The organism is Streptomyces sp. NPDC005485, assembly GCF_040606085.1.
Classification (GTDB): domain Bacteria; phylum Actinomycetota; class Actinomycetes; order Streptomycetales; family Streptomycetaceae; genus Streptomyces.
The window spans coordinates 1-56,299 of sequence record NZ_JBEXDZ010000034.1 but is presented as its reverse complement, the minus strand read 5'-3'; the positions used below and the strand labels follow the sequence as shown (position 1 = coordinate 56,299).

Annotated in this window: 50 protein-coding genes and 3 pseudogenes (1 of these 53 cut by a window edge); 30 read left to right on the top strand and 23 right to left on the bottom strand. The window is 70.1% G+C overall.

The window, feature by feature from the left end; all coding sequences use genetic code 11:
- Nucleotides 1-382 carry the 3' portion of an LLM class F420-dependent oxidoreductase gene (locus ABZS97_RS14595; protein ID WP_356137436.1) on the top strand. It extends 584 nt beyond the left edge of the window, so the window shows 382 of its 966 coding nt (coding positions 585-966); its start codon lies off the left edge, out of view; it ends in the stop codon at nucleotides 380-382.
- A gap of 56 nt (nucleotides 383-438) precedes the next feature.
- Here ABZS97_RS14595 and ABZS97_RS14590 read toward each other — a convergent pair.
- Nucleotides 439-1,191, bottom strand: a pseudogene (locus ABZS97_RS14590) (SDR family oxidoreductase); the annotation flags it as partial.
- A 15-nt stretch (nucleotides 1,192-1,206) separates the two neighbouring features.
- Here ABZS97_RS14590 and ABZS97_RS14585 point away from each other — a divergent pair.
- From ABZS97_RS14585 to cpt, 3 genes are all read left to right on the top strand, one after another.
- Nucleotides 1,207-2,151 (top strand): helix-turn-helix domain-containing protein, encoded by a 945-nt coding sequence (locus ABZS97_RS14585; protein WP_356137434.1) that lies wholly within the window; start codon nucleotides 1,207-1,209, stop codon nucleotides 2,149-2,151.
- A gap of 42 nt (nucleotides 2,152-2,193) precedes the next feature.
- The gene (locus ABZS97_RS14580) at nucleotides 2,194-3,021 is read left to right on the top strand and encodes a sugar nucleotide-binding protein (RefSeq protein ID WP_356137432.1); all 828 of its coding nucleotides are present in this window, start codon (nucleotides 2,194-2,196) and stop codon (nucleotides 3,019-3,021) included.
- 407 nt (nucleotides 3,022-3,428) lie between these two features.
- Complete coding sequence (gene cpt / locus ABZS97_RS14575) at nucleotides 3,429-3,962, top strand: chloramphenicol phosphotransferase CPT (RefSeq protein ID WP_356137430.1); 534 nt, start codon at nucleotides 3,429-3,431, stop codon at nucleotides 3,960-3,962.
- Between the two features lie 280 nt (nucleotides 3,963-4,242).
- On the opposite strand, the gene ABZS97_RS14570 is transcribed toward cpt, so the two are convergent.
- Nucleotides 4,243-5,229 carry a glycoside hydrolase family 43 protein gene (locus ABZS97_RS14570; protein WP_356137460.1) on the bottom strand — a complete coding sequence of 329 codons (987 nt, stop codon included), beginning with the start codon at nucleotides 5,227-5,229 and terminating at the stop codon, nucleotides 4,243-4,245.
- Nucleotides 5,230-5,345: 116 nt separating this feature from the next.
- Here ABZS97_RS14570 and ABZS97_RS14565 point away from each other — a divergent pair, with 116 nt between their 5' ends.
- Nucleotides 5,346-6,239: a PfkB family carbohydrate kinase gene (locus tag ABZS97_RS14565; protein ID WP_356137428.1), complete on the top strand. Its 894-nt coding sequence runs from the start codon at nucleotides 5,346-5,348 to the stop codon at nucleotides 6,237-6,239.
- 69 nt (nucleotides 6,240-6,308) lie between these two features.
- Here ABZS97_RS14565 and ABZS97_RS14560 read toward each other — a convergent pair whose 3' ends face one another.
- Complete coding sequence (locus ABZS97_RS14560) at nucleotides 6,309-7,553, bottom strand: MFS transporter (RefSeq protein WP_356137458.1); 1,245 nt, start codon at nucleotides 7,551-7,553, stop codon at nucleotides 6,309-6,311.
- A 475-nt stretch (nucleotides 7,554-8,028) separates the two neighbouring features.
- Here ABZS97_RS14560 and ABZS97_RS14555 point away from each other — a divergent pair, with 475 nt between their 5' ends.
- From ABZS97_RS14555 to ABZS97_RS14525, 7 genes are all read left to right on the top strand, one after another.
- The gene (locus ABZS97_RS14555) at nucleotides 8,029-9,615 is read left to right on the top strand and encodes an RICIN domain-containing protein (protein WP_356137426.1); all 1,587 of its coding nucleotides are present in this window, start codon (nucleotides 8,029-8,031) and stop codon (nucleotides 9,613-9,615) included.
- Nucleotides 9,616-9,859: 244 nt separating this feature from the next.
- Nucleotides 9,860-10,996 carry a LacI family DNA-binding transcriptional regulator gene (locus ABZS97_RS14550; protein WP_356137424.1) on the top strand — a complete coding sequence of 379 codons (1,137 nt, stop codon included), beginning with the start codon at nucleotides 9,860-9,862 and terminating at the stop codon, nucleotides 10,994-10,996.
- Between the two features lie 307 nt (nucleotides 10,997-11,303).
- A complete protein-coding gene (locus tag ABZS97_RS14545) occupies nucleotides 11,304-12,689 on the top strand; it encodes a sugar ABC transporter substrate-binding protein (protein WP_356137422.1) in 1,386 nt (461 codons plus the stop codon).
- Between the two features lies 1 nt (nucleotide 12,690).
- A complete protein-coding gene (locus ABZS97_RS14540; protein WP_356137420.1) occupies nucleotides 12,691-13,608 on the top strand; it encodes a sugar ABC transporter permease in 918 nt (305 codons plus the stop codon).
- On the top strand, nucleotides 13,605-14,540 hold the full coding sequence (locus ABZS97_RS14535) for a carbohydrate ABC transporter permease (protein WP_356137418.1): 936 nt from the start codon (nucleotides 13,605-13,607) through the stop codon (nucleotides 14,538-14,540). Before ABZS97_RS14540 ends, ABZS97_RS14535 begins: the two co-directional genes overlap by 4 nt.
- A 26-nt stretch (nucleotides 14,541-14,566) precedes the next feature.
- A complete protein-coding gene (locus ABZS97_RS14530) occupies nucleotides 14,567-16,744 on the top strand; it encodes a beta-galactosidase (protein WP_356137416.1) in 2,178 nt (725 codons plus the stop codon).
- Nucleotides 16,745-16,892: 148 nt separating this feature from the next.
- Nucleotides 16,893-18,644: an RICIN domain-containing protein gene (locus ABZS97_RS14525; protein ID WP_356137456.1), complete on the top strand. Its 1,752-nt coding sequence runs from the start codon at nucleotides 16,893-16,895 to the stop codon at nucleotides 18,642-18,644.
- An 85-nt stretch (nucleotides 18,645-18,729) separates the two neighbouring features.
- Here ABZS97_RS14525 and ABZS97_RS14520 read toward each other — a convergent pair whose 3' ends face one another.
- Nucleotides 18,730-19,437 (bottom strand): SDR family NAD(P)-dependent oxidoreductase, encoded by a 708-nt coding sequence (locus tag ABZS97_RS14520; RefSeq protein ID WP_356137414.1) that lies wholly within the window; start codon nucleotides 19,435-19,437, stop codon nucleotides 18,730-18,732.
- 101 nt (nucleotides 19,438-19,538) lie between these two features.
- Between ABZS97_RS14520 and ABZS97_RS14515 the strand changes: the two genes are divergently transcribed.
- A complete protein-coding gene (locus ABZS97_RS14515; protein ID WP_356137412.1) occupies nucleotides 19,539-20,384 on the top strand; it encodes a helix-turn-helix transcriptional regulator in 846 nt (281 codons plus the stop codon).
- 85 nt (nucleotides 20,385-20,469) lie between these two features.
- On the opposite strand, the gene helR is transcribed toward ABZS97_RS14515, so the two are convergent.
- The 4 genes and pseudogenes from helR to ABZS97_RS14495 form a co-directional block, all read right to left on the bottom strand.
- On the bottom strand, nucleotides 20,470-22,623 hold the full coding sequence (gene helR / locus ABZS97_RS14510; protein ID WP_356137410.1) for an RNA polymerase recycling motor ATPase HelR: 2,154 nt from the start codon (nucleotides 22,621-22,623) through the stop codon (nucleotides 20,470-20,472).
- Between the two features lie 172 nt (nucleotides 22,624-22,795).
- Nucleotides 22,796-22,924: pseudogene (locus ABZS97_RS14505) on the bottom strand (glycosyltransferase); the annotation flags it as partial.
- A gap of 190 nt (nucleotides 22,925-23,114) precedes the next feature.
- Complete coding sequence (locus tag ABZS97_RS14500) at nucleotides 23,115-23,309, bottom strand: hypothetical protein (RefSeq protein ID WP_356137408.1); 195 nt, start codon at nucleotides 23,307-23,309, stop codon at nucleotides 23,115-23,117.
- A complete protein-coding gene (locus ABZS97_RS14495; protein ID WP_356137406.1) occupies nucleotides 23,306-23,509 on the bottom strand; it encodes a hypothetical protein in 204 nt (67 codons plus the stop codon). The genes ABZS97_RS14500 and ABZS97_RS14495 overlap by 4 nt, the downstream gene beginning before the upstream one ends.
- 240 nt (nucleotides 23,510-23,749) lie before the next feature.
- Between ABZS97_RS14495 and ABZS97_RS14490 the strand changes: the two genes are divergently transcribed.
- From ABZS97_RS14490 to ABZS97_RS14480, 3 genes are all read left to right on the top strand, one after another.
- Complete coding sequence (locus ABZS97_RS14490; RefSeq protein ID WP_356137404.1) at nucleotides 23,750-24,895, top strand: extracellular solute-binding protein; 1,146 nt, start codon at nucleotides 23,750-23,752, stop codon at nucleotides 24,893-24,895.
- 99 nt (nucleotides 24,896-24,994) lie between these two features.
- The gene (locus tag ABZS97_RS14485) at nucleotides 24,995-25,702 is read left to right on the top strand and encodes a hypothetical protein (RefSeq protein WP_356137402.1); all 708 of its coding nucleotides are present in this window, start codon (nucleotides 24,995-24,997) and stop codon (nucleotides 25,700-25,702) included.
- A 24-nt stretch (nucleotides 25,703-25,726) separates the two neighbouring features.
- Complete coding sequence (locus ABZS97_RS14480) at nucleotides 25,727-25,933, top strand: hypothetical protein (RefSeq protein WP_356137400.1); 207 nt, start codon at nucleotides 25,727-25,729, stop codon at nucleotides 25,931-25,933.
- A gap of 14 nt (nucleotides 25,934-25,947) precedes the next feature.
- Here the strand turns inward: ABZS97_RS14480 and ABZS97_RS14475 are convergent, their stop codons facing one another.
- From ABZS97_RS14475 to ABZS97_RS14465, 3 genes are read right to left on the bottom strand one after another with little or no spacing between them, the layout of a single operon-like run.
- A complete protein-coding gene (locus ABZS97_RS14475) occupies nucleotides 25,948-26,766 on the bottom strand; it encodes an ABC transporter permease (protein ID WP_356137398.1) in 819 nt (272 codons plus the stop codon).
- The gene (locus ABZS97_RS14470) at nucleotides 26,763-27,734 is read right to left on the bottom strand and encodes an ATP-binding cassette domain-containing protein (RefSeq protein ID WP_356137396.1); all 972 of its coding nucleotides are present in this window, start codon (nucleotides 27,732-27,734) and stop codon (nucleotides 26,763-26,765) included. Before ABZS97_RS14470 ends, ABZS97_RS14475 begins: the two co-directional genes overlap by 4 nt.
- A 30-nt stretch (nucleotides 27,735-27,764) precedes the next feature.
- Nucleotides 27,765-28,430 carry a DUF4097 family beta strand repeat-containing protein gene (locus ABZS97_RS14465; RefSeq protein ID WP_356137394.1) on the bottom strand — a complete coding sequence of 222 codons (666 nt, stop codon included), beginning with the start codon at nucleotides 28,428-28,430 and terminating at the stop codon, nucleotides 27,765-27,767.
- 67 nt (nucleotides 28,431-28,497) lie between these two features.
- Between ABZS97_RS14465 and ABZS97_RS14460 the strand changes: the two are divergent.
- A pseudogene (locus ABZS97_RS14460) lies at nucleotides 28,498-28,854 on the top strand (helix-turn-helix domain-containing protein); the annotation flags it as partial.
- Nucleotides 28,855-28,956: 102 nt separating this feature from the next.
- Nucleotides 28,957-29,412 carry a helix-turn-helix domain-containing protein gene (locus tag ABZS97_RS14455; protein ID WP_356137454.1) on the top strand — a complete coding sequence of 152 codons (456 nt, stop codon included), beginning with the start codon at nucleotides 28,957-28,959 and terminating at the stop codon, nucleotides 29,410-29,412.
- 346 nt (nucleotides 29,413-29,758) lie between these two features.
- Here the strand turns inward: ABZS97_RS14455 and ABZS97_RS14450 are convergent, their stop codons facing one another.
- The 8 genes from ABZS97_RS14450 to ABZS97_RS14415 form a co-directional block, all read right to left on the bottom strand.
- Nucleotides 29,759-30,364 carry an antibiotic biosynthesis monooxygenase gene (locus ABZS97_RS14450; RefSeq protein WP_356137392.1) on the bottom strand — a complete coding sequence of 202 codons (606 nt, stop codon included), beginning with the start codon at nucleotides 30,362-30,364 and terminating at the stop codon, nucleotides 29,759-29,761.
- Nucleotides 30,365-30,837: 473 nt separating this feature from the next.
- Entirely contained in the window at nucleotides 30,838-32,340 is a 1,503-nt protein-coding gene (locus ABZS97_RS14445; protein ID WP_356137390.1) for a hypothetical protein, read from the bottom strand.
- A gap of 160 nt (nucleotides 32,341-32,500) precedes the next feature.
- Entirely contained in the window at nucleotides 32,501-33,268 is a 768-nt protein-coding gene (locus tag ABZS97_RS14440) for a TIGR03943 family protein (RefSeq protein ID WP_356137388.1), read from the bottom strand.
- Nucleotides 33,265-34,251: a permease gene (locus ABZS97_RS14435; RefSeq protein ID WP_356137452.1), complete on the bottom strand. Its 987-nt coding sequence runs from the start codon at nucleotides 34,249-34,251 to the stop codon at nucleotides 33,265-33,267. Before ABZS97_RS14435 ends, ABZS97_RS14440 begins: the two co-directional genes overlap by 4 nt.
- Before the next feature lie 246 nt (nucleotides 34,252-34,497).
- On the bottom strand, nucleotides 34,498-36,870 hold the full coding sequence (locus ABZS97_RS14430) for a penicillin acylase family protein (protein ID WP_356137386.1): 2,373 nt from the start codon (nucleotides 36,868-36,870) through the stop codon (nucleotides 34,498-34,500).
- Nucleotides 36,871-37,099: 229 nt separating this feature from the next.
- Entirely contained in the window at nucleotides 37,100-37,450 is a 351-nt protein-coding gene (locus ABZS97_RS14425) for a metalloregulator ArsR/SmtB family transcription factor (protein WP_356137384.1), read from the bottom strand.
- Nucleotides 37,447-37,905: an SRPBCC domain-containing protein gene (locus tag ABZS97_RS14420; RefSeq protein WP_356137382.1), complete on the bottom strand. Its 459-nt coding sequence runs from the start codon at nucleotides 37,903-37,905 to the stop codon at nucleotides 37,447-37,449. The genes ABZS97_RS14425 and ABZS97_RS14420 overlap by 4 nt, the downstream gene beginning before the upstream one ends.
- 184 nt (nucleotides 37,906-38,089) lie before the next feature.
- Complete coding sequence (locus ABZS97_RS14415) at nucleotides 38,090-38,593, bottom strand: carboxymuconolactone decarboxylase family protein (RefSeq protein ID WP_356137380.1); 504 nt, start codon at nucleotides 38,591-38,593, stop codon at nucleotides 38,090-38,092.
- A gap of 264 nt (nucleotides 38,594-38,857) precedes the next feature.
- Between ABZS97_RS14415 and ABZS97_RS14410 the strand changes: the two genes are divergently transcribed.
- The 11 genes from ABZS97_RS14410 to ABZS97_RS14360 all read left to right on the top strand — a co-directional run bounded on the left by ABZS97_RS14410 (nucleotide 38,858) and on the right by ABZS97_RS14360 (nucleotide 50,130).
- Nucleotides 38,858-39,457, top strand: a complete 600-nt coding sequence (locus ABZS97_RS14410) for an acyltransferase (protein ID WP_356137378.1) — start codon at nucleotides 38,858-38,860, stop codon at nucleotides 39,455-39,457.
- 257 nt (nucleotides 39,458-39,714) lie between these two features.
- The gene (locus ABZS97_RS14405) at nucleotides 39,715-40,887 is read left to right on the top strand and encodes a hypothetical protein (RefSeq protein WP_356137376.1); all 1,173 of its coding nucleotides are present in this window, start codon (nucleotides 39,715-39,717) and stop codon (nucleotides 40,885-40,887) included.
- The gene (locus tag ABZS97_RS14400) at nucleotides 40,884-41,654 is read left to right on the top strand and encodes a WecB/TagA/CpsF family glycosyltransferase (protein ID WP_356137374.1); all 771 of its coding nucleotides are present in this window, start codon (nucleotides 40,884-40,886) and stop codon (nucleotides 41,652-41,654) included. The genes ABZS97_RS14405 and ABZS97_RS14400 overlap by 4 nt, the downstream gene beginning before the upstream one ends.
- Nucleotides 41,654-42,913 (top strand): nucleotide sugar dehydrogenase, encoded by a 1,260-nt coding sequence (locus ABZS97_RS14395; protein ID WP_356137372.1) that lies wholly within the window; start codon nucleotides 41,654-41,656, stop codon nucleotides 42,911-42,913. The genes ABZS97_RS14400 and ABZS97_RS14395 overlap by 1 nt, the downstream gene beginning before the upstream one ends.
- Before the next feature lie 4 nt (nucleotides 42,914-42,917).
- A complete protein-coding gene (gene wecB, locus ABZS97_RS14390) occupies nucleotides 42,918-44,033 on the top strand; it encodes a UDP-N-acetylglucosamine 2-epimerase (non-hydrolyzing) (protein WP_356137370.1) in 1,116 nt (371 codons plus the stop codon).
- 51 nt (nucleotides 44,034-44,084) lie between these two features.
- The gene (locus ABZS97_RS14385; RefSeq protein ID WP_356137368.1) at nucleotides 44,085-44,948 is read left to right on the top strand and encodes a Wzz/FepE/Etk N-terminal domain-containing protein; all 864 of its coding nucleotides are present in this window, start codon (nucleotides 44,085-44,087) and stop codon (nucleotides 44,946-44,948) included.
- Nucleotides 44,911-46,482 (top strand): lipopolysaccharide biosynthesis protein, encoded by a 1,572-nt coding sequence (locus ABZS97_RS14380; RefSeq protein WP_356137366.1) that lies wholly within the window; start codon nucleotides 44,911-44,913, stop codon nucleotides 46,480-46,482. The genes ABZS97_RS14385 and ABZS97_RS14380 overlap by 38 nt, the downstream gene beginning before the upstream one ends.
- Nucleotides 46,483-46,487: 5 nt before the next feature.
- Nucleotides 46,488-47,615: a hypothetical protein gene (locus ABZS97_RS14375; RefSeq protein WP_356137364.1), complete on the top strand. Its 1,128-nt coding sequence runs from the start codon at nucleotides 46,488-46,490 to the stop codon at nucleotides 47,613-47,615.
- Complete coding sequence (locus ABZS97_RS14370; RefSeq protein ID WP_356137362.1) at nucleotides 47,612-48,424, top strand: glycosyltransferase family 2 protein; 813 nt, start codon at nucleotides 47,612-47,614, stop codon at nucleotides 48,422-48,424. Before ABZS97_RS14375 ends, ABZS97_RS14370 begins: the two co-directional genes overlap by 4 nt.
- A 39-nt stretch (nucleotides 48,425-48,463) precedes the next feature.
- Nucleotides 48,464-49,141: a class I SAM-dependent methyltransferase gene (locus tag ABZS97_RS14365; RefSeq protein WP_356137360.1), complete on the top strand. Its 678-nt coding sequence runs from the start codon at nucleotides 48,464-48,466 to the stop codon at nucleotides 49,139-49,141.
- A complete protein-coding gene (locus tag ABZS97_RS14360; RefSeq protein WP_356137358.1) occupies nucleotides 49,135-50,130 on the top strand; it encodes a class I SAM-dependent methyltransferase in 996 nt (331 codons plus the stop codon). The genes ABZS97_RS14365 and ABZS97_RS14360 overlap by 7 nt, the downstream gene beginning before the upstream one ends.
- A gap of 192 nt (nucleotides 50,131-50,322) precedes the next feature.
- Here ABZS97_RS14360 and ABZS97_RS14355 read toward each other — a convergent pair whose 3' ends face one another.
- From ABZS97_RS14355 to ABZS97_RS14345, 3 genes are all read right to left on the bottom strand, one after another.
- Entirely contained in the window at nucleotides 50,323-51,432 is a 1,110-nt protein-coding gene (locus tag ABZS97_RS14355; RefSeq protein WP_356137356.1) for an acyltransferase, read from the bottom strand.
- An 82-nt stretch (nucleotides 51,433-51,514) separates the two neighbouring features.
- Nucleotides 51,515-52,414 (bottom strand): glycosyltransferase family 2 protein, encoded by a 900-nt coding sequence (locus ABZS97_RS14350; protein ID WP_356137354.1) that lies wholly within the window; start codon nucleotides 52,412-52,414, stop codon nucleotides 51,515-51,517.
- A complete protein-coding gene (locus tag ABZS97_RS14345) occupies nucleotides 52,411-54,453 on the bottom strand; it encodes an O-antigen ligase family protein (protein ID WP_356137350.1) in 2,043 nt (680 codons plus the stop codon). Before ABZS97_RS14345 ends, ABZS97_RS14350 begins: the two co-directional genes overlap by 4 nt.
- A gap of 68 nt (nucleotides 54,454-54,521) precedes the next feature.
- On the opposite strand from ABZS97_RS14345, the gene ABZS97_RS14340 reads away from it, so the two are divergent.
- Complete coding sequence (locus tag ABZS97_RS14340) at nucleotides 54,522-55,193, top strand: hypothetical protein (RefSeq protein ID WP_356137348.1); 672 nt, start codon at nucleotides 54,522-54,524, stop codon at nucleotides 55,191-55,193.
- Between the two features lie 17 nt (nucleotides 55,194-55,210).
- On the opposite strand, the gene ABZS97_RS14335 is transcribed toward ABZS97_RS14340, so the two are convergent.
- Nucleotides 55,211-56,257 (bottom strand): glycosyltransferase, encoded by a 1,047-nt coding sequence (locus tag ABZS97_RS14335; protein WP_356137346.1) that lies wholly within the window; start codon nucleotides 56,255-56,257, stop codon nucleotides 55,211-55,213.
- Nucleotides 56,258-56,299 lie beyond the last annotated feature (42 nt).

Sequence of the window (56,299 nt, the reverse complement as noted above, 5' to 3'; positions counted from 1 at the left end):
GATGGTGGAGCAGTTCCGCAAGGGCGGAGGCGGCGGCAAGCCGGTGAGCGGCGGCACGAAGGTCTGCTACGGACAGGACCGCTCCGAGGCCGTCCGTACGGTGCACAGGCTCTGGTCGAACCAGCTGCTGCCCGGCGAGATGGGCCAGGTCCTGCCGTCCCCGCGCCACTTCGAGCAGCTGGAGCCGCTGATCACCGAGGAGATGATCAGCGAGAACACGGTGTGCGGCGACGACGTCGACGAGCACGTCGCCGCGCTCTCGGCGTTCGCCGAGGCGGGCTTCGACCGCGTGTACGTCAACCAGATCGGCCCCGACCAGCGGGCCTTCTTCGACTTCTACCGCACCAAGGTGCTGCCGCAGCTCCAGCAGGGCAGCCGCTGACGGCCGCCGGCCCCGGCGGTGTTCCACCCGGTGCGGATGGCTCCACGTAGACGTCGCTACCGGCGGCCCTGCGGCCGCCGTAGCCTCCAAGTGAGCAGGGCGCCCGCGCCGAGGGCGACGGCGCGGCCCAGCCGGTTGCGGTTGCGGGACAGCCACTCCTGCGAACTGCCGGGCTGCGCCTGGGAGTCGAAGCGTCCGTGGGCGCCGAAGTCCCGTCCGTGCGGGCCGTCGGCGGGCGCCCACAGGTTGCCGGTGCCGGGGTGGGTGCCCTCCTCGCGCTGCGCCTCGAAGCCCGTGCGCGCGAGGTACCGGTCGAGGACGCCGGGGGCGACGGCGTTGGCGATCAGTGTGGCCACCGTCGAGCCGCCCACCCAGTACTCGCGCCGGCGCGGATGGTCGGCGGCGTGCACGATCGCGCGCGCGGCCAGCTCCGGCTGGTAGATCGGCGCCACGGGCCGGGCCCGGCCGGGCATCCGGCTCAACACCCAGTCGAACTGAGGGGTGTTGACGGCGGGCAGCTGCACCATCGTGGTGCGCACCCGCGTGCCCTCGTGCAGCAGCTCGCACCGCAGCGATTCGTTGAAGCCCTGGATGGCGTGCTTGGCCCCGCAGTACGCGGACTGGAGCGGTATCCCGCGGTACGCGAGCGCGGAGCCGACCTGCACGATCGATCCACGGTTCGCGGGCAGCATGTGCCGCAGCGCGGCGCGGGTCCCGAACACGTAACCCAGGTACGTGACTTCGGTGACCCGGCGGTACTCGTCCGGCGTGACCTCGGTGAAGGGCGCGAAGACCCCGGCGAACGCGTCGACGGTGTGCGGGACATGGGCCAGGAACTGGTCCCCTCACGGGCTGCCGACCCGCGCGGCACAGGCGAGGGGATCACCGTCGCCCCGTCCGCTCGCCCGCTGCCCGAAGCAGTCGCCGAGGCGTTGCCGGAATCTGCCGTCGCGCACGACGCGGTCGATCCATCCGGACCCGAACCTGGACCTGGACCTGGACTGGCCGCCCGGCCCGAGGCGCCCCATGGAACCCACCCCGAACCGTCCGCCGCCCTCACCCTCAGCGTCGTCGACGCCGTCATCCTGGAGCGGGCCGCGGGTGCCATACGGCTCGTCCTGGACCGCACCCGGGGCCGCGCCCCCGCGGCCCGTGCAGACGACCCGGCGCTGGTGGAGACCGTCCTGGACCCCACCGCATCCGAGCAGGCCCGGCTGCACGCGGCCCGTCATCTCGGCCTCGACACCGGTGATCCCGGCACCCGGGCACGCGCGCTCGCCCCGCTCGTCGGGCCGCCCCGCATCGCCGCGGCGCACCCGGATGCCGAGCTGCCGCCGATCGGCCGTCTCGGGGTCGGTCCGGCCGTCCCCGTGCTGGACCTGCCCCGTTCCTGGACCGCCGCCCGCACGGCCCTGCGGTTCACCGCCGAGGGCACCGCGCAGGATCCCGGCCCGCGGGTGGTCCATGCCGACGAACTCGGCGGCATCGCCCTTCTCGCCACCCTCGTCACGCCGGGGGCCGAGCCGCCGCCTGACGTCCACGCCCTCGAAGCCGCCGCGGCCGCCGCGCCCTGGATGCTCGTCACCCTCCGCGCGGTCGCCTCGACGGCGAGCCTGCGGGCAGCCGCCACCGAGGTCAACGTCCACCACTCCACCCTTCAGGACCGGCTGACCCACGCCGAGACCCTGCTCGGCTGGCCCATCCGCACCCCGCAGGGCCGCCTGCGCCTGCAACTGGCCCTGACAATGCGGAATTTGTCCCGCCCATGACCTCAGAGGGAGCGGCTCGCAAATCCCCTACCGTGTCACGTCATGACGATCCTGATCATCGGCGGCAGCGGTTACCTGGGCAGTGAGCTGGTCCGCCAGTCGGCAGCGGGCGGGCACCCGACGGCCGCGACCTTCGCGACCAGGCCCGGCAAGGCTGCGGAGGTCACGTGGCACGCGCTCGACCTGCGCGATCCCGAGCGTGTCGAAGCAGTGATGGCCGAGTCCGCCCCGCACGTCGTCGTCAACGCGACGAGCGGCGGATCCGACTGGGCGATCACGGCCGAGGGTCCTGTCCGTCTGGCGATGGCCGCGGCGAAGCACGGTTGCCGCCTGGTCCATGTGTCCAGCGACGCGGTGTTCTCCGGCGCCCGCGTGCACTACGACGAATCCTGCCTCCCCGACCCCGTCACCCCTTACGGCGCGGCAAAGGCCGCAGCGGAGACCGGGATTCGTCTCTCGCTTCCGGACTCCGTCGTCGCGCGCACCTCGCTGATCATCGGCGACCGGCGGTCCACGCACGTACGCGCGGTGCACGACCTCGCGGCCGGTACCCGCAACGGCGCCCTGTTCACCGATGACATCCGCTGCCCCGTGCATGTCGGCGACCTGGCAGCCGCCCTGCTGGAACTCGCATCCGGCGAGGCGAATGGCATCCACCATCTGGCAGGAGCCGACGCCGTGAGCCGGTATGAACTCGGACGCCTCATCGCCAGGCGTGACGGGCTCGACGCCTCCCGACTGCCGACAGGTCTACGGGCGGACAGCGCGCTTCCCGGGGCCCTCGATGTGCGCCTCGACAGTCGCGCAACCCAGCGCAAGCTGCACACCACGTTGCGCGGCGCCCGCCAGTTCCTCGCCCAGGGGGCTTGAGTGTCGCAGACGCCCGCCTCAACTCACCTCTGCCGCCCGCTTGTTGATGTGTCCGATCCGTGTGCACCTGCGTGTTACCGCCAATAACCGTCCGCCCGATTTGGTGGCCCCATGCCCTGCGCCGCCGCACCCGGCCCGGCTAACGTCCCGGCATGACGCGACGCAAACGGATCGGAACGCGGCGAATCAAGGGCTTACAGCGCGTACGGGAGCGAGCGCTACAGCGGCGTGAGGACGGGCTGTCGGTCGGTTGGGGCCGACGGCTCGGGCGACGGGCCGAACGGGCCCGCCCCTGGCTCCAGTTCCTCACCGACCTCACGGCGCTCCTGGCGAGGGTGGTGAGATGACGTACGGCGATCACGGAAATCCGTTTTCGAGCGTTGCCGCGGCGCCTCTACTCTGACGTGATGACGACTGAGGTGATCGTTCTCAACGGTGGTTCCAGCTCCGGGAAGTCCGGGATCGTCCGGTGCCTGCAGGCGGTCCTGCCGAACCCGTGGCTGGCGCTGGGGACGGACACGCTGGTCGAGGCGATGCCCGCCTCCATGCGGGCATCCGATGCCGGGATCGAGTTCGCCCCGGACGGAGAGGTGATCGTCGGGCCGGAGTTCCGGACGCTGGAGGCCGCCTGGATCGAGGGGGTCGCCGCGATGGCCCGCGCGGGCGCCAGGGTCATCGTCGACGAGGTCTTCCTCGGCGGAGCGGACTCACAGCAGCGATGGCAGAAGGCCCTGGGCGAACGGCGGGTGCTCTGGATCGGCGTGCGGTGTGACCGTGCGGTTGCCGCGGACCGTGAGGTCGCACGCGGCGACCGGGTCATCGGAATGGCAGCTGCACAGGCGGACATGGTCCACCGAGGCATGGCCTACGACCTGGAGGTGGACACCACCCACGCCGAACCGATGGAGTGCGCCCGGACCATCGCCGCACACGTCAGCTGATCGCCCCCACCGCGCGACGACCACGACACCGGACACTGCGTACGGTCAGGACGCTCAGCACCAGTTCGTCGGCGACCGCGGCGAGAAGGGCGGCGCCCACCTGAGACATGTACGAGTTCTCATCCGGTTTCTGCCTCCCCGGTACGGCGGCCCGCGAGGGGCCGCGCCGAGCGGCTCAGGTGAGCTCATGAGCACGTGAACGGCGGTATGTCCCGGTCGGCAGCCGACCGGAGGCGACTGCCGAGCCCTCGTCGGACCGCTGTCGTTCGCCGGGCCGCTGTCAGTCCCCGCCGTCGAGATCGGTGCACTGGCGCAGCACCCGTAGCTCGTGGCCATGGAGCTGCATCTCGTACAGCTTGCCCCGGGCGTTGTCGAAGGGACGGTGCAGGACCATCATCAGCCTGCCGTCGAAGGAGGCGAACAGCATGCCGTGCCCGCTGTCGTCCCGGACCAACGGCCGGCGCTGCTGCCACGGCCCTGTGATGTCGCCGGACTCCGAGACGGCGTAGGTCTGCACATAGCCGCCGCTGATCGTGCCGTCGCTGCCCGCCACGTTCTTCTCGTACGTCGACCACAGCATGAGCAGGGACCCGTCGGGGGTGCGGTGCAGCTGCGGTCCGTCGGTGATGTACGGCGGGAGCTGATGCGGCGTGCCGCCGGGGATCTGCTCGCTGAGCCAGGGTGCGTCCGAGCCCTTGAACAGGAAGACGGGTTCGCCGATGGTCCGGGTGAGGTCCGGGGCAAGGCGGATCGCTTCCATGGTTCCGTCGATGGTCTGCAGCCACTCGTGTGCGTAGACCATCCAGGGCTGTCCGGAGGGGTCGACGTGGAGCGTGCCGTCGAGGGTCATGAGGTTCTCGGGCGGGGTGGGCCGTGCGGGGTCGACGACCGTGAACGGGCCGAGCAGCGAGTCGGATACGGCGGTGACGGTGCCGCGTCGGTGGTTCGGGATCTGGAACGGCGTGCCCCAGCGGTTCGGTGGGGGCACCGGGAGCTTTTCGTCCTCGTTGTGCAGCGTGGTGAAGAGGTAGTACTTGTCGCCCCAGGCGTGCACCTCGGGCGCCCAGGCGCCGTCGGTCGCCCAGATTCCTTTTTGTTCGGCGGTCAGGAAGACAACGACGGGGCGCGTCCAGTCACGCAGGTCGTGGCTGCGGTAGACCATCGTGCCGATGCCGTCCACGCCCGACACGGACGGTTCGTTGGACGTGTAGAGGTAGTAGGTGCGGGTGTCGCTGTCGGCGACGATGAACGGATCGTGCAGCGGCATGTCGGGAAGCCGCAGGAGTTCGGTCTCAGCCACGGTCGGAGCATACGTTGACGCGGCGCCGACGATTCGGCGGGAAGAGTGGGGAAACCTTGACGGTGTCGGGACGGAGGCCGGGAGTGACGACGGCGCGGGCACGCCCTGTGGGTCTGTTCGTCGGGCTGTGCACACTGGATGTCATCCAACTCCTGGACCATGTGCCGGGGTCCGACGAGAAGGTGACGGCTCGCGATCAGACCGTGGCGGCCGGCGGGCCCGCCGCGAACGCCGCCGCGGCCTTCGCCCACCTGGGCGGCGCGGCCACGCTGCTCACCGCGATCGGCTCCCATCCGCTGGGAGTTGCTGTCGCCGCGGACCTGGAGCGCCTGGGTGTGATGGTGTCGGACCTGGCCGCCGAGTCGGTCGATCCGCCCGCCGTGTCCTCCATCCTGGTGACCGCCTCCAGCGGGGACCGTGCCGTCGCCTCGACCAATGCGACGGGGTACCGGCTCGGCCCGCCCGACGATCTCGACGCGTCGGTGGCGGCCTGCGACATTCTCGAACTCGACGGCCACCACATGGAGTTGGCCATGGCTGCCGCCCGCACCGCGCGTGCCGTCGGCCGTCGGACGGTTCTCGACGGCGGCAGTTGGAAGGCCGGTACGGAGAGCCTGCTGCCGTCGATCGACGTGGCCGTCTGCTCGGACGACTTCCACCCACCCGGTGCGATCACTCCGGCGGACACCCTGCGGTTCCTCCGGGAGCACGGCGTCGCCTGGTCGGCGGTCAGCCGGGGAGGACAGCCTCTCGTGTGGGCGGGCCCCGACGACAGCGGCACGGTGGACGTGCCTGCCGTACGGGTCGCGGACACCCTGGGCGCGGGTGACGTCCTGCACGGCGCCCTCACCTATCACCTCGCGCTTCAGGGCGAGTTGACGGCACCCGGCTTCGTCGAGGCCCTTCGCGCCGCGGCCGCCGTGGCGTCGCGGGCGTGTGCCTCGTTCGGGACCCGGGCCTGGATGCGGGGAGAGTGACGCGCGGCGGCCGGTGGTGCGAAAGCAGCCCTCGGACCCGACCCCGTCCGCCGCGCGGACGGCCCTGTCTCACCGTCGGTCCGCGGACGCCGGGTCCTGGGCGAGCCCGAGGTCCGGGACGCTCCCGGGCCCCGACCGATCCGATCGACGTGCGGCGACCGTCATCACGGCGAGCCCCGTCAGGACGATGACGGCGCCGACGTACAGCGGAGCCGTGTAGCCGAGGCCGGTGCTGATGGCGAGGCCGCCCAGCCAGGCGCCCAGGGCGTTGCCGACGTTGGAGGCGGATACGTTGGCGCTCGCGGCGAGCGGTACCCCGTGGGCGTGGTCGGTGACCCGGGTGATCATGCCGGGAACACTGGCGAACCCGAACACCCCCGTCAGGAAGACCAGGACGACCGACGCGACAGGGCTGGCCGCCAGCAGCCCGAACGCGGCGAGGGTGGCGCCGAGACCGGCCAGGGAAACGATCAGGGTGAGGTCGCGATTGCGGTCGGCGGCCCGTCCTCCGGCCACGTTCCCGATGACGAGGCCGCTGCCGTACACGACGAGCAGCCAGGCGACATCGGTGCTGGAGAACCCGGTGACCTCGGTGAAGGTGTAGGCGAGATAGCTGAACGCGCCGAACATCCCGCCGTAGCCGAGCGCGGTGGCGGCGAGGGTCAGCCACACCTGCCCCGAGCGGAAGGCCCGCAGTTGGCCGCGCAGCCCGTCGGTCCGGCCGGTGACCGTGCCGGAACCCGGCGGAGGACGCCGGTTCACGGCGCCGGCCCAGCCCGGCACGAACACGGCGATGGCGACCGCAGCGACGACTCCGATGCAGGTGATCGCCCAGAACGTGGCACGCCAGCCCCACCGTTCGCCGACCAGGGCGCCGAACGGTACGCCCAGCACGTTCGCGACCGTCAGCCCGGCGAACATCACGGCCACCGCCCTCGACGCCCGTTCGGGAGCGACCATGCGCCGGGCGACGAGCGAGCCGAGGCCGAAGAACGAGCCGTGGCAGAGGGCCGCGACCACGCGTCCGCCCAGCATCACGGGATAGTTCGGTGCGACGGCGGACAGCAGATTGCCGACGACGAACAGCGCCACCAACCCGACCAGCACCGGTTTGCGGGGCAGAGCGGCGGTGGCGGCGGTCACCACCATGGCGCCGACCGCGACCGTCAGGGCGTACCCGGATATCAGCCATCCTGCGGCGGCCTCGGACACCGACAGGCTCCGCCCCACTTGCGGCAACAGCCCGGCTATCACGAACTCGGTCAGGCCGATCCCGAAACTGCCGAGCGCGAGCGCGACGAGCCCCGCGGGCATCTGCCGTGTACTGCTGATCGGTTGAATGGTCATCGCACCATCATGGTCAGGGATCCGTGACGGCCCGGATCGGGGTCCGGGGCCCGGGGCCCCGGACGCGGCACGGCCTCCTCCGTCCGCCGAAGCGTGACGGCACAGCCCCGCGCCTGCGCCCGCGACGACGACAACGGCCATTGGAGATTTGGTGCGCTGTCCGGCCTGTCACGTGCACAAGTTGACCGCCCCGTACCCCTTGCGTCGAATGCGAGTGCGGATACCGCCGGTAACATCTCAATAGGCCGAGGACTTTGAAGATGGGTCAGTCGAAGTTCTTGTTTCGCGTGAGGCGCGTGTGCAAAGGTAAGCCTCCCCTTGGGACGGTCGAGGCCAGAACCAGTCGGCAGGACCGCCTCTTAAGGTATGCACCAATCACCCCCCGCTTTCCGACAGGACGTCATTTCGCATGCCGCCCTGCGAATGGAAAGGAATTGGTCCCGTGCAGTCCGTTTACCCCCCACGTCCGCCGTACCCGCCCCGCCCCGGGCCTGTCCCTGGGAAGTCGGATCGAGACCTCGTCGCCCAACTCCGCGGCAAGGACGGCGAACGGCACTATGCGGTAGCCCTGTTGCTGGCCCGACACTGGCTGCCCGCCCGCGACTACGCACTGCTCTGCCTGGCCTCCGCCACCCCTACCGCCCAACTCGTCGCCACCAGCGCCTTTCACCAGGTACTGGGCCGGCTCACGGGCGGCACGCCGCCCAGCGGCGCCCTGCGGCCGCAGCTACTGGTGGCGGTCCGGGAGACCGTCCGCACCTGGGCCGCGGATGACGGAATATGCGCAGCCATACCAGAACTGCGCAAACCCACCGGCGGCCGTGGTCTGCACTCGGCGAAGCCCGGAGCACCCGCGAGTCGACGGCTCGCCGAGCGCGCCTTCACCGCACTGCCCGGTGCCTCCCAATGCCTTCTCTGGCATACCGAGGTCGAGGCGGAACCCATAAACATACCCGCCGGTCTGCTCGGAATTGACACGGCCACCGCAAGGGTCGCCGCCGAGCAGGTTCGCGAACAATTCCGGGTGGGCCTGGTACGCGCACACAAGGAACTCGCACCGTCCCCGGAATGCCGCTTCTACAACCGTCTTCTCGACGTACCCATCCGCCGCGGCGGTACATTGCTCCCCGATGTGCAACAGCATCTGGCTCAGTGCACCCACTGCCGGTATGCCGCCGATCAACTCGGCCATTTCGAGGGCGGGTTGGGGCTTCTTCTGGCCGATGCCGTACTCGGCTGGGGCGGCCGGCGCTATCTCGCCTCACGGCCCGGCCGCGGCGCCCTCGAACCGTGGTCGCCCGCAGCGGAGCCGGCCGCGGCACCGGCACCCCCGGCCCCGGCCGGCCGACACCGCACCGCATCCGAGCGCAGGCACACGGCCGCCGCCGTCGCCGTCGGCCTCGCCTCGCTCGCCCTGCTGGCAGCTGTCCTGGCGGCCCACGGCTGGTCCGACGACGACGGGCTCCCCCGACCCAGCGCCACCTGGGGCATCCCCGCCGTCGGCTTCCCCCGCCCCGGCGCCACCGGGCTGCCGGCCACCGCGTCCGCGGCCGGCGCCTCTCTCGCAGAACCCGGCGCCGGCACCCAGGGCAGTCTGCGCAACGTCGCCACCGGCCGCTGTCTGGCCATCAAGGTCGGCCAGTCGTCGTCCGGCACGGGCATCCGGCTGACGGAGTGTTCGTCGGCCGGGTCCCAGCAGTGGTCGTACGAGTTCGACGGTGTGCTGCGCAGCACCGCCGACCCGGCCCTGTGCCTGGCGGCCGACCCCGAGGCCCGAAGCGTCCGGGTCGCCCCCTGTGCCGTACACGCGGGGGAGGCGGCGTACATCCTGACCGGCAGCGGGGAACTCCTGCTCCGCCGGAGCCAGGATCTTGCCCTGGCCGCGAAGTCCGGCAGAAGGCACGCTCACGTGGTCGTGGCCGACCGCGACGGCTCGGGCCCCCAGCGCTGGGTGCTCGGGGATCACGAGGACACGGAAGCGTGGCACGCTTCCGCCTCCCCCACCTCGACGCACCGTTCGAGGACGTGACGACGACGGGTGTCACCGGGCAACGGTGACACCCGTCCGGACTGACGCCCCACTGCGTGGTGACACCGGTCTGCGGGTGAAACCCGCCTCCCGTTGCCGCCCGTGAACGATGGATTCCTGCGCGATCCCTTGACGAGTCCGCTTTCGGTGCGTACATATGACTGCGCAGTCATGACAGCGCAGTCACACACGCGACCGGCTGGTGACTCGCTAGGATTCAGGCCGTCGAACACAGGGAGACACCATGGCGCGAGGAGAGGCACGGAGCGGTGGCTCCGCCGCGCCGCGCGGTGTGGACGTGGCCCGGCTGGCAGGGGTCTCCCAGAAGACGGTGTCCCGGGTCTTCAACGGGGAGCAGTACGTCTCCACCGAGGCGCGTCAACGTGTTCTCCATGCCGCCGAAGAACTCGGCTACCGGTTGAACAACGCGGCCCGGGCACTGGCCTCCGGCCGGACCCGGTCCATCGGCGTGGTCGCGCTGGGCACCGCCCTGTACGGTCCCGCCTCGCTGCTCATCGGCATCGAGCGGGCCGCCCGGGACGCGGGCTATGCCCTGCGGGTGGTCAACACGCTGGAAGGCGACCCGGGAGGCGTTGCCGGTGCCGTGGAGTCCCTTCTCGAACAGGGCGTGGACGGCATCGTCGTCTCCGAACCGATCGACGAGGGGGACGGGGGTGCCGCCTCCCTCGGCGTCGACGTGCCGGTCCTGGTCCTGGGCGCACCGGCGGCACTGGCCGGGCCCCGGGCGGTCGCCACGGGTGTCGGGTCCGAGTCCTTGGCCCGCGCGGCTACCGAACACCTTCTGGACCTGGGCCATGTGACGGTCCATCACATCACTGGCCCACAGCGCTGGTTCGCCGCGCGGGACCGCCTCGCCGGCTGGCGGGCCGCCCTCACGGCACACGGCAGGCACCAGCCACCCGTCCTGGAGGGCGACTGGTCGGCCGCGTCCGGCTACTCGGCGGGCCGCGAACTGGCCGCCGGTGGCGAGGTCACCGCGGTGTTCGCCGCGAACGACGACATGGCCATCGGCCTGATGCGGGCGCTGACTGAAGCCGGTCTGCGTGTACCGGAAGACGTCAGCGTGGTCGGCTTCGACGACATCCCCGTCGCCGCCTATGTGACCCCTCCGTTGACCACCGTGCGTCAGCCGTTCGACGCCGTGGCACAGGAGGGACTACGGCTTCTCGTGCAGGCCATCGAGAAGCCGGACGTGGAACTGCCACCGGCGAACGACCCGCCGGTCGACCTCATCGTCCGTTCCTCGACCGCTCCCCCGCCGCCCACCGAGGCTCAGGGGCGCGGGCGCCGCGCGGCTTCGCGTTCGCTCGGCGGGGCGCATGCGCCTCCGGTCACGGACGCACCGTCTCCTCGCCCTTGATCCCGTCCCCTCGCCGCCTTCTCCGATCCCCTCACCGCTCTCTCCTGCTCAACACTTCTCAGCCCCGGGTGGCACACCCAACCCACCGTGCACTTCCCGCCGCGCCGCACGCTCGGCGTGCGCCGGACACACCCCGCGCGGACCGCACCTGAACATGGCGACCCCAATGCCCCGGTAGCCACATCCGCGCAGCTCTAACGCGAGAGCACCGCTCTCCCCTCCTCACCCGTATCACTCTCCCTCCCTCACCCGTGCGTCGCGCCCTCGCCAGGTGCGCCGTTCCCTTCGCCATCGGCCGGAGTTCACCATGCCCAGATCCTTCACCCACCCGTCCGCCATGAGCCGCCGTCTGTTCCTCACCGCCACCGGGGCGGTGTCCCTCGGCGCCGCCCTGTCCGCGTGCGGCGGCGGGGACGACACCGGCAGCACCACCTCGGCCAAGCCGGTCAGTCAGGCCGACATCGACAAGGCGATGAAGACGCCGACCGAGCTGACGTTCTGGACATGGGTTCCGAACATCGCCGCGGAGGTCGCACTCTTCGAGAAGAAGTACCCGGCGATCAAGGTCAAGGTCGTCAACGCCGGTCAGGGCGTGGCGCACTACACGAAGCTGCGTACCGCCCTCAAGGCCGGCACCGGCGCCCCGGACCTGGCGCAGATCGAGTACCAGGCGGTGCCGACGTTCACGATCACGGGCAGCCTTCTCGACCTGAGCCCGTACGGCGCCTCCGCGCTCAAGGACAAGTTCGTCGACTGGACCTGGGGCCAGGTCAGCGGTCCGGGCGGCGAGGTCTGGGCGATCCCGCAGGACACCGGCCCGATGGGCATGCTGTACCGCAAGGACATCTTCGACAAGCACGGCATCCAGGTGCCGGGCACCTGGGACGAGTTCGCCGCCGCGGCCCGCAAGCTCCACAAGGCCGACCCGGACGTGTATCTGACCAACCTGTCGGCGAACGAACCGGCGGCCTGGCACGGCCTGTTGTGGCAGGCGGGCGCCAAGCCGTACACGACCTCCGGCAAGAGCACCCTGTCCATCAGTGTCGACGACGCGATCTCCCGGAAGCTCGGGAAGTTCTGGGGCGGCCTGGCGAAGGAAGGGGTCATCAGCACCGACCCGGACTTCACCGAGGGCTGGTACTCCGGGTTCAACAAGGGCAAGTACGCCACCTGGCTCACGGCGGCCTGGGGCCCGGCCTTCCTGTCCGGTTCGGCGAAGTCCACCGCGGGCAAGTGGCGTGCCGCGCCGCTGCCGCAGTGGGACGCCGCCAAGCCGGTCTCGGGCAACTGGGGCGGCTCGACCACAGCCGTCCTCAAGAACACCAAGAACGCTGTCGCGGCGGCGATGTTCGCGCAGTTCCTCAACAGCGACCCCGCCAGCGCAAAGCTGTTCGCCACCAAGCAGTTCTTCTTCCCCGCGACCAAGAGCATGCTGGCCGACGCGGACTTCGCCGGCGACGCGCCCGCCTTCTACGGCGGCCAGAAGGTCAACCAGGTGTTCGCCGGCATCAGCGACACGGTCTCCCCCGACTTCCAGTGGCCCCCGTTCCTCGACCAGGTCGCCACCGACTGGACCGAGACGGTCGGCAAGTCCCTCGCCGGCAGGTCCGACACCGTCACCGCGCTCGGCACATGGCAGTCGCGGATCACCACGTACGCCAAGAACCAGGGCTTCACGGTCAAGGGAGCCTGACATGGCCACCACCACGGCACCTGCCAAGCGCCCGAGGCGGCGAGCCGGGCCGCCGGGCCACCGCTCGGCAGGACCCCTGTTCGTCGCACCGTTCCTGGTCCTCTTCGCCCTGCTCTTCCTCGCGCCCCTCGGCTACGCCGCCTACCTCAGCCTCTTCCAGCAACGCCTCATCGGCGGAACGGTGTTCGTCGGCCTGGACAACTACGTCAAGGCCGTCAAGGACCCCCTCCTGCACGACGGTGTCCTGCGGGTCGCGGAGTTCTTCGTGCTCCAGGTCCCGCTGATGCTGCTGCTGGCCCTGCTGTTCGCCCTCGCGCTGGACAGCGGTCTGCTGAGGCTGGCCCGTGTGATCCGGCTGGGCATCTTCGTGCCGTACGCCGTCCCGAGTGTGGTCGCCGCGCTCATGTGGGGCTACCTGTACGGCCCCGACTTCGGTCCCTTCGCGCAGCTCAGCCGCAATCTGGACCTGCCCGCCCCGCACTTCCTCAGCGACGGCTGGATGCTGGGCAGCCTCGCGAACATCGTGACCTGGGAGTTCGTCGGCTACAACATGATCATTCTGTACGCGGCCCTGCGGACCATCCCCCAGGACCTGTACGAGGCCGCCGCGATGGACGGCGCGGGTGCCTGGCGCATCGCCTGGTCGATCAAGCTTCCCGCGCTCAAGCCCGCCCTGCTGCTGACCGTCCTGTTCTCCGTGATCGGCAGCTTCCAGCTCTTCAACGAGCCGAACCTGCTGATGAAGATCGCGCCGGACGTCATCAGCAGCTCCTACACCGCCAACCTGTACGCCTACTCCCTCGCCTTCACCGGCCAGCAGCTCAACTACGCGGCCACGGTCTCCTTCCTCCTCGGCCTGGTCATCGTCATCGCCTCCTACGCCGTGCTGCTGACCGCCAACCGCAGGAGGACGCCGTGACGACCACATCGCCGCCGGCCACCGCCGCCCCGGCGCCGTCCCGGGCTCCCACCGCACATCGCGCGCGGCGCAAGCCGTCGGCCCGTCGCCGCAGCACCCCGCTCACGATCGCCATGCTGGCCGTCCTGGCCTACTTCCTGCTGCCGCTGTTCTGGCTGCTGATCGCCTCCACCAAGAGCACCCAGGACCTCTTCAACAGCTTCGGCCTGTGGTTCTCGCACACCCCTCAGCTGCTGACCAACGTCAGGGCGACGTTCACCCAGGACGACGGCGTCTTCGTCCACTGGCTGCTCAACACGGTGATGTACGCCGTGGTCAGCGCAGTCGGCGCCGCTCTGCTCGCCGCCTCCGGCGGGTACGGGTTCGCCAAGTTCCGCTTCCGCGGGGACCGCGCCGCCTTCAGCCTGGTCCTCGGCGCCGTCATGGTCCCCGCCACCGCCCTGGCGATCCCGACCTACCTGCTGTTCGCGAAGGCGGGCCTGGTCAACACCCCCTGGGCGGTCATCCTGCCGTCGCTGGTCAACCCCTTCGGCCTGTACCTCATGCGCGTCTACGCGCAGGACGCCGTCCCCGACAGCGTCCTCGAAGCCGCCCGGATCGACGGGGCCGGCGAGGCCCGGATCTTCTTCCGGATCGTCCTCAGGCTGCTGGCACCCGGTCTGGTCACCGTCGTGCTGTTCACGCTCGTGGCGACCTGGAACAACTACTTCCTGCCGCTGATCATGCTCAACGACCCGAAGCTGTACCCCATCACGGTCGGCCTGTCGTCCTGGGCCGCCCAGGCGCAGAACGGCGGGGCCGGAGCCAGCAGCGACCTGCTCGCGCTCGTGGTGACCGGGTCCCTGATCTCCATCGTCCCCCTCGTCGTGGCCTTCCTGCTGCTGCAGCGCTACTGGCAGAGCGGTCTGGCCACCGGAAGCGTCAAGCAGTGACCCACTCTTCACCGGAGGTTGTCTTCATGGCGGATCTGCCCGCCCACGTCCTTTTCGGGGCCGCGTACTACCACGAGTACACGCCCGCCTACGACCCCGAACTGCGCCCCGACGAACGGCTGAAGACCGACCTCGACCTGATGGCCGAGGCCCACTTCAACGTGATCCGGGTCGGCGAGTCGGTCTGGTCGACCTGGGAACCGGAGAACGGCCGCTTCGACCTCGACTGGCTGCAGCCCGTCCTGGACGGCGCCCACGAGCGCGGCATCTCCGTCATCCTCGGCACACCCACGTACGCCGTGCCGTCGTGGCTGGCCCGCCAGTACCCGGAGATCGCCGGGGAGCAGGCAACCGGGCAGCGCATCGGCTGGGGCGGCCGGCAGGAGGCCGACTTCACCCACCCCGCCTTCCGCTTCCATGCCGAGCGGGTGATCCGCAAGGTCGTCGCCCGGTACGCCGACCACCCGGCGGTCATCGGCTGGCAGGTGGACAACGAACCGGGCCTGCACCTGTTCCACAACCACGGAGTCTTCCAGCGCTTCGTCGACCACCTGCGCGCGAAGTACGGCGACGTCGAGACCCTCAACCGCGAGTGGGGCCTGGTCTACTGGTCGCACCGCCTGTCCACCTGGGCCGACCTGTGGACCCCGGACGGCAACAACCAGCCCCAGTACGACGTCGCCTGGCGGGAGTTCCAGGCCCGCCAGGTCACGGAGTTCATCGGCTGGCAGGCCGACCTCGTGCGCGAGTACGCCCACCCCGAGCACTTCGTCACCACGTGCATCTCCTACACCCGCCAGGGCGTGGCGGACGACGAGCTGTCCGCCCGCCTCGACATCGCGTCGGGCAACCCGTACTACGACATGCAGGACGGCCTGCTGCTCCCCGACCCGACACCCGAGCACCACGAGCAGATCTGGAAGACCACCGGTGTCTGGTCCATGTACCAGACGGCGGACTGGATGTTCTCCTCCCGCCAGGCGCCGTTCCTCGTCACCGAGACCAACGCGAGCTCCATCGGCTTCCCCTGGGACAACCGCCCCGGCTACGACGGCCAATGGCGCCAGACCGCCTGGGCGCACGTGGCGCGCGGCGCGCGGATGATCGAGTACTGGCAGTGGCAGACATTGCGCTTCGGCGCGGAGACCTACTGGGGCGGCGTCCTGCCGCACAGCGGCCGGCCCGGCCGTACGTATGCCGAACTGGCGCGCCTGGGCGCCGAGTTCGAGACCGCCGGACCGCTGGTCGCCGGCCTGGAACCGGACGCCGACATCACGATGGTCTACTCGACGCCGAGCAAGTGGCTGATGCAGAAGTATCCGCCTCTGGCGACCGCCGACGGCGATCCGGACCCCGCCGCCTACCACCGCATCTTCGACCCCTTCTACCGGGGCGCCTTCGACGCGGGATGCCAGGTCCGCATCGTCCACGCACGGCAGTTGCACGACCCGAGCGGCGAGCAGGCGGGGATGACACCCGAGGAAGCCGTACGACGCCACCCGGTCCTGGTGGCACCGGCCCTGTACGTCGCCGACGACGCGACGGTCGACTGGCTCGCCGCCTACGCCCACGCGGGCGGCCACCTGGTGCTCGGCCCGCGCACCGCGTACGCCGACCAGGAGGCCAGGGCGCGGCTCGAAACGGCGCCCGGACGCCTGGCCGAGGCCGCGGGCGTCACGTACGACGAGTTCAGCAATCTGGTACGCGACCTCCCGGTCAACGCCACCCCCGGCGGTCCGCTCGACCTGCCCGAGGGTGCGACCGCCACGCACTGGGCCGACGGCCTGACCGTCCTGGACGCCGAGGTGCTCGCCGCGTACGACCACCCGCACTTCGGCCGTTGGCCCGCCGTCACCACCCGCGGCCACGGTGCGGGCCGCATCACGTGCGTCGGGACGGTACCGGGCCGGGGCCTGGCGCGGGCGCTGGCCGAGTGGCTCGCCCCCTTGGCGAACAGCGGCTGGCGCGACCTGCCGGAAACCGTCACCGCGACCACCGGGACCTCGCCCGAGGGCCGCCGGGTCCACGTGATCCACAACTGGAGCTGGGAGCCGACGCGCATCCCCGCTCCGGTGCGTCTGACCGACGTCCTGGACGGCGGTTCCCTCGTTCCCGCGGGCGCCGCGCTGGAGCTCGGCCCATGGGACGTGCGGGTGTTCGCCGGTGCGGACGTCAGCACCGCCGCGGACAACCCGGCGGCTTAGGGCGGGCCCAACGACATCACTCCTTCACCCGGTCGGCCAGGCATCACGGCGACCAACCGTCAACCCTTCAACCACCAACCTCAAAGGAGAGGCTGTGCAGAAGAGAACCCTGGGAAAGGCGCTGGGAACGTTCGTCGCGGCATCGGCGATGCTGGCCGTACCCATGGCCAGTGCGCAGGCATACGACCCGACGGGCGGGATCCTCTACCAACTCGGGAACGAGCCCTGTCTCAAGGGCCGGGGGAACTGCGCGATCTACCCGAAGTCGGCGCAGCTGCCGAGCGGCCGGCTGGTCGCGTCGTTCGAGAAGTCCACAGTCGTGTCGGCAACGGGAAGCGCCGACCGGCAGACTCTCCCGGTCTACAAGAGCGACGACCGCGGCACGACGTGGCAGCCGCTGTCCGAGGTCAAGGCCCCGGCGTATCTCTCCCGCGACCCCAAGTACGCGAAGTACACGAGCAACTGGACCAACCCCTACCTGTACACGCTTCCGCAGGACGTCGGAGCCCTGAAGCGGGGCACGCTGCTTCTCGCGAGTGTCGTGTCGGGTGACGACCACTACTACAAGGAGCACAAGGCAGCCGACCCGAACTGGACGCCGTCCAACGACGGAGACCGCAGCGACCTGGCGATCGCCCTGTACTCCAGCACCGACGAAGGCACGACGTGGAAGGTGGTCAACGTCGTCGCGACGGGCGGCTGGCAGGGCGGCAGCGCGGGCGCGACCGGCCAGAACATCGCCGCCGCGAACACGAACAAGCAGGTGGACCCCCTCTGGGAGCCCTATCTGATGGTCTACAAGGGCCGGCTCGTCTGCTACTACTCGGACGAGAACGACTACGCCGGCTTCGATCCGGCCACCGGCGTCCCGACACCGGACCCCGCGAACGACACCGCCAAGGACTCGCTCGGCCAGATCCTCGTTCACCGGACATGGGACGGCCGCAGTGCGGGGTGGAGCTCTCCCGTCGTCGACATCGCGGGCCTGACCGAGGACATGGGCGGCGGCAGGACGGAGATCGGCGGCGGACGGCCGGGCATGACGAACGTCGTGCGGACGACGGACGGCAAGTGGCTGCTCACCTACGAGTACTGGGGCGGCGGAGCCAACGTCAGATACCGCGTCGCCGACAGCCCGTTGGAGTTCTACCGCGGCTCCCCCACCGGGGAGAGCGTCACCTCGCTGCCGGTTGCCACCGGCTCCCACCCGCTCGCCACGGGCGGCAGCCCGGTCGTCATCGGGCTTCCCGACGGGCGCCTGGTCTACAACGCGGCCGGCAGCGGCAACGTCTGGGTCAACGACAGCGGACGCAGTGACGGCGCGTGGAAGGAGTACCAGACGACCTCGCCGGCCGGCTACAGCCGCAACCTGCAGTACGTCATGGGCACCGGCCGCATCGCCGTACTCAACAACCAGGGCACCTCGACGCTCGCTTACGCCGAGGTTGATCTCGGCCGTTCGAACGGCACCTACTACCAGTTGGTGAACCGCAGGACCGGCCAGGTGATCGGCACCGGGAACCACACCAACGACGCGAACATCGGCAACGCGGACGTGCCCGACGTCGTGCTGGAGAGCCCCGGTTCGGCGGCGAACCCGGACACCCAGTACTGGCACGTCGTGACCGAGCCCAACGGCGGAAAGACCCTCCTGAACAAGTCGGGCGGCCGTGCCGCGGCCATCTGGACCGGGAACGCGACGGCCGGCCAGAGGATCGGCCAGTGGGTCGACAACAGCGACACCGGCAGCTGGAACCTCGTCAAGGCCGGCGACGGGTTCTACCGGCTGCAGGCCGTCAAGAACACGAGCCTGTACCTGACGGGCGCTTCCGCCGGCGCGCCCCTCACCCTGCAGAACGCGGTCGCGGACGGCTCGCAGGACTGGGAGCTCGTTCGGTAGGTTCCGGGCCCGCATGATCTGCCCTGTTGCAGGGCTACGAAGACGGAAATGGGGGGCGCGGCGCCACGGCTCGTTCAGCTGTGGCTCACCAGGGCAGTGCGCCCTTGGCGTCGAAGTAGCCTCCGGTGGGCCCGTCGGGACCCACCTGCGCCATGCGGACGATGATCTCGGCCCCCTCCTCGACGGTCTGGACGCCGGTGTTCCCGTTGAGGTCCGTCTTCGTGAAGCCGGGCTCGACGGCGTTGATCCGCATGCTCGGGAAGGCCTTCGCGTACTGCACGGTGAGCATGTTGACCGTCGTCTTCGAGGCCGGGTAGGCGACGCCCGGGTAGAAGTGCGCGGGGTGGTCCGGATCGGAGAGGTGGGTCAGCGAGGCCAGGCCGCTGCTGACGTTGACCACGACCGGGGTCGCCGATCGCTCCAGCAGCGGCAGGAAGGCGTGGGTGACACGGACGACGCCGAAGACGTTCGTCTCGAAGGTGTTGCGCATCTGGGCGGCGGTCACGGTCGCGGCGGTGGGCACGCTGTTGCCCTCGCCCCTCGTCTCGATCCCGGCGTTGTTGATCAGCACGTCCAGGCCGCCGCCGGCCTCGACAGCCTTGGCGGCGGCCTCGACGGAGGCGTCGTCGGTGACGTCGAGGTGGAGGAACCTGGCGCCGAGCTGTTCGGCGGCCCGTCGTCCGCGCTCGGCGTCGCGAGCCCCCACGTACACGGTGTGACCTGCTGCTACGAGTCGACGGGCGGTCTCGAAGCCAAGACCCTTGTTCGCTCCGGTGATGAGTGTTGTCGTCATGCGTCCAGCCTCCGGCGCCGCTGCGCGGACAGCCAGAAGACCCTTCTTCCTGGGACTGCGGGTACCAGGCACATCCCCGTCCGACGGTGTTCACTGGGGGCATGACGGCGACGGAACTCGGACAGGCGCTGCGGCGCTGGCGCGACCGGGTCTCCCCCGACTCGGCCGGTCTGCCGGCCGGCGGACACCGGCGCGCGGCGGGGCTGCGGCGCGAGGAGCTGGCTCTGCTGGCCGGGATCTCGGTCGACTACGTCACACGCCTCGAACAGGGCCGGGCGTCCAACCCGTCCGGGCAGGTCGTCGAGGCGCTGTCCCGGGCGCTGCGGTTGTCGGGGGACGAGCGGAGATATCTGTACGGGCTGGCGGAGCTGGTGTCGCCGGGTCCCGATGTGGTGCCCGGGTACCTCACGCCCAGTGTGCAGCGGCTGCTGGACCGGCTGGTGGACACGCCTGTGGGGGTCTCCGACGCGGCGATGACGCTGCTGGTGGTGAACCCGATGTACGCGGCGTTGATGGGTGATCCGTCCGGCCTGCGGGGCTTCGAACTCAACGGTGTGTGGCGGAACTTCACCGGTCGGCCCACCCGGGTCCGGCACACACCGGAGGAACACCGGGCCTTCGAGGTCGGCATGGTCGCCGAGCTGCGCTCGACCGCCGCCCGCTATCCCGCCGACCGGCAACTGCACCGCATGATCGCGGAGTTGCGCACCCGGAGCGAGCGCTTCGCCGAGCTGTGGGACGAGGGTGTCGTCGGCAGGCTGGAGGCCTCCCGCAAGTCGATCGAGCATCCGCAGGTGGGCCTGCTGACGCTCGACTGCGACCTGCTCCGGGTGGAGGGCAACGACCTGCACATCCTGGTCTACTCGGCCGAACCGGGCACCGAGGCGGCCGAGAAGCTGGCGCTGATCTCCGTGCTCGGCACCCAGAGCCTGGCCGGGGAACGCTAGCGGAGCCTCTCCTTCATCTCGTCCAGCCGGGCGAGAATCGGGCATCCGCCGACGCTGAGCGCCGCGCAACGACAGATCGCCGACCTCACGAAGTGGTGAGGATGACGAGTTGTCGGGTCGCTCGGGTCATCGCGACGTAGCGGTCCACCGCTCCTTCGATGCCCTCGCCGAACCTCTCCGGGTCGATGAGGACGACCAGGTCGAACTCGAGCCCCTTGGACAGCTGAGGGGTCAGCGACCGGACGCGGGAGGTCGTCGGCCGGAAGGTGGGATCGCCGATGACACAGGCGATCCCCTCGGCATGTGCGGCGAGCCAGGTGTCGAGGACGGGGCTGAGGTCCGCAGCAGGTCCGTGGACGACGGGGATGTCGTTGCTGCGGATGGAGGTCGGCACGTTGGCGTCCGGGAGTGCGGCCCGGATGACCGGCTCGGCCTCCGCCATGATTTCTTCCGGCGTCCGGTAGTTGACGTTCAAGGAAGCCAGGTTGATCCGGTCGAGCCCGACCCGTTCGAGCCGTTCCTGCCACGACTCCGTGAACCCGTGCCTGGCCTGCGCGCGGTCCCCGACGATGGTGAAGCTCCGGGACGGGCAGCGGAGCAGCAGCATCTGCCATTCCGCGTCGGTCAGTTCCTGGGCCTCGTCCACGACGATGTGCGCGAACGGGCCGGCCAGCAGGTCCGGGTCGGCGCCGGGCATGGCACTCTCGTCGACCAGGACGTCGTGGAAGTCCTCGCCGCGCAGCATCGTCACCAGACCTGTCCCGTACTCGTCGTCGGCGACCGCGATCAGATCATCGACGACCCTGGCCATGCGCTCGCGTTCGGCGGCGACGGCGGCCTCGTGCCGGCGCTTGCGTCGTGCCGACTCCGGGTCGCCGAGCCGCTGCCGTGCCGCGTCCAGGAGCGGCAGGTCGGACACCGTCCAGGCCTGGGTGTCCTCGCGCTGCAACTTGTGTACGTCGTCGCGGCTGAGCCAGGGAGCGCATTTGCGCAGGTAGGCGGGGACCGACCACAGGTCCCCGACGAGGTCGGCCGCGTCGATCAGCGGCCACGCGCGGTTGAGGACCGTGCGCAGCTCCCTGCTCTGCCGCAGCGCCTTGCTGACCAGGTCGGGCGAGGTGTCCCCGTCGTACTTGTCCACCAGCAGCGTGACCAGCTCCTCCAGGATCTGATCGCGCGCCTCGTTGTGCGCAGTACCTTCCGCCGCCTCGAACGCCACGGCCCAGTCGTCGGCGCTCAGCCGGAGGTCGGACCACGGCGTCGAGACCGTCAACCCCTTGGTGGGCGGCTCCTCGTAGAACCTGACAGCGGTCTCGATCGCCTTGACCATGTCCGCGGAGGACTTCAGGAAAGCCACGTCCTCATCGGCCTCGATCGCTGCTGCGGCCCCCTCGGTGACGAGGTCTCGAAGGGTGCAGGTCTGCACGCCCTCCTCGCCGAGGCTGGGCAGGACGTCGGCGACGTAGGCGAGGTAGGGCCGGTGCGGTCCGACGAAGAGCACGCCGCCGCGGCGGTGACCGAGGCGAGGGTCGGAGTGGAGGAGGTAGGCGGAGCGGTGCAGGGCGACGACGGTCTTGCCGGTGCCCGGACCGCCGTCGACGACGAGAGCGCCGCGGGATCCCGCGCGGATGATGGCGTCCTGGTCGGCCTGGATGGTGCCGAGCACGTCCCGCATCCGGGGCGAGCGGTCACTGCCCAGGCTGGCGATGAAGGCGGACTGGTCGTCGAGCGCGGCGTGCCCGGCGAACCCGTCCGAGGTGAACACCTCGTCCCAGTAGTCGCTGATCAGGCCGTTCGTCCAGCGGTAGCGGCGCCGGCTTGCCAGGCCCATCGGGTTGGCGTGGGTCGCTCCGAAGAACGGCTCGGCCGCCGGGGAGCGCCAGTCGACCAGCAGCCGACGCCCCTCGCTGTCGGTGAGGCCGAGCCGTCCGACGTACACGGGCTCGGGGTGGTCCGCGCTCACCATGTGTCCGAGGCACAGGTCCAGGCCGAAGCGGCGCAGGGTGCGCAGTCGGGCGGTCAGCCGGTGGACCTCGATGTCCCGGTCCATCGCCTCCTGGCCGATGCCGCCGGGCGCCTTGCGCAGGTCGTCGAGGCGGTCGGACAGTTCGGCGATGGCCTGCTTGAGGCACTCCGCGATGGCAGCGAAGTGCTGCTCGTCGCCGGCGACGAGCGTCGGGTCGGCTTTGGCGGAAAGGCGGTCGGGAAGGTCGAACGCGCTGGTGGTCAGGGGGTTCACTTCAATGGCTCCGATCTGAGGGCCGCTTGCGGCCCTTGCGCGCGGCAAGGCTTCCGGACGTGCGTGACGAACTCGCTCGACGGGTTCTGGCTCGACGTTCCCGCCTGCCTCAGGCGGACACGGGCGGCCTTTCTCGGCCGGCCACATCGAGCAGCGGCTTCGGGGCCGACAGCTTCGCGAACTCCTCGTCCGGCGGGACGCACACCCGCACCTCCGCGCCGACTTCCCGCAATCGCATCGCGGGTCCCACCAGCGGTTCGACGTCCCCGCGCGACCCGTACGCCGACAACAACACACGCATTTCTCAGCCCCGTTTTTCCGCAGACTCCAGCTACGAGGGGCGATTCTGCGGCATCACCGGGGCCTTGCCGCAAGCCCCCTGGTGCGCTATAAGTTAAGAGTGGCAAGGAGCGCGTGACCTCCTTGCCTTTGCTATTTCTCCTGCAGAGTCACCTGCAGTGGTCGTCCGCGGTGGTCCCTTGGGGGCGCTTCTACCGGGGCACCTCGACCACCATCGCCGATCCCATCCCGCCGCCGGGCCACATCGATGCCACGTTGACCCGGTCCGGGTCGAGGTCGAGGAGGCGGACGGCGGCTACGGCCACCGAGGCGAGCGCCTCGTTGATCTCGTACAGGTCGACGTCGGCGGTCGAAAGGCCCGCGCGGGCCAATGCCTTGGGGATCACCCTGACCGGCGCGAGCCCGGTCTCCGCGGGTCGACGCCGACGGACGCCCAGGACCGTACGGTGGCCGGCGGGAGCAGGCCCGCGGTGGCCGCCGCGGTGTCGCTTGCGACGACGAGGGCCGCGGCGCCGTCGTTGCCGCCGCAGGCGTTGCCGGCGGTGATGCCGAACCCCGCTGCCGCGACTGAGCCGACGAGGCTCACTCGCTCCCGGGCCGGTGCCGCGCCCGGCCTCCGCGCCCCTCCCCGCGTAGCCGAACACCGCAGACACGGCAGGGCCGTTCAACCGAACGGTTGAACACGGCTTCCACCTCCGGGAGGGCCCGTCGCGCCGAACGGACGACGCGAAGCCGGGCTCGGGCTCAGCACAATGGCCTCAGCTCATCGCCCGTTGCCCTGTTGTGCCGGGCGTTGCACACCCCCCATGAGAGAGGTCTCCTCGGCATGCCCACGTTTCCCAGCAGACGACGTGTCCTCACCGTCGGTGCCGGTGCCGCCCTCGGCGCCGGTGCGCTCGGCGCCTCAGCCGTCCCGGCCTCGGCCTCTCCCGCCGCGTCCCGGCGCTCGGTCCGATCCGAGGAGTCGCGGACACTCGACGAGCTGTACCGGGCCGCCCTCGCGGAGGGCGGGAAGCTCGTCGTCTACGCCGGCGGCGACACGCCGACCCAGCAGGATGGCACCAAGGCGGCCTTCAAGGCCCGCTTCCCGGACATGGACCTGACGCTGATCGTCGACTACAGCAAGTACCACGACGTCCGCGTCGACAACCAGTTCGCCACCGGCACCCTCGTCCCCGATGTCGTACAGCTGCAGACACTGCAGGACTTCGTCCGCTGGAATCAGCAGGGCCGGCTGCTGCACTACAAGCCGGCCGGGTTCTCCCATGTGTACGACGCGTTCAAGGACCCGCAGGGCGCATGGGTGGCCACCCGCGCGATCGCCTTCGGCTTCCTGTACGGCACGGCGGCCGTGGGCTCGGACGCGCCGCGCAATCCGCTCGACCTGGTCGACCCGAAGTGGAAGGGCAGGATCGCCTCGTCGTACCCGCACGACGACGACGCGGTCCTCTACCTCTACGCGCTGTACGCCCAGCAGTACGGCTGGGACTGGGTGGCCGAACTCGCCGCCCAGGACGTGCGGTTCGCGCGGGGCAGCAACTCCCCGGGCGATGCCGTCTTCGCCGGGCAGAAGGCGATCGGTATCGGTACCGCGGGCTCGGCGGTTCCCTCCTCGTCGTCCCCCGCAAGGTTCGTGATCGCCGACGGACATCCCTTCATGGGCTGGGGTCAGCGCACTGCCATCCTCAAGCAGGCCAAGAACCCCACGGCCGCCAAGCTGTTCCTCAACTGGCAGCTGTCCGTCGAGTCCCAGAAGAACTCCTTCAACGGCTGGTCGGTGCGCACCGACATCACTCCCCCGGCCGGTCTGAAGCAGCTCTGGGAATACCCCGACGCCCACGTGGACGGCTTCCCCCGATTCATGGCCGACCGCGCCGCGGTGGAACGCTGGAAGCAGACCTTCGCCCTTTACTTCGGCGAGGTCAGGGGCGATCCCACCCCCGGCTCGCTCGGACTGCATCCGGGAGCCTAGAATTCCTCGTTCAAATCTTCACTGAGGAATCGTCACCGGGGAATCTTCACTGAATCCGCGCCATTTGACACCGAACCTCGTTGGATCCCGCTCGCTAAGATGCGGCTCGGTTTCTGGTCCGAGGGGGATCACATGTCGACTCGTATGCCGGCCGCGCTTGCCGTGGGGGCACTTGTTCTGGTCGCGGGATGTTCGGGTGGCGGCGACGACGCCAAGGGCGACGCGCCGCCCACCACCGCGGAGTCCGCATCGACCGACTCCCAGCCCCAGTACGGCAACTTCGCCGACTTCCCGGGCAAGGACTTCGCGACGACCGAACCGGGAATGCTTCTCGGCGTGCGGGTGAAGCCTGTGGACACCCGTTGGACACCCGAATTGGCAGGTTCCTCGGCCGAAGCCGGGAAGCATTTCGTCGCTGTCTATGTCGCCGTGACCGGAGAACTTCCCGACCGCGGGGTGCAGGACGTCAAACTCAAATATCTTCGGCTGAAGTACAAGTCGACGGAGCAGCCCTGCGATTTCGGCGAGAGCGGCTACTGCTTCGGCGACGCTTATCCCAGCAGCGCGCTCGCCGACCTCGACGATGTCCGGGAGGACGCGGGCAGCGACTGGCAGAACTACAGCTGGAGCGAATCCTTCCTCGGAAGCGACGTCGAGCAGGGCGCCACCAAGGTCGGCGTGGTCGGGTTCAGCATTTCGGACACGGAGAAGGCCACGTCGTTCGAGCTGTGCGGCCCCACGAAGGAAGTCGAGGTGGACACCGACGAATTCCCCTGTGTCCCGATCAAGACCCCTGACCGGAGCTGAGAACTCCCGCTGTAGCGTGACCGCATGGATGAACCCCGGGTCAAGGTGTACGGCTCTGCCACCGAGATCACTGTCGCGGCCAACGCGGCCGGTCTGCGGGACCTGGCCGAGCGGCTTGTCGCTCTCGCCGATCCCGAACTCCGGGACGGCTACCACGAACACCTTGAGGCCGGCATCAACCTCGAAGAGGGCTCGATCAGCCTGATTCTGGAACGCGATGACAAGGTGTAGGACTCCCCTCGCGGTTACTTCGGGTCGTGGTTGAACTTCGAGGTCGACCAGAAGTAGCCGAGCACCGCGAGCCCCACGCACCAGGCGATGGCGAGCCATCCGTTGTGGCCGATCTCGCTGCCGAGCAGCAGCCCGCGCAGGGTCTCGATGGCGGGTGTGAACGGCTGGTACTCGGCGATCGGCTGGAACCAGCCCGGCATCGCGTCGATGGGGACGAAGGTGCTGGAGATGAGCGGCAGGAAGATCAGCGGCATTGCGTTGTTGCCGGCGGCCTCGGCGTTCGGGCTGATCAGGCCCATCCCGACGGCGATCCAGGTGAGCGCCATGGCGAACAGCACAAGCAGCCCGAACGCTGCGACCCACTCCAGGACGGTGGCGTTCGTGGAGCGGAAACCGATGGCCACGGCGACGGCGCCGACCAGGGCCACGCTGATGACCGACTGCAGCACGCTGCCGATGACATGTCCGACGAGCACGGAGCCACGGTGAATGGCCATGGTGCGGAAGCGGGCGATGATGCCCTCGGTCATGTCGTTGGAGACGGACACCGCGGTCCCGATCGTGGTGCTGCCGATGGTCATCAGCAACAGGCCCGGGACGAGATAGGCGATGTACGCGGAACGGTCCGCATCGCCGCCGCCGATGCCCGCGCTCATCGTGTCGCCGAAGATGTAGACGAAGAGCAGCAGCAGCATGATCGGCGTGAGCAGCAGGTTCAGGGTCAGCGACGGGTAGCGCCGTGCGTGCAGGAGGTTGCGGCGCAGCATCGTGGAGGAGTCGCGGACGGCGAGGGCCGGCCGGGACGGGCGGGCGGGGGCCAGTGGGGTGCTCATCGGACGGTCTCCTTGGGCTGGTTGTTCCGGGTGGGCCCGTCGGCGCCGCCGGTCAGGGCGAAGAACACGTCGTCGAGGTCGGGGGTGTGCACGGTCAGCTCGTCCGCCTCGATGTCGGCGGCGTCCAGCCGGTCGAGGACGGCGCGCAGCTCGCGCTGGCTGCCGTCGCTGGGGAGTTGGAGGGTGAAGGCCTCGTCGTCGCGCGTGACCCCGCGCAGGGCGGAGGCGGCGGACCGGTACGCGGCCGGGTCGGTGAAGCGCAGCCGCACGTGTCCGCCCGGGATGAGCCTCTTCAGTTCCTCGGCGGTGCCCTGAGCGGCGATCCTGCCGTCGTTGAGCACGGCGATGCGGTCGGCGAGTTCGTCGGCCTCCTCCAGGTACTGGGTGGTGAGGAAGACGGTGACGCCGTCGGTGACGAGCTCGCGGATGATCTGCCACATGTTGTGGCGGGCTCGCGGGTCGAGGCCGGTGGTCGGCTCGTCGAGGAAGATGATCCGCGGGTTGCCCACCAGCGTCATGGCGATGTCCAGGCGGCGCTTCATGCCGCCGGAGTAGGTGGAGGCGGGCTTCTTCGCCGCCTCCACCAGGTCGAAGCGCTCCAGCAGTTCGGCGGCGGCGCGCCGGCCCTCACCGCGGGGGAGGTGGTGCAGGTCCGCCATGAGGAGCATGTTCTCCTCGCCGGTGATCAGACCGTCGACGGCGGAGAACTGGCCGGTGACGCCGATCGCGGCGCGCACCGCCTGGGGGTCGGCGGCCAGGTCGTGGCCGCCGATGCGGATGTCGCCGGTGCCCGGGTCGGCGGAGACGAGGGTGGAGAGGATCTTGACGGCGGTGGTCTTGCCGGCGCCGTTCGGCCCGAGCAGGGCGAAGACCGTTCCTTCGGGGACGGCCAGGTCGATTCCGTCGAGCACGAGTTTGTCGCCGTAGGACTTGCGCAGCCCGTTCGCCGCGATGGCCAGGTCGGTCATGTGAGGTGCCCCCTAGTGATGGCTGCGGATCTACAGGCTGCGGGCGGTGATGTCGCCGTGTGAGGTGGTGGCGCGGATGTCGAGTTCGGCGGTGCCGTCGTTCTTGAGGGCGTTGCTGATGCGGCCGTGGCCGGTGCCGGCGTCCAGGGAGGCGGAGACTCCGCGGGCGGCGCCGACCGAGATGTCGCCGGACTGGGTGCGCAGTTCGACCGTGCCGCACACGGCTTCGGCGATGCGGATGTCGCCCCGTGCGGTGCTGATCTCCGAGGAGCCGCCCAGTCGGCCGATCTCGACGTCGCCGTCGACGGCGGTGAGGCGGACGCTCACGGCTTCGTCGATCTTGATCTGGCGGTAGGCGCCTTCGAAAGTGACGTCGCCCAGACGGCCGACGCCGCGGAGCTCGGTACCGGCCGCCTTCGCCTCGACGCGGGAGCCGGCGGGCAGTTGGACGGTCACCTCGACGGCGCCGGAGGGGCCGAAGAACTGGTTCTTCGCCGCCGGGAGCGCGATCCGCAGGACGCCGTCGGCGTAGGCGACCTCGATCTCCTCCGCCGCCTTCACATCGCGGCTCTTGGAGGCCTCCACGGGCCGGACCTCGACCGTGGTGTCGGCCCGGTCGGCGGCGATGAACCGGATGAGTCCCGCGGGGATGTCGAGGACGGCGGCGATCGGGGCGGGGGTGTCGAACTTCTGCATCGTGTTCTCCTGCGCTCGTCGTTGTTTCTGACTCCGCAAAAGCTACGTTGCGTTCACATATTCAGCAATGTGCTCGTTGCGCGAGAACCACATCATCCCAGCTAGGAGCCACAATATCGTTGCAACGGTTTTATCTTTAATGCAACGACCTAGGCATTGCTCGTTGCATTGGGTTGAAGATGAACGCTATGCTGAGGGCATCAAGGAAGCACGAAGGGAGACCTCGATGCCGGGAGGCAGACTCACCCAGCAGGAACGCCAGCAGATCGCGCTGGGCCTGGCGGACGACCTCGCCTACGCGGAGATCGCGAGACGTCTCGACCGCCCCACCTCGACGATCACGCGTGAGGTGATGCGGAACGGCGGCCCCGCCGCCTACCGTTCCGACCTGGCCCACCGCGCCACCGAACGCCGCGCCCACCGGCGCAGGCAGGCCGCGCCCCGAGGGCCGGAGACGCCCCCGCAGGCCAACGGGCGTGACGCCGAGGCCGTACGCGAGTACGAGGAGACGTTCACGACTCTCCTCATGCAGTCGGGCCTGCCCAAGATGACGTCCCGGGTGCTGGTATCCCTCTACACCACCGACGCGGGCAGCCTCACCGCGACCGAACTCGTCCAGCACCTCCAGGTCAGCCCGGCGTCCATCTCCAAAGCGGTCACGCTCCTCGAAGGCCAGGGCCTCATCCGCCGGGAACGCGACGAACGCCGCCGCGAGCGCTACCTCGTCGACGACGACGTCTGGTACCAGGGAATGATCACCGCCGCCCGGTCCCACGCCCAGCTCGCCGAGACCGCACGGCAGGGCGTCAGCCTCCTCGGCCCCGACACCCCGGCCGCCGCCCGCCTCGAAGGCATCGCACGCTTCGTCGACTTCGTCGGCGAGAGCATGATCCGCGCCTCGGAACAGGCGCGCGAGGTCCTTTATACGAGTCCCGGGGCAACCTCGGACGGCGCTGCCGAGCAAGGTTCGGATCGCGGATAGAGCACAGCGGGTTGCCGTCGCCGCTCACGTCCGTGGCGATCACGTGCGCGGCGCGCGGAGCGACGCCGCAGGAGGTCGCCCCGATGGCCATCAGGGCGACCACGGCTATGGCCGGGCCGCCGAAGGTGAGGATCCGCTGAACCGAGGTCGCGGCGGCGTAGCCGACACCGGCTTCGGCAGCGGCCCACACCCAGACGGCGGTGACGCTGGACGGAGCGATGCGCCGGTACGGCATCCGTGAGGCGCCCAGCGAAGTGGGGGGCGAGTGTGCGGACCACGGACAGAAAGCGGGCCAGCGAAATCGCCCACACCGGTTCCCTGGCCCGCTCCTACCCGGACCCGATGCCTACACGCGCTCGACCAGAACCACTTCGAACTCCTCGATGCTGCGCATGGTCACCCTCGCCTTCGCGGTCGCTTCCCCACGGGCCGCTGACTGCGCACCTCGGGAAGCCACCAGCGCGGCCCGATCGGTGAAGAACGCGCCCACACTGCCCCGGCCCTTGGCTGGGTCGATGAGCAGCGCCATGCCCTCGAACCCTGCGATGGCCTGGACCTTGGGCAGGACGGTGTTCTTGAACGTCTGGACGAGCAGGTCGACGTCGGACGGGTCGACATCGAACCGGCTCAGTCGGAAGCCCGCGCCGGCCTGGACCTGCAGCGAAGGGGTGAATACCACCGCCTCCCAGCTGTCGACCGTCACGGTGTGCGCAAACGGCGCCAGCAGGGCCGCGCGTCGCTCCTTGAGGTGATCGTCGCTGTTTCGCTGCGCCTGCTCGCTCTCCCACCAGGAGCCCATCATGATCTTGCCGATCTCACGATCGGCGAACAGCGAGTAACCACGGTAGCCGGGCTGGTCGGCCAGCAACTTCGGGGCCTCGACACGGAGCGCGTCAAGAGACTCGTCGATCTTGGCGGGATCGCCGGTGGCGTAGACGGTACGAACGTACACGGGTGCACTCCTGTCGTCGGGCGGCGCTCGTCGGGGTGGCGACCTCTTACTTGCACGTTCCATCCGAGGCCCCCGCATGGGCGGGAGCAACGTGGACGGACCGTTCGGGCGACAGCCACGAGCCGGCCAGCCGGACCCTGCCTGCCACACCAGCGGAGACACGGGCCACCATCACCAGGAACCTCGGACTCCTGCGGAGCGGGGGCAGGAAGCGAGGTTTCACCTTCAGGGCGAAAGGGCGTCCGGGCTGCTCTGAACTTGCCGGTTGGTGCGAGCCAACGGCAGGACCGTCCAACGGTGCATGTCCATCGCTCTGGCCCGGCTGCGCGACGCTGGTCTGTCGGTTCCGTTTTGATCTTCGACCGCCGTTTGACTTCGCACCCTGCCGTGGCGTCTCGGCCGGCTCACCCGGACCAACTCCACCTGCTGCCCCTCCGCGGGCCCGGCTGCCGACGGAGGCCGCGTCTTCCGACTCAGAGGCCGCTTTCCCGCACAGCCGGGCCCAGAAGGATGCGCAGGCCGCCGAACGGGTGGGAGGGCCATCGTCTGGCGTACGCGGGCGGCTCGCCGTTCTCCGTGGCGAGGGCTGCCACCGGGATGTGCCGTGCGGTCCGCAGCATGTCGGCCGGTGTGGTGCTGGTGTTGTGGCCCTCGGTCTGGGCTGAGGCGCAGCCGGCGTAGAAGGCGATCGGGATGGCTTCGTGACCGGTGAGGCGGCACGGCGGCCGTACGCCGAGCCGGTGGAGTTCGGCGGCGGTGCGGGCCCAGTCACGATGCGCGGCGGTGGTGTGGTGCACGGCCCCATTCAGCACCGCGTACTGAATCGTCAGATGCCCGCCCACGCCGAGCGCCACCAGGGTGACGGCCACCGTCCGCCGGGCCCGGCCCGGTGCGGTGACCCATCGGACGAGGACGTCGGCGGCGGGCACCGCCAACAGCGCGTACGCGGGCAGCAGGAAGCGCGGCGCGGCGTATCCGATCAGGAACAGATAGGGGAAGGCGGCGGTCGCGGCGCAGGCCAGGGGCAGCAGCGCGGTCGCGGTGCGCCGGGTGCGGACCGCGAGGAGAAGTCCGAGGGCGGCCAGCAGGGGAAGTACGAACCACCACGCCATCTCCGCCAGGCTCGGCATGGCCCCGGCACACGGGCGGCACAGGGCGCGCCCGCCGAGGCTGCGCATCTGATCGGCGACAGCGATGTTCCAGCCCAGCCCGCCCTGGATGGCTGAGCCGTCGGACAGCCGCTGCCCGAGGCCGCCGTAGCTGACGTACGCCTCGATCACCCACTCCCCCGCCCCGGCCACCAGCCCCACCAGCAGTGCCGCCAACAGCTGCGGGCGCCGCCATCGCCGTACCCCCACAACCAGGACGAGCAGCGGCAGGATCGCCCAGACCGCGTCGGTCGGTCGCATCCACGCCATCAGCGCCGCACTCGCCCCCACGCCCCACAGCGCTTTGCGGTCGGAAGGGTCCGCATGGGCGCGCAGGAAGTACCCCGTACCGGCCAGGGCGCCGACCGCCACCCAGTAGTTGGGCATCGCCTGCGGCCCGTAGAAGAGCGTCACCCACAGCGTGGCGAACAGGGCGCCGGCCGACACCCGCACCCGGACCGGGAGCAGTCCCCGCCAGGCGCGCAGGGCCAGGAAGAGGCCGAGGCCGGACAGCAGGGCGAGATAGGTGCGCAGCAGCGGTGTGGACGACGACCATGAGGCGACCGGCGCGGCCAGCAGTGAGGTGCCCCGGGCCCGCGGCGCGCTGAAGAACGCCGCCGGCGCGTGCGGGCTGACCTGGCTGACGTACACCGTCTCGTCCCAGCCCAGCCCCATCCCCGGTCGTACGAGGAGGAGTTGGAGCAGCACGAACGCGCACGCGAGCACCACGAGCCACAGCTCACCCCGTACGTGCCACGAGATTCTGGCGGACTTCGAGGATTCGTGTCGGCGGGCGTCCACGAGAGTGGCGTGCGAGCCGTTGCCCATCGTCACCCCTTAGCCCTACGCGCCGCAGGGCTCGAAACAGGTTCAAAGCCCTACAGCGCGTAGGACTGACACCGGGAGTCGAGAAAACATCGACAAACTATCCCAAAGCATCAGAACTCACAGCTCGGCGAGGGAAGCCGAACGGCTCGCGGAGCGGCCGTCAGGAGGCGGTGAGCGGAAGGGCGTCGGTGTATCCGTTGGTCGGCCGGGCGACCTTCTTGACGGTACGGGCGTCGAGCGCGACCGGGGCGGACTTCGTGCCCAGAGTCCCGCCGGGGTGCCAGGTTCCCGTGACGGACACCCAGGTGTCGGCTGGCAGCACCCCAGCCCCGTAGATCCGTACCGTCACGGACTGGGCGTCCGCGGCGCAGCAGTTCAGGATGATCCTGGTCAGGTACCAGCCGCCCCGCTTGTCGGGTGTGACGAAGCCGGTCATCCGGACGCTCCGACCCTTGATGGCCTGCTCGCGGTCCTGCTGCACGCGGCTGGTGAAATCGGTGAGGGTGATCGGAAGGGGCGAGGTCGCGGGCAGCGGATCGAAGTGTTCCCGCTCCGCGACGACCTTGGGGGCCTGACGGGAGGCGGTGTACGCGCCCAGGGCCGGCGGGGCGTAGAAGAGCAGACTCAGCGCGGGGAGGAAGAGCAGCCACGCGACGCGCGGCGGGGTGGAGTGGTCGTGACCGTGACTGTCTCCGTCACCGCCGTGGCCCTCGCCCTCCTCGTGTTCGGCGGGTTCGTCGCCCGTTTGCGGGCCCCGGTGCGACCACGCCTCCGCCACTCCCAGCACGAGCAGCAGCACACCCGATGCGATCAGCATCGGACGCATGCCTTCCTTGACGTATCTGAGGCACAGGTCGGTGAAGAGCGAGGCGTGCAGCAGGCCGAGGCCGCCGAGGACGAGCAGAATCACCTGGAAGGGTCGTTTCACAGCAGCACTCCTCCGATCAGCGCGCTGCACAGGACGGCGACGACCGCCGTGGCAGCGGAGAAGCGCACCGCGAAGGCCCGGCCGAAGGTGCCCGCCTGAAGCGCGATCAGCTTCAGGTCGACCATCGGCCCGACCACCATGAACGCCAGCCGCGCAAGCGGCGAGAAGCCGGTGAGCGAGGCCGCGAGGAAGGCGTCGGCCTCGGAGCACACCGCGAGCAGGATGGCGAGCGCGGCCAGGAACAGCACCGACAGCCAGGGCGAGCCGGAGAACACCTCCAGCACGGACCGCGGGACCGTCACGTTGAAGGTGGCCGCCGCCATGGCGCCGAGCACCAGGAAGCCGCCCGCGTGCAGGAAGTCGTGCTGGAAACCGCGCCGGAACTCCTTCCAGCGGCTTTGTCCCGGCCGGTGTCCGGTGTGCCGTACAACCGGCCGGAGCCACTGTTCACGGCCCAGCAACAGCCACAACCAGCCCATGGCGAACGAAGTGGCGAGCGAGGCGAGCAGCCGGGCCGGCACCATGACAGGGCTGCCGGGGAAGGCAATGGCCGTGGCGGTCAGCACGACCGGGTTGACGGCGGGCGCGGACAGCAGGAACGCGAAGGCGGCGGCCGGTGGGACACCCCGGCCGATCAGGCTCTTGGCCACCGGCACGGACGCGCATTCGCAGCCGGGCAGGACGACCCCGGCGATGCCCGCGACCGGCACGGCGAACACGGGCCGCCGCGGCAGCACCCGGCTGAACACCCGCGTCGGCACGAACGCGTTGATCGCGCCGGACAGAGCCGTTCCGAGCAGCAGGAAGGGCAGCGCCTGCACGGTGACGGCGAGACAGACGGTCCGCCAGGCCTGCATGGCGGGATCGTCCCCCCACCGGCCGACGACGTAGAACGCCGCACCGGGAACGGTGGCCGCTCCCAGCAACAGCAGCGGCCAGAACCAGCCGGGCAGGGGGTCGTTGTCGAGCCCCGTCCGGGCCACGACGGCCGACTCCGCCTCCTCGGCCCGCTCGTCTGTCTCCTGCACACCAGCTCCACATGTCGGATGATCGGACTGAACATAGCGGGCGCCGAGCCCCGCCCCTCACTGCCCCCATCGCTTCGCCGTCGTCACGCGCTCCCCGGCCTCAGTCGTCCCGGAACGCGAAGCGCCGAGGGCGGGGGGCTCTGCGGCCCCGCCCTCGGCGTACGTTGCCCCGTCAGTACCGGCACGGGCTCGGAGGCTTGTTCACCTCGTCAAGGTCGTCACCTTCAAGGCCGGGTCGCTCGCGATCTCCGACTGCGTGAAGCGTTCGGTGACCCATTGCTTGCGGGAGAAGAGGCGGGTCTGGTCGGTGTAGTGGGGTGAGGCCGGGTTCGCCGACTGTCCGTAGGTGAGCAGGGTGCGGGTGCGGGGGCCGTCGGGGGTCAGCTCGACGGCCATCAGGAAGCTGGTGCCGAACGCGCCGGCGGTCGGGGTGCCGGTGCCCGAGTCGGGGCCCGCCTCCAGGACGTTGAAGCAGCCCTTGTCGCCGTTGCAGCCGGACAGGGGGATGCCCGCCCACTTCTGTACGGTGCCGAGCTCGGTGTCGACCGGCAGGTTACGGGCGGCGAAGTCCTGGACGGCGTCGGCCAGAGCACGCCGGACGCGCATGTCGTCGCCCTTGATGCCACGCGGCGTGGTGAGGGGCTGCGCGGGGTCGTAGGGGATACGGCGCCAGGTGTCGGGGGGCCCGGCCTCGAAGAGGTGGTCGAAGAAGGTGGCCCACAGTGCGGCGCCCCGGCTGAGGGTGTCGGCGCGGGTGTCCCAGCGAGCGAGCGTTGCACAGGCCTGCCGTACGTCGACCTCCTTGCCGTCCGTGGCCGTCAGGCGGGGATGGGCGCGGCACATGCCGACGAGGTCGTCTCGGCCCGTCTCGGCCGACAGCACGCGGTTGCCCAGCGCGGACGCGCGCAGGGTGCGCCCGGTGAAGCCCGGGGCGCCGAGTCCGTCGGTGCCGTCCGCGCGTTCCGCGATCATGCGGAGTCCGAGCTGGGCACGCTGCCCGAGACGCGGGTCGCTGTCGTACGCGCCCGGGAAGCCGGTGAGGGGCGCTTCGGGGTTGGTGTACCGGGGTCCGTTGTTGGAGTTGGCGACGTAGTCGGTGCGGCTGAGCCTCGGCTGGTGGGAGGGGCCGTAGATGCCCGGCACGAGTGCGTCCGGGTCGCTGCCCCAGGCACAGGCCGACGTCGAACCGTCCAGGGCGGAGGGCCCTTCCTCGCTGTCCGGGCGGGCGCAGCGCTCCAGTTGTTCGTCCGTGAGGTGCGGGACGACCGAGGAGTCGGTGAAGTACGTGCCGCCGCTGGTGTCGGCCGCGAGGGTGTAGGTCCAGGGGATGCCCTGGTAGGTGTTCTGGGCGGTGCGCAGCTGGGCGAGGTTCCGGGCCTTGCCCATGGCCAGCCAGGTGTTCATGGAGCGGAGGTTGTCGGCGTTGGCGTCGCGGACGGCGTAGGCGGTCTTGGTGGTCCAGCCGGAGGACAGGACGGGGCCGAAGCGTGAGGTGTACAGGGTCCGGTCGACGGTCGACAGCTTGCCGTTGCCGGTGCGGACGGTGACGGGGACCGTTCGGGATGTCATCCGCTCCGTCCTGCCGTCCACCACATAGCCGGTCGGGTCGCCGGGCACCAGTTTCAGCGCGTAGAACGAGGTGTGCTGGGCGTCGCTCGCGGTGTGCGTCCAGGCGAGGTTGCGGTTGTGGCCGATCTCGACCAGCGGTGTGCCGTACAGGCCGGCGCCGGACACGTCCAAGGTGCCGGGGATCGTCAACTGCACCTGATAGAAGTGGAAGTTGCCGCCGACCCAGGGCAGGTGCGGGTTGGCGAGGACCATCGCGTTGCCGGTACGGGTGGCGTCCCGGCCCAGTGCCCAGCCGTTGCTGCCGAAGTCGGCGGCGGGACCTCGGCCGAGTGTGGCGAAGGGCGACGGGGTCCTTCTGCCGGATGTCCCGGCGGTCGCTCCCGTGTGCTCGCCGGCCGCCGTCGGAGGGGTCGCTTCGCCGATGTCCGGCGCCAGCGGCACCGCCCCGGTCGCGCCGTTGAGGTCGTGCACGATGCCCCACACGTCGAGGGAGGTGACCTGCCGCACCCAGGCCTTGCCCTTGCAGCGCGGGTCCGGCAGCTTGTCGACGCCCGTGTCCCGCAGATAGCGGTTGTACCCGGCGGCGTACCCCTCGACCATCCGCCGCAGCTCCGCGGTCGGCCCCAGCGGCGCCTTTTGATCGAGCAGCCTTTGGACGGTGCCCGCGCGCAGCTGGCCCCCGTAGTACGTGTCGCTCGCCAGGTTGGAGCCCTCGGACTCCCCGTCGGGCCCGAAGAACCGGGACCGCTCACCGCGCATTGTCACTACCTGGTCGGCGAGTTCGCACACGTTGTCCTGCGCGAACGCATAGCCGTAGCCGTAACCGAGCCCGTCGAAGTCCCGCGCCAGGATGTGCGGGACGCCGTACTCGGTCCGGCTGATCCGGGCCGTGTGCCCGCCGTCGGCCACCGTGTCGCCGCCCGGCCCCGTCGCGGCGGACGAGGACGCGGGCAGCAGCACCATGGTGGCCGAGGTGAGACAGAGGGCAGCCGCGATGGCAGCCAACTGCCCTGACAGTAAAGCTTTATGACACTTCATCAGTGTTCTGGATCCACCCATGACCCCACCCTTCAGGGCGAACGCACAAGGTGGCATCCGGCCCCCGGCGGAGTTTCGGGGCGGCGCGTCAGTCCCGGGGTGTACGTCTGTCGGTCAGCGGGTGTACGCCTTCGGGCTCTGTCGGCGTGCAAGTCCCGTGTGCGGCCGGGCGAACGGTGAGCTGTTCGTCGTCGCGCTATGCGCCGGGGCGATCCTCCTGCTCCGCCAGGTCCTTGATCGCGCCGAGGCGACGTTCCCACTGAGCGGCGAGGCCGTCCAGCCAGCGCGTCGCCTGCCGCAGGGGGCGCAACTGCGCTTCGTAGCGGACCTCGCGTCCGGCGCGCCGACCGAGCACCAAACCCGCGCGATCCAGGACTGCCAGGTGCTTGGCCACCGCCTGACGGGTCACAGGGAGGGCGGCGGCCAGCGAAGTGGGCGTTGCGCCTCCTTCGCGGACGAGTGTGGCGAGGATCTGACGCCGGATCGGGTCGGCCAGTGCCAGGAAGACGTCCTCGGGGACTCGTTCGTCGCCGGTGGCAGCGCTCATACCGCAGGGCGTTCGCTGTGCTCGCGCAGGTGATCAAGCTTGCTGGGCCAGTTCTGGCTGTTCGCCCGGTGACGGTCGGCCCTCTCGTCGATCGACAGGCCAAGTCGCGAGAAGCCGCTCTCGACCATGGTGAGCCGGGTGTTACCGGTGGCTTCGTCAATGGTCAGTGCGAACTCGACCAGGGTGGCGTTGTCGTCGGTCGGCTCCTCACCGGCGGCGCCTTGGGACCAGCGCCAGGAGAAGGTGCGGGGCGGCTCGATCGTCTGTATGCGGGCGGGGATGGAGCCGTGGACACCGTGATCGAAGAGGAGGAGGCCCCCGGTGCGGAAGTCCATCTTGACGGGCACCCCGCTGCCGAACCAGCGCCCCAGGAAGGCTGGTTCGGTCAGCACCGACCAGACCCGCTCCGGAGAGGCGTTGATCACGATGGCGCGTTCGATGGCGTCGGGAATCATGAAGACCTCGTCTCGTCCAGATGTGCTACCTCAAGGTTGCATATCCGCTGACGCACGCGCAACCCACAGGTTGCATGTCAGCCCGGGACGCACTCATGCACACGCCCTCACCCCGCGCCGGTCGACGCGCCGCAAAGCGCGCGGCACGCCGTGCCTGGCAGTGGTGCTCGTCAGGTTCTGCAGGCTAGGACTCCCCCTCGGTCGTCACCTCGAAGGTGTTGAGGAAGCCGCAGACGAGCTGGTAGAAGCCGACGGTGATGACGAGGTCGGCGAGCTGGTTCACCGTCAGGATCTCCAGCGCCTCGTCACGTGCGGCGTCGTCCAGGGTGTGCCGGGTGAGCAGCCGGTCCGTGGCGGCGAGAACGGCGGCTTCGGGTGCGGACAGCTCCTTCGCGGAGCCGGTCCCGGCGGCCGCGATCGCTTCCTCACCGAGTCCGACACGGCGGGCGATGTTCTCGTGGTGGTGGAGCTCGTACGCCGCCCCGTAGGCATGACCGACCCGGACAATGGCGAGTTCACGCAGGGTGTCCGGCAGCGAGTTCTGCTGCAGGACCGCATCCCCCAGTGCCAGCATGCCCGGCGCCAGGGCCGGTGAATGCATGATCATCCGGAAGACGTTGAGCGAGCCGTGCGCGGTCACGGCCTCCTGCAGTTCCGCGGGCAGAGCGGAGAGGTCCGGGTACTCCATGTCGGCTCCGTTCGAGAGGGCGATGGACCGCGCAGGGTCCGCACGCGGTGGACGCGTTGAACACCATATGGGCTCAGTGATCGCTGCAACCCACCGTGCTCGCACTCGAGTTGATCGAGCACCCTATCCCTCGGGGCGGACGCTGATCAGGTCGGACGCTCCACCGTGCGGCGGATCGGCTGGTCCAAGACCGAGCGCCCGCACTCCCCCCTCGGCTACCTTCCACCCGACGAGAAGGCTCGGCGAGAAGAAAGGTTCAGCCAGATGAGCTTCAGGACCCAGCCGACCGCCCAGGTCGACGAGACGGCCACGATCGGCGACGGAACGACGGTCTGGGATCTCGCCCAGGTACGCGAGGACGCCCGGCTGGGCAGCGGCTGCATCGTGGGCCGTGGAGCGTATGTCGGGCCGGGGGTGCGGATCGGCGACAACGTGAAGCTGCAGAACTACGCGCTGGTGTACGAACCCGCGGTGCTCGGTGACGGCGTGTTCGTCGGCCCGGCGGCGGTCCTCACCAACGACCACTCCCCCCGCTCGGTGGACCCGCTCGGCCGGCTGAAGCGCGGTGGCGACTGGGAGGCCGTGGCGGTGGTGGTGGCCGAGGGGGCGTCGCTGGGGGCCCGTTCGGTATGCGTGGCGCCGGTGCGCGTCGGCCGTTGGGCGTTGGTCGCGGCGGGCGCCGTGGTGACCCGGGATGTGCCCGACTTCGCGCTCGTGGCCGGTGTTCCGGCCCGCCGGATCGGCTGGGTCGGCCGGGCCGGCGTGCGACTGATCGCGCGGGAGGGCGAGCCGGGCGGATGGAAGTGCCCGGAGACGGGCGCGCTGTACGACGAGAAGGATGGCGAACTCATCGAGCGGGCGTAACTCCCGAATTCTCAAAACGCCAATCCTCGAACATCTTCAGGCATAACATGTGTGCGATCTGTGCAGACTGTGCGCAGTGAGCACGCGAACCAGTAGTGCCCAGGGGGGGTACCGGGTGGGGACAACTGTGCCTGAAGCGTGGAGTGACAACCGCTGCGGCGTCTGACGTCCGCCTTTCCGCCGCGTGACCATCCGCGACGTGGCGATCACAAGTCTGCTCAAAAACGGACCCACAGGGGGGTTGGTGTGCCCAAACGATGACCATTACACGTCTGGCGGCGCTCGGTCATGAGGAGCCCGCGCTGCTCGCACTCGCCCAACGTCTCCTCGAGGTCGCCGAGTCGGGGCTCGCGCCGATGCTGCTCCCCGGCGGCGAGGCCTTCGCCTTCACCATGGCCGGGCGGAAGACCCCCGGCGGTTCCTGGACCTTGGAACGGCGCGGGACCAGCACCCGGTACGCGGCCATCACCGCACTGGGTGCCCGGTTCCTTCCCGAGGAGCGCCAGTGCGCGGTGCTCGGAGGGCGCAGTGCCCAGGAGTTCACGGGCCTGCTGGTCGAGGCCCTGCCCGGGGTGACCAATCTCGGTGACGCGGCGCTCATCGCCTGGGCCGCCGCCGAGACCGGGCACCCCAAGCTGTCCGACGCTCTCGCCCGGGTCGATGCCCTGGACGAGGAGGGCCGGCCCCAGTACACCGTCGAGGCGGCGTGGGCGCTGTCCGCCCTCGCGGCGGCGCGCGGCACGGTCGACGTGGAGAGACGTTTCTCCGGAGCCCGCGACCGTCTGCTGCGGTCCCGGATCGGGGACAGTCCGCTCTTCCCGCACGCCACCGGGCCGGGCCTGGTGCCCTGGTACCGGGCGCATGTGAGCTGCTTCGCCGACCAGACCTACCCGCTCCAGGCCCTGGCCCGCGCACACGCCGGCGCGGACGGGGGCGGCGACCCGGAGGCGCTGGCCGCGTCCGAGGCGTGCGCGGCGCGCATCTGTGAACTGCAGGGCGAGGGCGGGCAGTGGTGGTGGCACTACGACGCGCGCACCGGTGGTGTCGTGGAGGGCTACCCGGTCTACAGCGTCCACCAGCACGCGATGGCGCCCACCGCCCTGTTCGATCTCGCCGACGCGGGCGGCAGCGATTTCGGCGCGTCGATCCGCAAGGGCCTGCGCTGGATGAAGGACGTGCCCGAGCTGGCCGAACGCCCCGAGAACCAGGAGCCGTTGATCCTCGACGAGCTCGGCGCCACCTGGCGCAAGGTCTACCGGGGCGACCCGAAGAAGGCCGTACGCGCCGCCCGAGGACTCGGCACCCGAGTGGCTCCGAACCTCCGGCTGAAGTTGCTGGACCGGGTCTACCGCCCGGTCTCCGTGGACCGTGAATGCCGGCCGTACGAATTCGGCTGGATGCTCTACGCCTGGCAGGGGGGCCAGATATGACGGAGCGTCAGTCCCTGTTCGGGATCGAGCTCGACCCGTTGACCATGGACGAGACCGTGGAGCGCTGTCTCGAAGCGGTCCGCGACGGCAGGCAGCTGGAGATCGGGGTGGTCAACGCCGCGAAGCTGGTGAACATGCGGCGGGACGACCGGCTCGCCCGGGCCGTGGCCGGCTGCGATCTGGTCCTCGCCGACGGCCAGGCCGTGGTCTGGGCCGGCCGGGTGCTGCGGGCCCCGCTGCCGGAACGGGTGGCCGGTATCGATCTGTTCCTGCGGCTGCTGGCCGAGGCGGAATCGGCGGGGATGTCGGTGTACTTCCTCGGCGCCAAGGAGGAGGTGCTGGAGCAGATGCTGCGCCGGGTGGCCGACCGCTTCCCGGGCCTGAAGGTGGCCGGCAGCCGCAACGGTTACTTCGACGACGAGCAGCAGGAGTCCATAGCCGGCGCGATCGCCGACAGCGGCGCCCAGATGCTGTTCCTCGGCATGACCTCACCCAAGAAGGAGATCTTCACCGCCGCTTACGGCGAACGCACCGGCGCCCGCGTCGTGCACGGGGTCGGCGGTTCCTTCGACATCCTGGCCGGGGTCACCAAGCGAGCCCCCGAGTCCTGGCAGCGGTGGGGAGTCGAGTGGCTCTACCGCGCACTCCAGGAGCCGCGCCGCCTGGGGCGGCGCTACCTCACCACCAATGCTGCCTTCCTCCTCATGACGGCGCGCGAGTTCATCCGGCTCACCCCGTCGCCCGCTTCCGCGAACAGGAGTCACTGATGCGCGTCGTCGTGGTTGGACAGGGATACGTCGGCCTCCCACTGGCCATCCGCGCCGCGGAGGTCGGACACGAGGTGATCGGCTACGACGTCGACGCCCGGCGGGTCAAGAGCCTTGCCGCCGGTGAGTCCTTCGTGGAGGACGTCTCCTCCGAGCGGATCCGCGCGGCACTGGACCGCGGCGCCTACCGCCCGAGCGAATCGGCCCGTGACTGCGCCGGTTTCGACATCGCCGTCGTGACCGTGCCGACCCCGCTGCACGAGGGCACCCCCGACCTCCGGTACATCCAGGAGTCGGCGATCACCCTGGCCCGCTATCTGCGCCCCGGCGCGACCGTCGTCCTGGAGTCGACCACCTATCCCGGCACCACCCAGGAGCTGTTCGCCCCGATCCTGGAGGACGGCTCGGGCCTGACCGCGGGGGCCGACTTCCACCTCGGCTACAGCCCGGAACGGATCGACCCCGGAAACGCCGTGTGGGGTTTCCAGGAGACCCCGAAGGTCGTGTCCGGCGTCAACGAGGCGTCACTCAAGGCCGTTCAGGACTTCTACGCGCAGCTCGTCGACACCACCGTGCCGGTGAGATCGCCGAAGGAGGCCGAACTCGCCAAGCTCCTCGAGAACACCTTCCGCCATGTGAACATCGCGCTGGTCAACGAGATCGCGATGTTCGCCCACCACCTGGACATCGACGTCTGGCAGGCCATCGACGCCGCCTCCACCAAGCCGTTCGGCTTCATGAAGTTCACGCCGGGACCGGGCGTAGGGGGCCACTGTCTGCCGATCGACCCCTCGTACCTGTCCTGGCGGGTGCAGCGCGAACTCGGCCAGAGCTTCCGCTTCGTGGAACTGGCCAACGACATCAACAACCACATGCCCGAGTACGTGGCGCGCCGTATCAGCGATCTGTTCAACGAGAGACGTCGCTCCGTGAACGGCTCGCGCATCCTGCTCCTCGGCCTGGCGTACAAGAAGAACACCGGCGACGCCCGCGAGTCGCCCGCCCTGCGCATCTCCCAACTGCTGCTCGACATGGGAGCCCAGGTCAAGGCGGCGGACCCGCACGTCGTCGAGAGCCTGCCGGTGGACACCCGGCTGGTGCGGGTCGAGCCCGCGCCGGAGGAGCTGGCGGCGGCCGACGTGGTGGTCCTGCTCACCGACCACGACAGCTTCGACTACGAACTCATCGCCGAACACGCCCCGTTCGTGCTCGACTGCCGACGGCGGCTGCCGTCAGGACCCACCATCGAGGTGCTCTGAACCCATGCCGCGCATCATCTGTGTCGCCGGGGCGCGACCCAACTACATGAAGATCAAACCGGTGATGGACGCCCTGGAACGCCGGGGCGCCGAGGTGATCCTCGTCCACACCGGCCAGCACTACGACCCGGCCATGAACGACGTGTTCTTCGCCGACCTCGGCATCCGCCCGCCCGACCGCTTCCTCGGGGTCGGCTCGGGCACCCACGCCGAGCAGACCGGACGCGTGATGACCGCGTTCGAGCCACTTCTCGGCGAGGTGTCCCCGGACATCGTCGTCGTGGTCGGCGACATCAACTCCACCCTGGCCTGTGCCCTGGTCACGGCCAAGGCCGGGCCGCTGCTCGCGCACGTGGAGGCCGGTCTGCGCAGCCGCGACTGGAGCATGCCGGAGGAGGTCAACCGCGTCGCCACCGACCGGGTCAGCGACTACCTGCTGGCCCCCTCGCCCGACGCCGCCGAGAACCTGCGCGCGGAGGGGTACCGGGACGACCAGATCCACCTCGTCGGCAACGTCATGATCGACACGCTGCTGGCCAACCTGGAACGGGCCAGGGCCTCGGACGTCCTCGGCCGGTTCGGCCTGACCGCGGGCGAATACGGTCTGGTCACCCTGCATCGCCCGGCCAACGTGGACGACCCCGAAGTCCTCGCCGGACTCCTGAAGGCCCTGGGCGAGATCGCCGGCCGTTGCCCGCTCGTGCTGCCCGTGCACCCGCGCGCCGCCGGACGGCTGGCGGACATCGGCGTCCCCGGCGGTATCCGGCTCGTACCCCCCGCCGGATACCTGGACTTCATCGCCCTGCAGGACTCCGCCCGCCTCGTGCTGACCGACTCGGGCGGCATCCAGGAGGAGACCACCGCCCTGGGCGTGCCGTGCGTGACGCTGCGGGACAACACCGAGCGGCCCATCACCGTCGAGCAGGGCACCAATGTGCTGGCCGGCCGGGATCCGGCGCGCATCGTGACCACCGTGCACGGGGTGCTGGACGCTCCGCCCGCGCCGCGCCGGCCCGAGCTGTGGGACGGCCGCGCGAGTGACCGAATCGCCGAGGTGCTGCTGGGGGGAGGCACCGCGAGCACACGGCCGAGACCCACCGACCAAACTCTCCCCATATGATCCGCTTGCAACATATGCTCGTCGAACATCAGGTCGCTAGGGGGGACCACCATGGATCTCGCTGAGATCTTCCGGGTCATGCGCAGGCGTTGGTACGTCCTGCTGCCCGGACTGCTGCTCACCGTCGGTCTCGCGGTCGCTGTGACCGTGGTGGTTCCGGTCACCTATCAGTCCCAGAGCACGGTGGTTCTGCTGAACTCCCAGAAGGCCACCGTGGCTTACGACGGCAACCCCTTCCTCAGCACCCAGACCTCGCTCACCGGCATGGCCGACAGCCTGGCCCGCAACCTCAACTCCGATGTCTCCGTCCGGGAGCTCAAGTCCCGTGGCGCGACCGGCACGTTCGCGGCCAAGCTCGCCGACAACGCCCAGGGGCCGCTCATGTGGCTCACCGTCACCGGCACCGACAAGGCCGCCGTCCTGGCCTCGGACCGCATCCTGACCACGTACGCCAAGGAACGGCTGGAGCAGTTCCAGAACCAGCAGTCGGTCGCCCAGAAGGCCATGATCCGCATGACCACCATCGTGGCCCCGCAGAACCCGGTGGCGCAGACCAAGACGCGGCTCGAGTACATGGTCATGGCCGGAGGCCTGGGCTTCGTACTCACCATGGCCGCCGCCTTCTACGTCGAGGCGCGCAAGCGGTCGCACAAGCCCGAGCCCGGCGCGAAGGTCCGGCGCACCGCGCCGGAACAGGAGAGCACCGCTCTCCTGCCGTCGGCCGGGGAACCGGTCGTGGACGAAACGCTTGCCATCCGGCGGCCGCCCAGCTGGTCGCGGTCCGCCGAGGACGGGCCGGCCGCCGCCGAGTCCAAGGCACCCCAGCCCGTCATGGCCGTGGCGTCCGCCGCCGAGCCGCTCGATGAGGAGTCGACTCATGGACACCGCCCGCACACCGGCCGGCGAGACCGCTGAGTCGAGCGACGCCCCCGCTCCTCCCGCTCCCGAACCCCCCGCTTCTCCCTCGTCTTCTCCCTCTCTCGGCACGAAGGTCCGCTCGGCGGCCCGGTGGAGCCTGATCAACACCGTCGTCATGCGCCTGGGCAACTTCGCGACCGGCATCGTGCTGGCGCGCTTCGCCCTGGGACCCGCGGAATGGGGCGTGTACGGCATCGCCCAGACCGTACTGCTGGTCCTGCTGTCCGCGAACGAGCTGGGCGTGGGCCTCGCCATCGTGCGCTGGGAGGGGGACGCGCGGAGGTTCGCGCCGACCGTGCTGACCCTCAGCGCCCTCTCCAGCGGCCTGCTCTACGTGGCGCTGTTCGCGGCGGCACCGACGGTGGCCGGACTGCTGGGCTCGCCGGACGCCGCGGGCGTCCTGCGGGTGATGTGCCTGTGCGTGGTGATCGACGGCGTGGCACAGGTGCCCGGCGGGTTCCTCACCCGTGAGTTCGCCCAGGGCAAGCGGATGCTCATCGACGGCCTCAACTTCGTGATCAGCACCTCGGTGACGCTGCTGCTGGCCTTCGAGGGCTGGGGCGCGATGAGCTTCGCCTGGGGAGCCGTGGCGGGGAACGTCGTGACGCTGATCGGCTGCGGTCTCGCGGCGCCGGGCACCCTGAAGTTCGGCTGGGACCCCGGACAGGCCCGGGCACTGCTCAGGTTCGGACTTCCGCTGGCGGGGGCGAGCATGCTGGCCCTCGCGGTGGTCAACGTCGACACCATGGTCGTGGGCGCGACGCTGGGCAACGTGTCCCTGGGCTTCTACGTGCTCGCCTTCAACATCTCCGGCTGGCCGGTGCGGATCATCTCCGAGGCCGCCCGCCGGGTCTCCTTCGCCGGATTCTCCCGTCTGGCTGAGTCCCCGCAGGCGCTCGCCCAGGGCTTCAGCCGCGCCCTGGGCGTACTGATCACCGTCACCGTCCCGCTCTGCGTGCTGCTGGCCGGCCTCGCGGAGCCGATCATCCACCTGGTCTACGGCGGCCAGTGGGTGCCCGCCGCCGCGGCACTGCCCTGGCTGATGGCCCTCGGCCTGATCCGCATCGGCAGCGAACTCGCCTACGACTGCCTGGTCGCGATCGGACAACGCCGGTCGCTCTTCCTGGTGCAGGGCCTGTGGCTGGCGGCCCTGATCCCGGTGCTCCTCCTCGCCGCCCGTCTCAACGGCATCGTCGGAGTCTCACAGGCCCATGTCCTGGTCGCCGGCGGCATGGTGGTGCCCGTCTTCCTGTTCGCCCTCAGCCGCGGAGGCATCGGCGTCGGCCGGATCGCCAGGGCCTGCGCGTGGCCCTTCCTCGGCGGGGCCGTGATGGCCGTGATCGTCCTCGGCCTGGAGCGCCGCTTCGGCGACGGCCGGATCGCGCTCCTCGCCATCGGCACGATCGCCCTGGCCGCCTACACGGTGTGCGTACTGCCCAGCCGCGACTTCCTGCGCGGCGTCGACCGCACCCACCGCGGCCGGCACCGGTCGCCCGCACCGGTCCGGCCGACCCAACAAGACATGAGGTGAACCGGATGTTACGGCGTACCAGCCGGAACTCGCTCGCGGGGCTGCTGCTTGCGGCCCTGCTGGCGGTCGTCGGCGTGGCCTGCTCGGGATCGGACAAGTCCGCGTCGCCGCAGGGCCGGCCCGCGTCGTCGCACTGCCCGGACGACGCACTGACCTGCCCGGCGAGCGGATCCTCGCCGTCACCGAGCGCCGGTGCATCGACCGCGGTCGGCGAGGCGACCGCGAAACCCAGCACCTCGCCGTCCGCGACGGGGAGGGCCACCTTGTCGGCGAGCGCGAGCGGCGCGTCCGACAAGCCCGCGGCCAAGGCCGCCTGCGCCTCTCCCCGCGCCTGTGGCTTCCCCGACGCCGACACCACCGGCCCGCGTATCCCCCTCACACACCACAAGACCGGCTACAAGGCCATCCGCACCAACGGGATGGTCATCCGGGGATGGGACCTCGCCGGCTCGCTCGACATCTACGCGAACAACGTCACCGTCATCGACTCCAAAATCACCTCGGACAGCTGGTGGGGCGTCAACCTGCGCCCCGGCTACAGCGGTCTGCGGGTCCTGCACTCCACCATCACCGCCGTGCCCGGCAAGGGGCCGGACAACGGCGGCGTGGACTACGCGGTGTCGAACATGGCGACCAGCTCCGTCGAGGTCGGCTGGTGCGACGTCTCGGTGTTCGGCGACGCCCTGGCCATGGGACAGGGCAACCTGCACGACAACTACGTGCACGACCTCGCCCCGTTCATCAACCGGGGCGGCGAGTGGCAGCACACCAACGCGGTGATCAGCAGCGGCGGCAACACCGGACGTCTGATCATCCGTCACAACACCCTGCTGAACCCGACCAGCCTCAAGGAGGGCGCCTCGGGCAGCATCGGCCTGTTCGCGGACACCGGAGTGGTCCGCAATGTCACCGTGGACCACAACTGGATCGCCGGCGGCGCGTACGCCCTCTACGGCGGTGACACGGGCGCCACCGGGATCAAGGTCACCGACAACGTCTTCTCGACGCAGTACCACCGCAACTCCGGCGGATACGGTGTGGTCGCCCACTGGAACGAGGGCGGCGCCGGGAACGTGTGGAGCAACAACCGGATGTCCGACGGCCGTCCGGTCACCCCGGAGCCGTCCTCGTGAGCGGCATCCTGGTGCGCCGTGTCACGCGGGCGCCCTGGACGCTGCTGAAGGCGGCGTTCGGCTGGCTGGTGCTCTTCGAGACCAGGAACAAGATCCTGCTGGCCCCCTCCGCCGTGCGACTGCGCCGCGTCGAGGACGCCGAGACCCGGCGGCTGGCCTCGGGTCTGCCGTCGCCGCCCTCGGCCCTGGTCGCCACGGTGATCGCCACCCACCGACGCCCGGAGGCACTGCGCGCCGCGGTGCGCTCGGCCCTGGACCAGACCGTTCGCGACCAGGTGGTCATCGTGGTCGACGACGGCGCCGGACTGCCCGAACTCCCCGACGATCCGAGGCTGTTCGCCGTCTCACTGGCGGGCAACACCGGCGTGGCGGGCGTCGTGCGCAACGTGGGCATCCGCCTCACTCGCTCGCGGTACGTGGCGTTCCTGGACGACGACAACCTGTGGGAACCCGACCACCTGGAACGGGCGCTTGCGGTCCTGCAGTCCCCCGGCGGACCCGACGGCGTGTACACCGCGCTGCGCCGGGTCCTGCCGGACGGAAGCGAGAAGGACGTCCTTTCGGTGCCCTACGACCGGCGCCGGGCCGCCCGCGAGGCCTTCCTCGACACCAACGCCTTCGTCGCCCGCCGCACCCGCTCCCTCCACTTCAGCCGTCTGCGCCGGACACCGGAGGTGCTGCCCCGGGAGGACTGGGAGCTGATCCGCCGCTACGGGCGCGGGCACCGGGTGCTCCATGTGCCCCACCCCACCGTTCGGTACCTGATGAACCCCGCCAGCTTCTACACGCAATGGCACCGGCCCAGTTGACGTGCTCTCCTTCCGCTCCGACCACAGGTGGTTGATCCCATGGCCCGCTCCCGAGCCCTCAGAAACAGATTCGTCGACGCACCCGGCTCACTGGGCGAACGGCTGCGCATCGCCCGCTGGGAACGGTTCCGGCGCTGCTTCCCCGGCATCGAGAACATGAGCGTCGTGGACCTCGGCGGGACGGCCGAGATGTGGCTGCGTGCTCCGGTGCGCGCCAAGCACGTCCACCTGATCAACCTGGAGCAACACCCCGCCGAGCTGCCCTCCTGGATCACCGCGGAGAACGCCGACGTCACCGACCCGGCTGTCGCCGCCGAACTGAGCGGCAAGGGCGGCTACGACCTGGTGTTCTCCAACTCGACCATCGAGCACGTGGGGGGCCACAGCCAGCGGCAGAAGTTCGTCTCCGCGGTCGAGCAACTGGCTCCCCTGCACTGGATCCAGACGCCGTACCGCTACTTCCCCGTCGAGCCGCACTTCGTGGCGCCCGGCTTCCAGTTCCTGCCCCTGGCCGCCAGGGCCCGTCTCGTACGGCACTGGCCGCTCGTCCACAGCCGCCCCGACAGCCCGGAGTCGGCGATGAACGCCGTGATCAACATCGAGCTGCTGACCCGCACCGAAATGCGCTACCTGTTCCCCGCATCGGTGCTCCTCAGCGAGCGGGTGCTCGGTGCGCCGAAGTCCCTCATAGCCGTAAGAACGGAGGCCGCATGCTGAACAACCTCATCAACAGACATGACGCGGACCGGCTGCTGCGCAAGGTGCGGAAGCTGGAACTCGACCCGGTGCTCGCCAAGTTGCGCGTACGCGGTGGCGCACGGGTGGTCCAGCACTGGTCCCGGGTCGACCCGTCGCTGACCGAGTGGTGGGCGATCCCGGCGGTCGTCAAGCGGTGGAACCTGCTGATGACCGGCGACGAGGGCACCTCTTTTCCCGAGTACGTCGCCGCGAAGCACTTCGCGCCCCGCACCGATCTGCGCGGCCTGTCGCTGGGGTGCGGCACCGGCGGAAACGAGCTGCTCTGGGCGAAGACCGGCGCGTTCGGTCTCCTGGAGGGCGTGGACGTGGCGCAGCAGCGCATCGACTTCGCCACCCGCGCCGCCGCCGAGAACGGTCTCGACGACGTGCTGCGCTTCCGGGTCACCGACGTCAACCGGATGGCCGCGGACGGGGAACGCTTCGACGTCCTGCTGGGCCTGCAGTCGCTGCACCACTTCGACAACCTCGACGAGACCCTGCCACGTCTGTCCCAACTGATCGAGCCCGGCGGGATGTTCGTGATCGACGAGTTCGTCGGACCCACCCGGTTTCAGTGGACCGACGGTCAACTGGAGGCGGCGAACGCTCTGTTGGCCCAGTTCCCCGAGGAGCGGCGGCGGCTGGCCGACGGCCGGATCAAGCGCCGTGTGGTGCGGCCCAGCAGACTGTCGATGGTGCTGGACGACCCCTCGGAGGCGGTCGACGCGGCGGCACTGCTGCCGGGCCTGCGGCGCCATTTCGACGTCGTCGAGGAACGGCCGTACGGCGGCACGGTGCTGCACATCGCGTTCTCCGGGATCGCGCACAACTTCCGTGACCAGGAGCCGGAGACGCTGGCACTGCTGGACCGCTGTTTCGCGGCGGAGGACGCGGCGTTGCCGGAGGTGGGGCACGACTTCATCGCGATGGTGTGCCGGCCGAGGAGTGCGGGCCAGGGGGTGTCTTGAAAGTCCTGTGCGGTGCCCGCGGTGTTCGGTGCGTGCCCTCGGCGTGCCGGACGAAGACCCTCGTACTGGACGTACTTGGGACTTCGGCCGGTGCGGCGAGGGTGCGTGCCGGGCGCCGCGGGTGCTGTGCGGAACTTTCAAAACACCCCCTGGCAACCCGCTTCCGCCGGCGGCCGACGGGCCACCCCCGCCTCAGGCGGGGTGGCGCGTTCTCCTGCGTCCGAGGCGCCGCATCATGGGCATCTCGACGAACCGGTGCATGAGCCCCGCGAGCACCATGGAGAGGGCGAGCGTTCCGAAGATGAGCGTCCATGCCTTCGCCGGCCCCGAACCCTGAGCGTCGAGCCCCCGCATCACATCCACGATCACGGACTGATGGATCAGGTAGAAGGCGAAGGAGATCTCTCCCAGCCACACCGCGGACCGGCTCCGCCACACACTCCGCTTCCCCTCGACGTCGGCGACGGCCACGGCAGGGATGAGCAGCGCGAAGGGGATCACGGTGACGGCCGACGTCTCCGCGTCCGGCGGGAAGTACGGCGTCACGGCATACGCGACGACGAGGAGTACGGCGATGGACCACACGGGAATCCGCGGCCAACGCCCGCTCTTCACGACGAGCGCCATCAGGATCCCCAGCACGAACTCCAGCAGGCGGACCGGCGGGAAGATGTAGACGAACCAGTAGTGCCGCTCGGCGGGCAGGAACGTCGCCGCCACGGGCACCGCGAACACGGCCGCCACGCACACCGCGGCGCTCGCCCACAGCCGCTGCGGGCGGATGCGGCCGAGCACCGGCAGCAGCGCCGGGAAGAGGGCGTAGAAGAACGCCTCGCACGCGAGCGACCAACTGACCGAGTTCGCGCCGAAGTAGACGCCCGGGTCCGGCCACCACGCCTGGACGAGCCCCAGGTTCGCCGCTCCGACGAGGAACCCCACCGCGTGGCCGGTCGCATAGAGCCCGACGACGGAGATGACGAAGGCCACGACGTAGTTCGGGTAGATCTTCGCCGCTCGACGCCGCCAGAAGGCGCGAGCGGTGTCTCCCGGCAGTGCCGACCATGTCAGGACGAAGCCGCTGAGGACGAAGAAGAACGAGACGCCCACCGCTCCGGCACCCGCCGTGCGGGCGAACGCGTGCTGCGTCGACGACGTGGCCAGCAGCCCCGATATCGAGATGTGGAAGCAGAAGACGAGGAAGGCAGCGACGAACCGGAGCCCCGTCAGCGAGGGGAGCCTCGATCCGTCGGTCAGCGTTCCAGCGGGCCTGTCCGATCTGTCGGTGACCTTCACTGCACTCATGAACCCCCCTGAGCCCCGTAAGTAGAAGAGACGGTCCGGCGCTCCGCGTGAAGCGCCGCGGTGTGCCGAATCACGTGCGCGATCACGGTCCCGGCGTGGCGCGCAGGGCGCCCGGCCGGGCGAGGGCGGCGGCGGCCGCTCGGCTGGCCGGTCGGCCGAGCGCGGCGCGTGATGTCTCCCGGAGCAGCACGGCGGTGCGGAAGGCGGCCGTGGCGAGCGGGCCGTGCCGGCGCCGGTAGAGGCGGACGCGGTTGAGGGTGAGGAGCGTCCACAGGCGGGGCGACACCTGGGAGTCACCTCCCAGGTGAACGGCCTCGGCCGACGGCTCCAGTCGGGTGGCGTATCCGCGGTCCCGTGCCCGCAGGCAGTACTCGGTCTCCTCCGAGTAGAGAAAGAAGGACTCGTCCCACGGACCGCAGGCCGCCAGGCAGTCGGCCGAGATGGCCATCAGCGCACCGGTCGCCCAGTCCGCACGCGTGGGCCGCTGATACGCGGCGGGGTCGGTGACGAGCTCGCTCAGAGGCGGGAAACGCCCGGCCCTGGTGTTGCCGATCACGGCTTCGCCGAGGGCCCGGAGCACACTCGACTCACGGCGCAGCGAGTGATGCGGGGTGTCCCTGCCCTCTTCGTACAAAAGGGGTACGGCGATGCCGACTCCGTCCCCGAGTCCGTCCACGAGACGTTTGGCGCAGCCCTGCCGCATCCGGATGTCGGGGTTGCAGATGAGTACGGCCCCGTATTCACCGGCCGCACCCAGCGCCGCGTTGACCCCGGCCGCGTACCCGGCGTTGCGGCCGGTCTGTACGACGGTGGCGTCGGGGGCCAGCTCCCGGAGAACGTCGACGGTGTCGTCGGCGGAGTCGTTGTCGGCGACGACGAGCCGCCAGTCGAGGCCGGCCATGCCGTCGGGCAGCGCGGCGAGGAACCCGGGCAGCACCGAGGCGCTGTTCCAGGTGACGACGATGACGGCGACGGGACTCATCGGGACTCCACGAGTTGGGGGAGCTCGGCTTCGGACGCCCTTTCGGGGTCGGAAGCCTTGCGGGGGGCTGGGTTCGCGGCGGCGGCCGCCTCACGACGGGTGAAGCCGAGGTAGCTGCCACCGGCGCCCAGGGTGAGGAAGAACATCCCGGCGTACATGGGGAAGCTGAGCGCGTCGAAGGTGGCGCTGATGACCAGGGCGACCAGTGCCGAGGCGAGGAAGGCCTGCCCGAGCTCGCGGTCCGATTCGGTGCGGGCGAGCCGGCGGATGGCACCGCCCTGGTGCATCCCGGTGATGAACAGGACGAGCAGGGCGACCAGTCCCAGGGCGCCCGTCTCGGCCAGGGTCAGCATGTACTGGTTGTCCGTGAAGAAGTACAGGTCGGGGGTGAAGGTGCCGAATCCCCGCCCGAACCAGGGGCGTTCGCTGAGGTAGGGGACGATCGCGCTGTACTTCACGGTGCGCGCCTGGGTACTGCTGTCGGAGTTGGACAGGAAGCTGGCGAACAGGTTGGTGATGGTCCCGATCAGCCCGGGGATGATCACCTTGAAGCCGGCCACCGAACCCAGGATGATGCCGATCGCGGCCCAGCGGCGCTGCGGCTTCCAGCGGGGCACCATCACCAGGATCGCGATGAAGGCGCCGATGATGGACGTCCGGGACACCGTGAGCGGAAGGGCACCCGCCATGATCGCCACCGGGGCCCAGCGCCTCAGCGCGCCGGCGTGCCGGCGCACCGGGTCGAACGCCTGGTGGACGGCGAAGGGAACGAGGATGGCGAGCATCCCCCCGAACTCCAGCGGATGGGCCGTGGTGGAGCGGGGGCGGGTGAACGAGCCGCGGTCCATGGCGCTCATCCCGGCGGAGTTGGAGTGCAGGCCGGGGATGTGGATGGAATCGGCGATGTTGGTCGCGGCGAAGAAGTCGTAGTAGCCGATCAGGGCGACCACCGTGCCGAGGACGACGAGCCGGCGCATCAGGGTCTCCAGCCGGCTGCGGTCCTGGATGCCGGCCGAGGCCAGCACGACCAGCGCCACCCACACCCCGAGCCCGATGATCCCCCGGTCGGCTCCGAGTACCTCCTCGTGCGAGCTGCTGCGGATCGCGGCGGCGAGGTACGACAGCAGTACCGCGGCGGCGAGCAGGCACATCGCCACGCGGGGCAGCCTGGTGCCCTTCGCCGGGAGGATGCGGCCGCCGAGCCAGGTCGCGAGGTACCAGAGAAGTCCCAGCAGGGCGAAGACGTTGGCCGGGGTGCCGACGCCGCCCAGCGCGGGCAGGGTCAGGTTCGACGGGACGAAGAACGCCAGCACCAGATAGCCGGTGAGGATCGTCGTGGCGTCCAGTCTCCGCACCAGCAGGCCCTTGGGCCGCTCGGGAGGCCTGGCACGATGACGCCGGGGAACGTACTCGGCCAGGGCGCGTCCGCGCCGGCGTACCACCGCGACGCCCTCGGCCAGGATGGACAGCAGGAACGCGCTGACGACACCGATGATGACGACCGACGCGATGCCCTGGTAGCGGCCCTTCGACTGCGGGACGGGTGTCTGCGGCAGGACGACCGGCGCGGTCTGCACGGCGTACACCTTCGGCACCTTGGAGGCCGCCTGCAGGGCCTTCAGCTGCTCCCCGGTGAAGTTGGTGAGGGCGGCGGTCTCGCGGAGCACCTTCGCCCGGTCGGTTCCGGTGACGCTCAGGGTGAGCAGCGGGCTGTCGGCCTGCGGCGCGAAGCCGACCGTGTACTGGTCCGTGACGCCGCGGGAGTGCAGTTCCTTGGCCGAGTCGCTCGACTGGAGCGTCCTGATCAGCACGTCGGCCGTGACGACCAGCGAACCGCCCGCGTTCGACAGGGGGTTGCCGAAGGTCGGGGCCAGTTCGGCGATCGCCGTGGAGTCGAGGAGTGTGACGGAGCTCTGCGATTCGTAGGACACCGGGATGGTCCGGTACAGATACCCGCCCGCGAGCAGACTGAGCAGGGTGAGGGGCACCATGAAGTACCAACGCCTGCGCATGATCGCCAGGAGGTCGGCAAGGCTCATGAGAACTCCCTTTCGGTGGCGGCTCGCTGCGGCGCCTGCGAGGATCGGGGGCGACGGAAGGAATCCCTGTGTCGCCTCGTGACGTCGCCGAAGCGCTGCTCCGCCGCTGGTACGTACTGCTGCTCGCGCTCGCGCTGACGGCCGCCGGAGCGTACAAGGTGCTGCACTCCGCGCCGCAGTACCTGAGTTCGGCGGTGGTCGTCCTCAAGCCGCCCGTGACCGGAAACCAGCCGAATCAGCTGACGAACCTCCAACCGCCGCTCGCCACGCTCTCGTACGGGGTCATCCAGCAGCTCGAGTCGCCCGCCGGGCGCAAGGAGCTGGACTCCGCCGGTGTGCAGGGGTCGTTCCAGCTGATCCCGCGCAACAGCGGCACCAGCGCGACGCCGCGCTATCTGATCCCCTCGGTGCAGGTGCAGGCGCAGCGGGCCGGCGCCGTCGAGGCCGACAGGGCGGTCAGCCGGATCATCGAGGTCTACACCAAGCATGTGACGGACCTGCAGGACTCGCAGCAGATCGCCCCCGGGTCGCGGATCAGCGCCTCTGTCCTGGTCGCGCCGAGTGCCGCCCCGGTGCAGGGCACCAGAAGCCGCGCCCTGGCCGGTACGGCGCTGCTGGGCGGGATCTTCGGGATTCTGGGCGCCCTGTGGTGCGACCGGTACGCGCTGCGGCGCAGGAAGCGGAAGGACGGCTCCCCGGAACCGGTCCGCCGCACGGCAGGGGTTCCGGTGGCCAACTGAGCTGAACCGATCACGCATCAGACACCGCGGCGCTTCCACGACTCCCACCACAGCCACTCCCGCCCGCGCTCGGCGACGGCCGACCACACCAGGGGCTGCAGGTACGGCATGGCCTTCGGCCCGATCCGTCGGCGCAGCCGCAGTGCGCGGTACTCGGGCAGCGCGGCGTATCCGGGCAGGCACTGTTCCGCGAACGCCACGCATTCGTCGACCGGTACGACGCCGGTACGGCCCCGGTCGTAGGCGCGGTAGGCCCGGCGCAGGGCATAGCGGGCGAGTCGGGTGTGGACCTGGTCGGCCAGCCGGTCGGCGTGGGGCAGCCGGTCGGCGCACTTGTCGAGGACCGAGTCGAAGGCGACGAGGCGCTGGCGCAGGTCGTCGAGTTGGCCGCCGAAGTCGACGGTGGACATGTTGTTGCCGTGGACGCGGTAGAAGGCCTGGTCGGCGCCGCGTACGTAGCCGACGTCGGCGTGCGCTGCGAGCCGCATCCACATCTCGATGTCGCCGGCGTGGGGAAGGGCGGGGTCGTAGCCGCCGACCTTGCGCTGGAGGCTTGTGCGCACGACGACTTCGGGTGAGGTGATGCAGCCGGTGCCCTCGCGGAAGCGGCGCTCCAGCCACCACTGGCCGGGGTGCACGACCGAGCCGGTGCTCTGCGTACGGGCCTTCGGCAGCGGTCCGCCGTGCTGGAAGCGCAGGGGGCGCCCGTAGGCGAACCCCGCCTCGGGGTGGGCGTCCAGAAGCCGGGCGGCCCGCACCAGCGCGCCCGGGACCAGCCGGTCGTCGGCGGACAGGAGGGCCACGTAGTCGCCGTCGGCCCATTCCAGGAGGCCTTCGTTGTACGTGGCGATGTGGCCCTTGTTGGTCTCGTGGACGTGGACCTCGATCCGCGGGTCGGAGGCGGCCAGTTTGAGCGCGACCTCCGCCGAGTCGTCGGGCGAGGCGTCGTCGATGATGAGTACCCGGACGTCAACGCCGTCCTGCTCGTCCAGGACGCTGCTCACGCAGTCGGCGAGGAAATGGCCGTACTTGTAGCAGGGGATCACAACACTGACGCTGCTCATCGGTGGGGAAGCCAATCCCCGTCGAGGGGGCGCCCCCCGGCC

Excerpts from the sequence above, each read along its gene's own strand:
- ABZS97_RS14345 (WP_356137350.1), bottom strand. The coding sequence starts at position 54,453 with ATGAGCCTTGCCGACCTCCTGGCGATCATGCGCAGGCGTTGGTACTTC.
- ABZS97_RS14550 (WP_356137424.1), top strand. The coding sequence starts at position 9,860 with ATGGCGCGAGGAGAGGCACGGAGCGGTGGCTCCGCCGCGCCGCGCGGT.
- ABZS97_RS14480 (WP_356137400.1), top strand. The coding sequence starts at position 25,727 with ATGGATGAACCCCGGGTCAAGGTGTACGGCTCTGCCACCGAGATCACT.
- ABZS97_RS14400 (WP_356137374.1), top strand. The coding sequence starts at position 40,884 with ATGACGGAGCGTCAGTCCCTGTTCGGGATCGAGCTCGACCCGTTGACC.
- ABZS97_RS14350 (WP_356137354.1), bottom strand. The coding sequence starts at position 52,414 with ATGAGTCCCGTCGCCGTCATCGTCGTCACCTGGAACAGCGCCTCGGTG.
- ABZS97_RS14520 (WP_356137414.1), bottom strand. The coding sequence starts at position 19,437 with ATGACGACAACACTCATCACCGGAGCGAACAAGGGTCTTGGCTTCGAG.
- ABZS97_RS14395 (WP_356137372.1), top strand. The coding sequence starts at position 41,654 with ATGCGCGTCGTCGTGGTTGGACAGGGATACGTCGGCCTCCCACTGGCC.
- ABZS97_RS14570 (WP_356137460.1), bottom strand. The coding sequence starts at position 5,229 with ATGCCGCTGCACGATCCGTTCATCGTCGCCGACAGCGACACCCGCACC.
- ABZS97_RS14465 (WP_356137394.1), bottom strand. The coding sequence starts at position 28,430 with ATGCAGAAGTTCGACACCCCCGCCCCGATCGCCGCCGTCCTCGACATC.
- ABZS97_RS14455 (WP_356137454.1), top strand. The coding sequence starts at position 28,957 with ATGCAGTCGGGCCTGCCCAAGATGACGTCCCGGGTGCTGGTATCCCTC.
- ABZS97_RS14540 (WP_356137420.1), top strand. The coding sequence starts at position 12,691 with ATGGCCACCACCACGGCACCTGCCAAGCGCCCGAGGCGGCGAGCCGGG.
- ABZS97_RS14375 (WP_356137364.1), top strand. The coding sequence starts at position 46,488 with ATGTTACGGCGTACCAGCCGGAACTCGCTCGCGGGGCTGCTGCTTGCG.
- ABZS97_RS14560 (WP_356137458.1), bottom strand. The coding sequence starts at position 7,553 with ATGCCCGCGGGGCTCGTCGCGCTCGCGCTCGGCAGTTTCGGGATCGGC.
- ABZS97_RS14530 (WP_356137416.1), top strand. The coding sequence starts at position 14,567 with ATGGCGGATCTGCCCGCCCACGTCCTTTTCGGGGCCGCGTACTACCAC.
- ABZS97_RS14360 (WP_356137358.1), top strand. The coding sequence starts at position 49,135 with ATGCTGAACAACCTCATCAACAGACATGACGCGGACCGGCTGCTGCGC.
- ABZS97_RS14475 (WP_356137398.1), bottom strand. The coding sequence starts at position 26,766 with ATGAGCACCCCACTGGCCCCCGCCCGCCCGTCCCGGCCGGCCCTCGCC.
- wecB (WP_356137370.1), top strand. The coding sequence starts at position 42,918 with ATGCCGCGCATCATCTGTGTCGCCGGGGCGCGACCCAACTACATGAAG.
- ABZS97_RS14365 (WP_356137360.1), top strand. The coding sequence starts at position 48,464 with ATGGCCCGCTCCCGAGCCCTCAGAAACAGATTCGTCGACGCACCCGGC.
- ABZS97_RS14410 (WP_356137378.1), top strand. The coding sequence starts at position 38,858 with ATGAGCTTCAGGACCCAGCCGACCGCCCAGGTCGACGAGACGGCCACG.
- ABZS97_RS14485 (WP_356137402.1), top strand. The coding sequence starts at position 24,995 with ATGCGGCTCGGTTTCTGGTCCGAGGGGGATCACATGTCGACTCGTATG.
- ABZS97_RS14470 (WP_356137396.1), bottom strand. The coding sequence starts at position 27,734 with ATGACCGACCTGGCCATCGCGGCGAACGGGCTGCGCAAGTCCTACGGC.
- ABZS97_RS14385 (WP_356137368.1), top strand. The coding sequence starts at position 44,085 with ATGGATCTCGCTGAGATCTTCCGGGTCATGCGCAGGCGTTGGTACGTC.
- ABZS97_RS14545 (WP_356137422.1), top strand. The coding sequence starts at position 11,304 with ATGCCCAGATCCTTCACCCACCCGTCCGCCATGAGCCGCCGTCTGTTC.
- ABZS97_RS14525 (WP_356137456.1), top strand. The coding sequence starts at position 16,893 with ATGCTGGCCGTACCCATGGCCAGTGCGCAGGCATACGACCCGACGGGC.
- ABZS97_RS14355 (WP_356137356.1), bottom strand. The coding sequence starts at position 51,432 with ATGAGTGCAGTGAAGGTCACCGACAGATCGGACAGGCCCGCTGGAACG.
- ABZS97_RS14335 (WP_356137346.1), bottom strand. The coding sequence starts at position 56,257 with ATGAGCAGCGTCAGTGTTGTGATCCCCTGCTACAAGTACGGCCATTTC.
- ABZS97_RS14405 (WP_356137376.1), top strand. The coding sequence starts at position 39,715 with ATGACCATTACACGTCTGGCGGCGCTCGGTCATGAGGAGCCCGCGCTG.
- ABZS97_RS14580 (WP_356137432.1), top strand. The coding sequence starts at position 2,194 with ATGACGATCCTGATCATCGGCGGCAGCGGTTACCTGGGCAGTGAGCTG.
- ABZS97_RS14490 (WP_356137404.1), top strand. The coding sequence starts at position 23,750 with ATGCCCACGTTTCCCAGCAGACGACGTGTCCTCACCGTCGGTGCCGGT.
- ABZS97_RS14445 (WP_356137390.1), bottom strand. The coding sequence starts at position 32,340 with ATGGGCAACGGCTCGCACGCCACTCTCGTGGACGCCCGCCGACACGAA.
- ABZS97_RS14380 (WP_356137366.1), top strand. The coding sequence starts at position 44,911 with ATGGACACCGCCCGCACACCGGCCGGCGAGACCGCTGAGTCGAGCGAC.
- ABZS97_RS14585 (WP_356137434.1), top strand. The coding sequence starts at position 1,207 with ATGGGCCAGGAACTGGTCCCCTCACGGGCTGCCGACCCGCGCGGCACA.
- ABZS97_RS14420 (WP_356137382.1), bottom strand. The coding sequence starts at position 37,905 with ATGATTCCCGACGCCATCGAACGCGCCATCGTGATCAACGCCTCTCCG.
- ABZS97_RS14515 (WP_356137412.1), top strand. The coding sequence starts at position 19,539 with ATGACGGCGACGGAACTCGGACAGGCGCTGCGGCGCTGGCGCGACCGG.
- cpt (WP_356137430.1), top strand. The coding sequence starts at position 3,429 with ATGACGACTGAGGTGATCGTTCTCAACGGTGGTTCCAGCTCCGGGAAG.
- ABZS97_RS14415 (WP_356137380.1), bottom strand. The coding sequence starts at position 38,593 with ATGGAGTACCCGGACCTCTCCGCTCTGCCCGCGGAACTGCAGGAGGCC.
- ABZS97_RS14425 (WP_356137384.1), bottom strand. The coding sequence starts at position 37,450 with ATGAGCGCTGCCACCGGCGACGAACGAGTCCCCGAGGACGTCTTCCTG.